At 65.0% G+C, this 57,671-nt stretch carries 51 protein-coding genes and 1 pseudogene (1 of these 52 cut by a window edge); 18 read left to right on the plus strand and 34 right to left on the minus strand.

Annotation, left to right across the window (positions count from 1 at the left end; genetic code table 11):
* Window positions 1–28: 28 nt before the first annotated feature.
* The 4 genes from JQ573_RS24625 to JQ573_RS24640 all read right to left on the minus strand — a co-directional run bounded on the left by JQ573_RS24625 (window position 29) and on the right by JQ573_RS24640 (window position 5,301).
* Complete coding sequence (locus JQ573_RS24625) at window positions 29–1,378, minus strand: carbohydrate porin (protein WP_212315867.1); 1,350 nt, start codon at window positions 1,376–1,378, stop codon at window positions 29–31.
* Window positions 1,379–1,686: 308 nt separating this feature from the next.
* Window positions 1,687–2,748, minus strand: a complete 1,062-nt coding sequence (locus tag JQ573_RS24630; protein WP_212315865.1) for an ABC transporter permease — start codon at window positions 2,746–2,748, stop codon at window positions 1,687–1,689.
* Window positions 2,745–4,271, minus strand: coding sequence for a sugar ABC transporter ATP-binding protein (locus JQ573_RS24635; RefSeq protein WP_212315863.1), 1,527 nt, complete (start codon window positions 4,269–4,271; stop codon window positions 2,745–2,747). The genes JQ573_RS24630 and JQ573_RS24635 overlap by 4 nt, the downstream gene beginning before the upstream one ends.
* Before the next feature lie 64 nt (window positions 4,272–4,335).
* Window positions 4,336–5,301, minus strand: coding sequence for a sugar-binding protein (locus JQ573_RS24640; RefSeq protein WP_212315861.1), 966 nt, complete (start codon window positions 5,299–5,301; stop codon window positions 4,336–4,338).
* Window positions 5,302–5,542: 241 nt separating this feature from the next.
* Here JQ573_RS24640 and JQ573_RS24645 point away from each other — a divergent pair, with 241 nt between their 5' ends.
* Both JQ573_RS24645 and JQ573_RS24650 read left to right on the plus strand, forming a co-directional pair.
* Window positions 5,543–6,814: an ROK family protein gene (locus tag JQ573_RS24645; RefSeq protein WP_212315858.1), complete on the plus strand. Its 1,272-nt coding sequence runs from the start codon at window positions 5,543–5,545 to the stop codon at window positions 6,812–6,814.
* Window positions 6,815–6,893: 79 nt separating this feature from the next.
* Window positions 6,894–7,652 (plus strand): SDR family NAD(P)-dependent oxidoreductase, encoded by a 759-nt coding sequence (locus JQ573_RS24650; protein WP_212315856.1) that lies wholly within the window; start codon window positions 6,894–6,896, stop codon window positions 7,650–7,652.
* Window positions 7,653–7,762: 110 nt separating this feature from the next.
* Here JQ573_RS24650 and JQ573_RS24655 read toward each other — a convergent pair whose 3' ends face one another.
* The 21 genes from JQ573_RS24655 to JQ573_RS24755 form a co-directional block, all read right to left on the minus strand.
* Window positions 7,763–10,132 carry a xanthine dehydrogenase family protein molybdopterin-binding subunit gene (locus tag JQ573_RS24655; protein WP_212315855.1) on the minus strand — a complete coding sequence of 790 codons (2,370 nt, stop codon included), beginning with the start codon at window positions 10,130–10,132 and terminating at the stop codon, window positions 7,763–7,765.
* Window positions 10,133–10,146: 14 nt separating this feature from the next.
* Window positions 10,147–10,605 (minus strand): (2Fe-2S)-binding protein, encoded by a 459-nt coding sequence (locus tag JQ573_RS24660; RefSeq protein ID WP_212315853.1) that lies wholly within the window; start codon window positions 10,603–10,605, stop codon window positions 10,147–10,149.
* 15 nt (window positions 10,606–10,620) lie between these two features.
* Complete coding sequence (locus tag JQ573_RS24665) at window positions 10,621–11,514, minus strand: xanthine dehydrogenase family protein subunit M (RefSeq protein WP_249132242.1); 894 nt, start codon at window positions 11,512–11,514, stop codon at window positions 10,621–10,623.
* The gene (locus tag JQ573_RS24670; RefSeq protein ID WP_212315851.1) at window positions 11,511–12,524 is read right to left on the minus strand and encodes an ABC transporter permease; all 1,014 of its coding nucleotides are present in this window, start codon (window positions 12,522–12,524) and stop codon (window positions 11,511–11,513) included. The genes JQ573_RS24665 and JQ573_RS24670 overlap by 4 nt, the downstream gene beginning before the upstream one ends.
* A complete protein-coding gene (locus tag JQ573_RS24675) occupies window positions 12,517–13,533 on the minus strand; it encodes an ABC transporter permease (RefSeq protein ID WP_212315849.1) in 1,017 nt (338 codons plus the stop codon). Before JQ573_RS24675 ends, JQ573_RS24670 begins: the two co-directional genes overlap by 8 nt.
* Complete coding sequence (locus tag JQ573_RS24680; RefSeq protein WP_212315848.1) at window positions 13,530–15,068, minus strand: sugar ABC transporter ATP-binding protein; 1,539 nt, start codon at window positions 15,066–15,068, stop codon at window positions 13,530–13,532. The genes JQ573_RS24675 and JQ573_RS24680 overlap by 4 nt, the downstream gene beginning before the upstream one ends.
* Window positions 15,069–15,159: 91 nt before the next feature.
* Complete coding sequence (gene torT, locus JQ573_RS24685) at window positions 15,160–16,266, minus strand: TMAO reductase system periplasmic protein TorT (RefSeq protein ID WP_212315847.1); 1,107 nt, start codon at window positions 16,264–16,266, stop codon at window positions 15,160–15,162.
* A 116-nt stretch (window positions 16,267–16,382) separates the two neighbouring features.
* A complete protein-coding gene (locus JQ573_RS24690; RefSeq protein ID WP_212315846.1) occupies window positions 16,383–18,344 on the minus strand; it encodes a hydantoinase B/oxoprolinase family protein in 1,962 nt (653 codons plus the stop codon).
* Between the two features lie 3 nt (window positions 18,345–18,347).
* Window positions 18,348–20,372 (minus strand): hydantoinase/oxoprolinase family protein, encoded by a 2,025-nt coding sequence (locus tag JQ573_RS24695; RefSeq protein WP_212316454.1) that lies wholly within the window; start codon window positions 20,370–20,372, stop codon window positions 18,348–18,350.
* A gap of 194 nt (window positions 20,373–20,566) precedes the next feature.
* On the minus strand, window positions 20,567–21,526 hold the full coding sequence (locus JQ573_RS24700) for a helix-turn-helix domain-containing protein (RefSeq protein ID WP_212315845.1): 960 nt from the start codon (window positions 21,524–21,526) through the stop codon (window positions 20,567–20,569).
* A gap of 106 nt (window positions 21,527–21,632) precedes the next feature.
* Window positions 21,633–22,598 (minus strand): LysR family transcriptional regulator, encoded by a 966-nt coding sequence (locus JQ573_RS24705; protein ID WP_212315844.1) that lies wholly within the window; start codon window positions 22,596–22,598, stop codon window positions 21,633–21,635.
* Window positions 22,599–22,808: 210 nt separating this feature from the next.
* Window positions 22,809–23,786: a biotin-dependent carboxyltransferase family protein gene (locus JQ573_RS24710; protein WP_212315843.1), complete on the minus strand. Its 978-nt coding sequence runs from the start codon at window positions 23,784–23,786 to the stop codon at window positions 22,809–22,811.
* A complete protein-coding gene (locus JQ573_RS24715) occupies window positions 23,776–24,651 on the minus strand; it encodes an allophanate hydrolase subunit 1 (protein ID WP_092124374.1) in 876 nt (291 codons plus the stop codon). Before JQ573_RS24715 ends, JQ573_RS24710 begins: the two co-directional genes overlap by 11 nt.
* Window positions 24,652–24,694: 43 nt before the next feature.
* The gene (locus JQ573_RS24720; RefSeq protein ID WP_212315842.1) at window positions 24,695–26,095 is read right to left on the minus strand and encodes an acetyl-CoA carboxylase biotin carboxylase subunit; all 1,401 of its coding nucleotides are present in this window, start codon (window positions 26,093–26,095) and stop codon (window positions 24,695–24,697) included.
* Between the two features lie 14 nt (window positions 26,096–26,109).
* Window positions 26,110–26,352, minus strand: coding sequence for an acetyl-CoA carboxylase (locus JQ573_RS24725; protein ID WP_021082329.1), 243 nt, complete (start codon window positions 26,350–26,352; stop codon window positions 26,110–26,112).
* Window positions 26,353–26,390: 38 nt separating this feature from the next.
* Window positions 26,391–27,119, minus strand: a complete 729-nt coding sequence (locus tag JQ573_RS24730; protein ID WP_212315840.1) for a LamB/YcsF family protein — start codon at window positions 27,117–27,119, stop codon at window positions 26,391–26,393.
* Window positions 27,120–27,207: 88 nt separating this feature from the next.
* On the minus strand, window positions 27,208–28,395 hold the full coding sequence (locus JQ573_RS24735) for an ABC transporter substrate-binding protein (RefSeq protein WP_212315838.1): 1,188 nt from the start codon (window positions 28,393–28,395) through the stop codon (window positions 27,208–27,210).
* A gap of 30 nt (window positions 28,396–28,425) precedes the next feature.
* Window positions 28,426–29,499, minus strand: a complete 1,074-nt coding sequence (locus JQ573_RS24740) for a branched-chain amino acid ABC transporter permease (RefSeq protein WP_176533315.1) — start codon at window positions 29,497–29,499, stop codon at window positions 28,426–28,428.
* A 3-nt stretch (window positions 29,500–29,502) separates the two neighbouring features.
* Window positions 29,503–30,417 carry a branched-chain amino acid ABC transporter permease gene (locus JQ573_RS24745; RefSeq protein ID WP_092124380.1) on the minus strand — a complete coding sequence of 305 codons (915 nt, stop codon included), beginning with the start codon at window positions 30,415–30,417 and terminating at the stop codon, window positions 29,503–29,505.
* A gap of 1 nt (window position 30,418) precedes the next feature.
* On the minus strand, window positions 30,419–31,141 hold the full coding sequence (locus tag JQ573_RS24750) for an ABC transporter ATP-binding protein (protein ID WP_212315836.1): 723 nt from the start codon (window positions 31,139–31,141) through the stop codon (window positions 30,419–30,421).
* Window positions 31,138–31,911: an ABC transporter ATP-binding protein gene (locus tag JQ573_RS24755; protein ID WP_212315834.1), complete on the minus strand. Its 774-nt coding sequence runs from the start codon at window positions 31,909–31,911 to the stop codon at window positions 31,138–31,140. Before JQ573_RS24755 ends, JQ573_RS24750 begins: the two co-directional genes overlap by 4 nt.
* Before the next feature lie 100 nt (window positions 31,912–32,011).
* Between JQ573_RS24755 and JQ573_RS24760 the strand changes: the two genes are divergently transcribed.
* Together JQ573_RS24760 and JQ573_RS24765 are read left to right on the plus strand one after the other, a co-directional pair.
* Complete coding sequence (locus tag JQ573_RS24760; RefSeq protein WP_097673243.1) at window positions 32,012–32,932, plus strand: LysR substrate-binding domain-containing protein; 921 nt, start codon at window positions 32,012–32,014, stop codon at window positions 32,930–32,932.
* A 174-nt stretch (window positions 32,933–33,106) separates the two neighbouring features.
* The gene (locus JQ573_RS24765) at window positions 33,107–33,760 is read left to right on the plus strand and encodes a TetR/AcrR family transcriptional regulator (RefSeq protein WP_212316453.1); all 654 of its coding nucleotides are present in this window, start codon (window positions 33,107–33,109) and stop codon (window positions 33,758–33,760) included.
* An 8-nt stretch (window positions 33,761–33,768) separates the two neighbouring features.
* Here the strand turns inward: JQ573_RS24765 and paaZ are convergent, their stop codons facing one another.
* Entirely contained in the window at window positions 33,769–35,796 is a 2,028-nt protein-coding gene (gene paaZ, locus JQ573_RS24770) for a phenylacetic acid degradation bifunctional protein PaaZ (RefSeq protein WP_212315832.1), read from the minus strand.
* Window positions 35,797–35,911: 115 nt separating this feature from the next.
* On the minus strand, window positions 35,912–36,703 hold the full coding sequence (gene paaG, locus JQ573_RS24775; RefSeq protein WP_212316452.1) for a 2-(1,2-epoxy-1,2-dihydrophenyl)acetyl-CoA isomerase PaaG: 792 nt from the start codon (window positions 36,701–36,703) through the stop codon (window positions 35,912–35,914).
* 371 nt (window positions 36,704–37,074) lie between these two features.
* Here paaG and JQ573_RS24780 point away from each other — a divergent pair, with 371 nt between their 5' ends.
* Complete coding sequence (locus JQ573_RS24780; protein WP_212408748.1) at window positions 37,075–38,055, plus strand: AraC family transcriptional regulator; 981 nt, start codon at window positions 37,075–37,077, stop codon at window positions 38,053–38,055.
* 39 nt (window positions 38,056–38,094) lie between these two features.
* On the opposite strand, the gene JQ573_RS24785 is transcribed toward JQ573_RS24780, so the two are convergent.
* Window positions 38,095–38,397: a hypothetical protein gene (locus tag JQ573_RS24785; protein ID WP_212315828.1), complete on the minus strand. Its 303-nt coding sequence runs from the start codon at window positions 38,395–38,397 to the stop codon at window positions 38,095–38,097.
* A gap of 100 nt (window positions 38,398–38,497) precedes the next feature.
* Between JQ573_RS24785 and JQ573_RS24790 the strand changes: the two genes are divergently transcribed.
* The 6 genes from JQ573_RS24790 (at window position 38,498) to JQ573_RS24815 (ending at window position 43,770) form a co-directional block, all read left to right on the plus strand.
* Window positions 38,498–39,010: a hypothetical protein gene (locus JQ573_RS24790; RefSeq protein WP_212315826.1), complete on the plus strand. Its 513-nt coding sequence runs from the start codon at window positions 38,498–38,500 to the stop codon at window positions 39,008–39,010.
* A 5-nt stretch (window positions 39,011–39,015) separates the two neighbouring features.
* Window positions 39,016–39,522 carry a hypothetical protein gene (locus JQ573_RS24795; RefSeq protein WP_212315825.1) on the plus strand — a complete coding sequence of 169 codons (507 nt, stop codon included), beginning with the start codon at window positions 39,016–39,018 and terminating at the stop codon, window positions 39,520–39,522.
* Between the two features lie 236 nt (window positions 39,523–39,758).
* Window positions 39,759–40,880 (plus strand): branched-chain amino acid ABC transporter substrate-binding protein, encoded by a 1,122-nt coding sequence (locus tag JQ573_RS24800; RefSeq protein WP_212315823.1) that lies wholly within the window; start codon window positions 39,759–39,761, stop codon window positions 40,878–40,880.
* A 263-nt stretch (window positions 40,881–41,143) separates the two neighbouring features.
* Window positions 41,144–42,175 (plus strand): hypothetical protein, encoded by a 1,032-nt coding sequence (locus JQ573_RS24805; protein ID WP_212315821.1) that lies wholly within the window; start codon window positions 41,144–41,146, stop codon window positions 42,173–42,175.
* 183 nt (window positions 42,176–42,358) lie between these two features.
* Complete coding sequence (locus JQ573_RS24810) at window positions 42,359–42,883, plus strand: hypothetical protein (protein WP_212315820.1); 525 nt, start codon at window positions 42,359–42,361, stop codon at window positions 42,881–42,883.
* Window positions 42,884–42,930: 47 nt separating this feature from the next.
* A complete protein-coding gene (locus JQ573_RS24815) occupies window positions 42,931–43,770 on the plus strand; it encodes a class I SAM-dependent methyltransferase (protein ID WP_212315819.1) in 840 nt (279 codons plus the stop codon).
* Window positions 43,771–43,779: 9 nt separating this feature from the next.
* On the opposite strand, the gene JQ573_RS24820 is transcribed toward JQ573_RS24815, so the two are convergent.
* On the minus strand, window positions 43,780–44,358 hold the full coding sequence (locus JQ573_RS24820) for a TetR/AcrR family transcriptional regulator (protein ID WP_212315818.1): 579 nt from the start codon (window positions 44,356–44,358) through the stop codon (window positions 43,780–43,782).
* Between the two features lie 81 nt (window positions 44,359–44,439).
* Between JQ573_RS24820 and JQ573_RS24825 the strand changes: the two genes are divergently transcribed.
* The 4 genes from JQ573_RS24825 to JQ573_RS24840 all read left to right on the plus strand — a co-directional run bounded on the left by JQ573_RS24825 (window position 44,440) and on the right by JQ573_RS24840 (window position 49,238).
* Window positions 44,440–44,757, plus strand: coding sequence for a monooxygenase (locus JQ573_RS24825; RefSeq protein ID WP_212315817.1), 318 nt, complete (start codon window positions 44,440–44,442; stop codon window positions 44,755–44,757).
* Window positions 44,758–44,890: 133 nt separating this feature from the next.
* Window positions 44,891–45,928: an aldo/keto reductase gene (locus tag JQ573_RS24830; protein WP_212315816.1), complete on the plus strand. Its 1,038-nt coding sequence runs from the start codon at window positions 44,891–44,893 to the stop codon at window positions 45,926–45,928.
* Complete coding sequence (locus tag JQ573_RS24835) at window positions 45,925–46,779, plus strand: amidohydrolase (protein ID WP_212315814.1); 855 nt, start codon at window positions 45,925–45,927, stop codon at window positions 46,777–46,779. The genes JQ573_RS24830 and JQ573_RS24835 overlap by 4 nt, the downstream gene beginning before the upstream one ends.
* A gap of 119 nt (window positions 46,780–46,898) precedes the next feature.
* Complete coding sequence (locus JQ573_RS24840; protein ID WP_212315812.1) at window positions 46,899–49,238, plus strand: Tex family protein; 2,340 nt, start codon at window positions 46,899–46,901, stop codon at window positions 49,236–49,238.
* A 219-nt stretch (window positions 49,239–49,457) separates the two neighbouring features.
* Here the strand turns inward: JQ573_RS24840 and JQ573_RS24845 are convergent, their stop codons facing one another.
* Window positions 49,458–50,921: a catalase gene (locus JQ573_RS24845; RefSeq protein WP_212315810.1), complete on the minus strand. Its 1,464-nt coding sequence runs from the start codon at window positions 50,919–50,921 to the stop codon at window positions 49,458–49,460.
* 433 nt (window positions 50,922–51,354) lie between these two features.
* Between JQ573_RS24845 and JQ573_RS24850 the strand changes: the two genes are divergently transcribed.
* From JQ573_RS24850 to JQ573_RS24860, 3 genes and pseudogenes are all read left to right on the plus strand, one after another.
* A complete protein-coding gene (locus tag JQ573_RS24850; protein WP_212315808.1) occupies window positions 51,355–51,879 on the plus strand; it encodes a hypothetical protein in 525 nt (174 codons plus the stop codon).
* Between the two features lie 146 nt (window positions 51,880–52,025).
* A complete protein-coding gene (locus JQ573_RS24855) occupies window positions 52,026–52,718 on the plus strand; it encodes a response regulator transcription factor (RefSeq protein ID WP_212315806.1) in 693 nt (230 codons plus the stop codon).
* 424 nt (window positions 52,719–53,142) lie between these two features.
* Window positions 53,143–54,078: pseudogene (locus JQ573_RS24860) on the plus strand (sensor histidine kinase); the annotation flags it as partial.
* A 211-nt stretch (window positions 54,079–54,289) separates the two neighbouring features.
* Here JQ573_RS24860 and JQ573_RS24865 read toward each other — a convergent pair.
* The 4 genes in view from JQ573_RS24865 to JQ573_RS24880 are tightly spaced (at most 51 nt apart) and all read right to left on the minus strand, a layout consistent with a single transcriptional unit that may run on beyond the window.
* A complete protein-coding gene (locus JQ573_RS24865) occupies window positions 54,290–54,916 on the minus strand; it encodes an FMN-dependent NADH-azoreductase (RefSeq protein ID WP_212315802.1) in 627 nt (208 codons plus the stop codon).
* 12 nt (window positions 54,917–54,928) lie between these two features.
* Window positions 54,929–56,503: an isochorismatase family protein gene (locus JQ573_RS24870; RefSeq protein ID WP_212315801.1), complete on the minus strand. Its 1,575-nt coding sequence runs from the start codon at window positions 56,501–56,503 to the stop codon at window positions 54,929–54,931.
* A gap of 17 nt (window positions 56,504–56,520) precedes the next feature.
* Window positions 56,521–57,369, minus strand: a complete 849-nt coding sequence (locus tag JQ573_RS24875; protein WP_212315799.1) for an MBL fold metallo-hydrolase — start codon at window positions 57,367–57,369, stop codon at window positions 56,521–56,523.
* Between the two features lie 51 nt (window positions 57,370–57,420).
* A protein-coding gene (locus JQ573_RS24880) for an amidohydrolase (protein WP_212315798.1) crosses the window boundary here: on the minus strand, window positions 57,421–57,671 show its 3' end. 640 nt of this gene lie beyond the right edge of the window; the window shows 251 of its 891 coding nt (coding positions 641–891); its start codon lies beyond the right edge, outside the window — the gene reads right to left on this strand; the stop codon is at window positions 57,421–57,423.

Genomic DNA, 57,671 nt, shown 5'->3' on the forward strand with positions numbered 1-57,671 from the left:
CTCAGACATGCTGGCAACCCCCTCCGGCTCAGAAGTGCACCAGCGTGCGCAGACCAAGGACCCAGGCATTCTCGGTCTTGATGCCGGCGGCATTATAGCCGCGCCCGCCGGGATTGATCACGTACTGGGCGTCGAACTTGAGGTTCATCCAGCCAGTCGCCTGCCAGCCGTACCAGGCTTCGATCGGAACTTCGTTTCCGCCCGCATTCAGGGTGAGCGCAGCCGAATTCACGTGGGTCGTCCCCACCGCGAAGCCGACTTCGTCTTCCGGACGCCAGGAGAACGTTCCGGTGTGCCTGAAGCCCAGAGCGACCTGGTAGTCCTGATACGACGTTCGGTGATCGGCGACCGTCGTGTTGAGGAACATGTACCAGCCCTGTGCCTTTGCACCCTCAACGGTCAGTCGCTGCAGGATCGATTCATAGACGCCATAGCGGCCGCGCTGATCGCCCAGATTCTGGTCCGAGACGCCGCCGATGCCCGGGGCGATCGCAATGATACCCGGAAGGCCGCCGTCAATCGTCGACGCGCTGTCATACCAGCCGCCGAAACGCCAGGTCCCGTTCAGGGGACCGCTCGGCGCCCAGACCACCTCGACCGGCACCAGCACGCCGGAGGCCCGGCTCGAGCCGGGGACGCCCGGCAGGAAGTACGTCGCGGAGTCCGACGTCGTCAGATAGTTCGGATTTGCGTCGTAGACGCCGACCGAAAGCTGCCATTCCTTAGTGAAGTTGTAGTGTGCGACACCGGCCCATTGGCTCACCGGCCAGTTGTAGATGTAGCCACCCTGGATGTTGCCGGGCTGGCCGCCGCAGAAGGTCAGGTTGATGAACTCGCACAGGCCGAAGAAGAAGTCGGAACCGACCGGCAGACGGCCGCCCTTGAGTTCAAGGCGGTCATCGAACAGTTTCTGCGAGTAGTAGAGTTCGGTGAGGCGCAGGATATTGCCGCGGCCGAACACTTCGTTGGTCAGCTGCAAGGCCGGAATGCCTGCGTCGTCGTTCAGATTGTGGCCGAAGCGGTCGACCAGCGTAAGGCCGACCAGGCCGCCCTGGATGCCGGCGAGCTTCGCCATGTCGAACTTGGCCTGAAAGAACAGCTGTCCGGCGTTGGCGCCGACATTCTTGTTGCCGCCCGACAGATTGCCGACCGCTTCGTCGCCCAGCGTCAGGGCCAGCGAGATACCCCGCTCCTTCAGCTGCGTCCTGCCGAGATCGCCGAACAGATACGGTCTCGTCCAGAAATCATCGGTCTCAGCGTAAGGAATAGGCGGAGCTTTCGTTAAGAGATCGGCCGCATGCGCGCCGCCGCCGAACAAGGATAACAAAGCGATCCCCACGCCGCATGCCCGCGCGGTGTTTACAGACCTATGCAACATTTTCTGCACTCCCAGCGTCCCCGGCTTTGTCCATTTTTGTCTCACGTCCCTGCCCAAAGCCCTTCGGCCTGGAACGTGCCCCGTCAGTGTATCGATCCGTCAACTTGAGATAGAAACTGCGCGCACACCGAAGCCTTTCAAGACGGTGGTGAGGGCCTGTCCGTGGCCCCACCGGGTTCGGCGTGCAGGCCCAACGTGGACGCGAGCGTCGTATGCTTGATCAGTCTTGCGCATTGAACTCTCTTCCCCTTGTTCCTCTACCGAAGTCGCCGCGGCCATATTCCCGATCGTGGTTCTTCGCAGTCGAGTCATGCTTGATCGCCCGCGCTCGTCGGCAACGCCGTCGCGCCGTGCGCAGATGCGCTTTGCAGAATTGTGGTTTCCTTTGATCGCGGTGCCGTGCGGGCGAGCCCGGCGAGCGCCGCCTTACGTCGCCGACGGGCCTGCAATTGCTGATCCGCCAGCACGCCGATCAGGATCACGGTTCCCATCACCGCGAAGTTCAGGGAGTTCGGAATGCCGAGAATGTTCACGAGGTTTTGCAGCACCTGCAGCAGCGCCGTGCCCAGCACGATACCGAGAATCGAGCCTTCGCCGCCGCGCAGGCTGCAGCCGCCGAGGACGGCAGCCGCAATCGCATAGAGTTCGTAGAAATTGCCGAAGGAACTCGGAGAGACCGAGTTGGTGTAGAAGACGAACATCACGGTCGAAACGCCGGCGAGGCCGCCGCTGATGACATAGGCGGTCGCGATCACGATATTTGTGTTGATACCGGAGAAGCGCGCCGCTTCCTCGTTCTTGCCCACGGCATAAAGCCAGCGTCCGTAGACCGAACGATGCAGCAGCACGCCGAGGATCAGCGCCAGGATGATCAGGAAGATGAAGGTGTTGGGAATGCCTGCGATATTGCCGGAGGCGATGTTGCCCAGCGTGCTGGCCTCGTCACCATAGCCGAAGCCGCGTGTCGAATCGCTGGTGTAATAGCGCGCGGCGCCGCGATAGATCAGCAACCCGCACAGCGTCACGATGAAGGGCTGCATTTTCAGCCGCGTGATCAGGAAACCCTGGATGCCGCCCAGCGCCAGCCCGCCCATCAGGACCAGCAACAGCGCGAACGGCCAGGGCACCTGATACGTCGTCAGCAAGTCGATGAAGACGACGCCGAGCAGCGCGAACATCGAGCCGAGCGAAAGATCGATGCCTCCGGTGATGATGACGAGACCTTCGCCCAGTGCGAACACACCGAACAGGCCGATCAGATTGGCCATGTTCAGCAAGTTGACGAACGACAGGAAGGCCGGATTGATCGCGCCGGTGATGGCGGAGATCACCGCCAGCAGCAAGAACAGGCCGAGTTCCTTCTTCATCATGGCGCAGCGGTCTCCAGGGTTTCGAGCGCCTGGCCGACCGCCAGCCTCAACACGTTGTATTCGCTGAACTGGTCGCGCTCGAGCACGCCGCTGACGCTGCCTTCATGCATCACTGCGACGCGGTCGGAGACGCCGATGACCTCTTCCATGTCGGAGGAGATCATCACGATCGCGACGCCGCGGTCGGCGAGGCTGCGCATCAGCGCGTAGATCTCGCTCTTGGCGCCGACATCGATGCCGCGGGTCGGCTCGTCGAAGAACATCACGCGCGGCTGCATCGAAAGCCACTTGCCCAGCACCACCTTCTGCTGGTTGCCGCCGGAGAGCGTCACGGCTTCGATGTCGAGGCTCGGCGCCTTGATCGACAGGCTCCTGGCCTGGTCTTTTGCGATTCTGCGTTCGGCCGCGCCGTTGACCAGCCACATCCGCGCATGATCCAGCAGGCTCGCGAGCGTCACGTTCTCCCGGATCGGCAGCTCCAGCACCAGCCCGGACTTCTTGCGGTCCTCCGGCACCAGATAGATTCCCTGCCGGATCGCATCGCGCGGCGAGGCGACACCGACCGGTTCGTTGTCGATCCTGATCTCGCCCGCCAGCAGCGGATCAACTCCGAACACCGCGCGGGCAAGGGAGGTGCGGCCGGCGCCGACGAGTCCGGCGAGGCCGAGGATCTCGCCGCGCCGCACGGAAAGGTCGATCTGCCGGTCGGGAAAGGCGGTCGTCACGACGCCGGCGATATCGCAGCCGCCCGGCTGCGGCGAGCGTGCCGGCGGCGTATACAGCGCCTTCAGGTCGCGGCCGATCATCAGCCGGATCATCGCGGCATGGCTCAGTTCGTCGCGCGCCAGCTCGCCCACGGTGCGCCCGTCGCGCAGCACCACGACGCGATCGGCGCAGCTCATGATCTCGCCCAGCCGGTGCGAGATGTAGATCACCGAGATGCCGTGCGCCTTCAGGTCGGCGATCACCTCGAGCAACCGCTCCGTCTCCGAAATGGTCAGGCTGGAGGTCGGCTCGTCCATGATGATCACGCGGGCATCGATCGAGAGCGCCTTGGCGATCTCCACCATCTGACGCTCCGCGATCGACAGATTGTCGACCAGCGTGTTCGGCGCGAAATCGGCGCCCAGCCGTTGCAGCAGCGGCGTCACGCGGGCGCGCATCTCCGCGTTGTCCACCAGCTTCAGCGGCCCGCCGGCGAGCTTCTCGCGCCCGATGAAGACATTGGCCGCGACGTCGAGATTCTCGAACAGGTTCAGCTCCTGGTGCACAAAGGCGATGCCGGCCAAGGTCGCCTCGTTCACCGTCATCCTTGCGTGGTCGTTGCCGCCGATGCGGATCACGCCCGCGCTCGGCGCGATCACGCCGGCCAGCACGCGCATCAGCGTCGACTTGCCGGCGCCGTTCTCGCCGATCAGGCCCAGCACCTCGCCGCGGCAGACGCGCAGATTGACGTCTTCGAGCGCCCTGACTCCGGGATAGGTCTTGCTGATTCCGCTGAGTTCGAGCAGCGTCTCCGCCATTCGACATGTCCTCCTGCAGCCCGCCCGGCGGCCTGTGGCGGCCGGGCGGTGAAGCCGACTGAAGTTACTTTTTCAGCAGTTCCTTCAATTGCCCGGCGAACTCCGCGACGTTGGTCTTGCTGATCACCTTGGTCGGCACGATCAGCTTGCTGTCCTTCGGAATCCAGGATTTGTCGCCGGTCAGCGTCTTGATGATGTTGGTGGCGGAGAGATAGCCGAACTCGTAGGGCTGCTGCACGACCGTGGATTCGATCGTGCCGTCGGAAATGCCCCGCAGCGTCCGCTGGTCCTCGTCGAAGCCGACGATCTTCACCTTGCCGGCCTTGCCCGCGGCCTTCACCGCATCATAGATCAGCGGGGTCTCGTAGCTCCACAGGCCGGAGAGCAGCGCGATGTCGGGATATTTGACGAGCACGTTCTCCATGTTCGCCTTGGCCTTGGCAAAGTCCACCTGGTCGGTGAACACGTCGACCAGTTCGACCTTGGTGCCGGCGATCGATTCCTTGATGCCCTGTACGCGCTCGCGGGCGTTGTCGGCATCCATCGTTCCGACGAACAGCGCGATCTTGCCGCCGTTCGGCAGCGCCTTCTTGATCTCCTCGCCGGCCTGTCGCCCGGCCGCGACGTTGTCGGTGCCGATATAGGCGAGACGGTTGCTCTGCGGCGCGTCGCTGTCCGTCGTGATCAGCACGGTCTTGGCCGCGACCTTGTTGAGTTCTTCGGTTGCATGCGGCGCATCGTCGACCGAGATCGAGATGCCGGCGACGCCGCGCACCAAGAGGTCGTCCAACTCGCGCCGCTGGCCAGCCGCGGTGCCTTCGTTGGTGACGATCAGCTCGATATTGTATTCCGGGTGCTCCTTCTGCGCCTTCTCGAGCCCGCGGCCCGCGATGGTCCAGAAGTCGGCCGCGACATTGGTCACCAGCGCGATGGTCTTTTTCTGCTGTGCCTGTGCTATCCCTGTGGCCATCGCGAGCGCGGCCGCGCCCGCCAACAGCGGCACGATCAATCTTCTCATTGAGTCATTCATATGCACCTCCCTGTCGACACCCCAGCTGAGGGGTTTTCACGCTCGGCGCTTTTCACGCCTTATTTTATTCACGTAACTAATAAATTAGCGCGGCAAAATGTCCAGTCAAGGATGTTGTTGCCCGTATCTTCAAGCAATAATAGTGTTGTTGTGATGTATTGTTGCAACAACCGGCGCCTTTTGACCATTATATGAGTTACTCGCGTTGAATAACTTCATTAAGCGAATTAAAAAAGCCGATATGAATGAACAGCCCGAACCGCTGAGACGCGCTTCGAGTTTGGCCCGCGGATCGAACCGCGGCCGGCTCGTCGAAGTCTTGCGGCGTCAGGGGCCATTGCCGCGCGTCGAGCTCGCACGCAGCACGGGGCTGAGCTTCCCGGCCATATCGGCCATCACGTCGAAACTGATGGCGGAAGACCTGCTGTGCGAAGCAGTGACAGAGACGGCGACGGTGTGGCCCGACGATACCGACGAAGAGGATACGGACGGCCTGAACGGCCGCCGCCGCGGCCGGCCGGCGGTCTTGCTGACCCTGAACCCCGAGTTTGGCCGCATCATTGCGGTCTCGCTGCGCATGAATCTGATCGAGACATTGATCGCCGATTTCAGCGGCTCTGCCCTGGCGCAGTCGCGACTTGAGCTGACGACACGCGCGCTCGATGCAGCCGCGTTGTGCGATCTCGTGATCGCGCAGATCGACGCCATGATTGATGCGACGGCCACGCCGCGAGATCGGCTATTGGGAATCGGGGTTGCGTTGCAGGGCATCGTTGACTCCGACACCGGCCGGCATCTGTGGAGCCCGGCGCTGTCGATCACCGATGTCGATCTGGCGACGCCGGTTCGCCGGGCATTCGGCGTCGAAGTCGTGATGGCGAACGATGCGGTTGCGGTTGCGCTGGCCCTCGCAGCCGCTGAGCCGGCGCTGGCGCAGGGCCTCACGGCCACGATCATGGTGGGCCACGGCGTCGGCATGGGCGTCGTTGTCGACGGTGAAGCGCGCGACGGTGCCGGCGCAGGCAGTGAGATCGGCCATGTCAAGCTGGCGCCGAACGGTCCGCAATGCCGTTGCGGTCAGCGTGGCTGCATCGAGGCCCATCTCGCCGACTATGCGCTCTACCGCGACGCGCGTACCTTTCTCGACCTGCCGCCGGCGGTGTCGCAGCAGCCGTCCGAGGCGCAGATGGCTCTGCTGCGCGCGCGGGCGCGCGCCGGCGATCCCCGTCTCGAGCAGTTATTCCGGCAGGCAGGCCACGCGCTTGCCGATGCGGTCGCCACGACGATATCGGTGCTGCGCCCGCATCACATCATCCTCGCGGGTCCAGGCCTGCAGGCATTCGACATGATGCGCAGTGCCTATGAGGAGCGGCTCGACCGGGCAGTGTTGCCGTGGCTGCTCAAGTCTACCGCGATCCATGTGCGTCCAAGCGAGTCGGCGACGATTGTCGACGGCATGGTCCGGCGGACGCTGCGGGTCGTGGACCGAAACCACATGGAGACGACCGAGTGAACCTCGGGAGCCGTGGCTCTTGGCTGCAGCCGCAGCAACGCAACCGACGCGCTTCAGGCGCCAAAGCGAGAGAATGCCAATGCAGGGTGCCATCTATCCAAGCCTCAAGGACCGGACCGTCCTGGTAACCGGTGGCGGTTCCGGCATCGGCGAGGCCATCGTCCGCCAGTTTATCAGCCAGGGCGCGCGGGTCGGATTCATCGATATCGATGTGACGTCCTCGGAGCAGCTGCTGTCCGATTTGGGAGCGCATGCCCGCGTGCACTTCGAGCACGCCGACCTGCGCGACATCGCCGCACTGCGACGCGCGGTTGCCGGCATCCGTGAGGCGCTCGGGCCGATCACCATCCTGGTCAACAACGCGGCCCGCGACGACCGTCACGCGATCGAGGACGTGACGCCGGAATTCTGGGATGAGCGGATCGCCGTCAACCTGAAGCATCAGTTCTTCAGCGCCCAAGCGGTCGCACCCGACATGAAACAGGCGGGGGGCGGTTCGATCGTCAACATCGGCTCGGTGAGTTGGGTGATCGGTCAGGGCAACATGCCCTGCTACACCACGGCCAAATCAGCGGTTCAGGGCCTCACCCGGGCGCTGGCCCGCGATCTCGGGCCGCACAACGTGCGGGTCAACTCCGTCCTGCCCGGTTGGATCATGACCCGGCGGCAGCAGGATCTGTGGTTGACGCCCGAAGGTGTGGCCGAGCTGATGCAGCGCCAATGCCTCAAGCGCAAGCTCGTGCCCGACGACATCGCCCGCGTTGTCCTCTTTTTCGCCGCCGACGACAGCGGCGCCTGCACCAACCAGAGCCACATCGTCGACGGTGGCTGGGTCTAGCGACACGGCCGACTGCGTTGACGAGCTGGACGGACCCGCGGTGAGCCTGAGGCGCGCGGCGAAGCTGTGCTCCCGTGTGATTGCGGGAATGGCCTGCCGCGAGCGCGTTGCTATGTATTGGCAGATGTCTGATGCGAACGTATCAGATTGTCGGCCCACATATCGGCAATGTGGGGAAGGGTCAGATCCTGCTTGCGATCGAGCAGGAGTTCGAGCACGCGTGGCGGGGTCAAAGGAAGCGCCTGGATGCGTTTGCCCGTGGCGTTGGCAACCGCGCATGCGACGGCCGCTCCGACATTCAGGATCGGCACCTCGCCGGCACCCTTGGTGCCGAGCGGCCCGATTGACGGCGCACCCTCGTAGAGGCTGATCTCCACCGGCACGACATCGAGCGCCAGCGGCACGCGATAGGTCTCGAAACCATTCTGGCATACGCGACCGTTGCTGCCGATCGTGACTTCCTCGTGCAACGCATAACCCAGCCCCTGCACGACACCGCCCTGGATCTGGCCCTGGATGGCGCGCGGGTTCAGCGCGCGGCCGACATCCTGCACCACGCGATAGCTGAGCACCTCGACATGTCCGGTTTCCGGATCGACGGCGACCTCGCAGTCGTGGACCGCGAACACGGGGATGTCGATCGCGTCGATGAAATGTCCGGCGACGCAGCCGGGCATCGCCGGCACGCCGGCGCCGGTGAACGCGCCGGTGCCGGACACCGGGCCAGCCAGCGCCTGGGCGCGGGTCGCGACCTCCGCGACCGTACGGCCGGAGCCTGGTGCGCCGGCGATCTCGATCCGCCCGTCGCGCATCACGAGATCATCGGGCGCAGCCTCAATCATCTCGGAGGCGACCTTCAAGAGCTTCGTGCGCACCTCCTGCGCTGCCGACAGGCTGGCCGCACCGAGCGAAACGGTGGTTCGGCCGCCGCCGACGCCGACATCATAACCGGCCGCATCGGTATCGGCCGCGCGAACGATCACATGCTCGGGTGCAATGCCGAGCGTGCTGGCCACGATCTGCGGCAGGCTCTGCATCATCGAGCCGGATCCAATCTCCACACCGGACGTGACCAGTGTCACCGTGCCGTCGGCATTCATGTTCACCGTCGCGGCCGACGGGCCGACGAAAACGAACCAGGTGCCGACGGTGGTCGCGCGTCCATAGAGCCGGCCGTCGCTACGCGCCGGCGGCGGCGTTGCCGCATCGCGCAGCGTATCCATCCGCTCGAGCATCGGGCCGAGCACGTCGCCTTCGAACACCTGGCCGGTGGCGCCGAGATCCTTGTCGCCGAGCACGTTGCGGCGGCGGAAGGCAAGCGGATCCATTCCGATCCTCGCCGCGATTTCGTCGGTGTGCCGCTCGAGCGCAAAGGTGTTGTAGACCCCGTTGCAGCAGCGGAACGCGCCGTTCGGCGCCGTGTTGGTATAGACCGCGCGCGAGACCATGCGGACGCTTCCAAGCCTGTAGTTGCCGCCGAGCGTGTGCGCGGTCATGGTGGTCAGGAAGATCTGTTCGCCGCCATAGGCGCCGCAGTCCATCAGGACGACCGCCTCGCGCCCCACGATATCTCCCGCGCGCGTCACCGCCGAGCGAATGCGGATATCGGCGTTCTCGCGGAACAGGCAGGTCAGCATCTCCTCCTCGCGCGAATTGACGAGGCGCACCGGCCGGCCGCTGGCGCGGGCAAGCAGCGCGGCGAAGGGTTCAACGGCCAGATCGAACTTCAGACCGAAGCCGCCGCCGACCGGCGGCACCGTGACGCGGACCTGCGACGCCGGCACGCCCAGCAGGCGCGCGGTCGCATTGCGGACGCTCCAGGGAACTTGCGTCGACGTCTCGATGTGGAAGCGCCCGTCCTCATAGCTCGCGACGACCGCGCGCGGCTCGAAGGCCACGTGGTTCTGCCGGCCGACGCGAAAGCAGCTTTCGACGATCTCGACGTCGGGCCGGGCAAAGGCGGCATCGACGTCGCCGCGAACGACGGTCGCCTCCCAGGCGACGTTGCCGCCACGGGCGCTGCCTTCGAGCAACGCCTCATAGCTGCGCCAATTCGGATGAACCAATGGCGCATCCGATACCAGCGCGTCCGCCATGGTCAAGACTGCGGGGAACGGCTCGATCTCCACGTCGATCGCGGCGAGCGCGGCCTGCGCCTGCGCCAATGTGGCGGCTGCGACCGCGGCGAGCGGTTCGCCGTCGTAGCGGATGACGTCGCGGGCGAAGAGCGGGTGATCGGCGATGCCGATCCCGATCATGCCGGGCGCATCGGCTGCCGTCACGATCGCACGGACGCCCGGCATGCGGGCCGCTCTGGATGTATCGAGCCGAATGATCCGCCCCGCCGGCACACTGGCGCGCAGCACCGCGGCATGCAGCATGCCCGGCAGATAACGGTCGATGGTGTAGCGCGTGCGGCCACGCAGCTTGTCGGCGGCGTCACGCCGGCGCAAATCCATCGTTGCGGAAACGTCTGACATGCTTGCGCCCCCAATCATGCCGTGGCCAAGGCGAGCAGTGTCGCCTCGACGATGCGCTCATAGCCCGTGCAGCGGCAGATATTTCCGGTCAGCGCCGCCCGGATATCGTCGCGGGTGGCATCCGGCCGGGTCGTCAGGAAATGTGTCAGGCTCACCACCATGCCGGGAAAGCACATGCCGCACTGGACGGCATCGTTGGCCTCGAGCGCGGCCTGAATGCGGTTCAGCATTCCCTGAGGTGCAAGGCCTTCGACGGTACGGATCTCGCGGCCATCGGCTAGCGCAGCGGGCAGCAGGCACGAAGGCGTGGGCTCGCCGTCGACCAGCACCATGCAAGCGCCGCAAAAGCCCTCGCGACAGACAGGTTTCGCGCCGGTCAGATGCATCTCTTCGCGCAGGATATCGACCAGCGGGGTGGCAGGATCGGCCGCAGAGTAGAGGCGATCGCCGTTGACGGTCAGGCTGAATCCCATGTCATCTCCGCGCGTTCATGAGCCAAGTGCAGCGATCGCGGCGCGGCGGACCAGGCCGGGTAGCACGCTGACACGATACCAGGCCGGTGCATCGACACTGTCGCGGCCGACGAACTCGTCGGCCAGTTTGGCCGCAGTCCGTGCCGCTGCTGCGGTGTCGAGTGGATGTCCGATCAGCGCCGCTTCAAGCCGAGGCCATCGGCGTGCTCTGGGTTCGACCGATCCGACCGCGATCCGCGCCGCCTGGACGCGGTTCGCCGCATCGATGCTGAGCGATAGGCTGACGATGGCGACCGGATAATCGCCCGATCGGCGCAGCGGCAGGCGGGCGTGGGCCGTCTTGCGCTCCGCCCGAGGCACGATGATCCGTGTCACCAGGCGGCCGGGTGCGAGCGTTGAGCGGACCGCGAGAAAATCCGCCAGGCCGATGCGCTCGCGACCGTCGCGGCCCGAGATCTCGACATCGGTATCGAGACAGAGCAGCGCCGGAACGCAATCCGCCGCGGCGAATTCCGACGTCGCGAGATTGCCGCCGATCGTCGCCATCGCGCAGATCGCGGGGTTGGCGGAGCCTCCGGCGGCTGCTGCGAGGCCGGCAAATTCCGGAAGGTCGGCCAAAGCCGCTGCAAGCGCCGCGTGCGTGACCGCCGCGCCGATCTCGATGGCATCGCCGCCGATCCGGACCGCGGTCAGCTCGGCGATCCTTCCTATGGCGACATAGTGGCTCTTGAGCGGCTCGTGCCGGATCGGCGATCGCATGATCCATGTGCCGCCGGCCAAGGGAGCGCCCGCCGCACCGTATTCGCTCAACGCATCGAGTGCGGCGGCGAGCGAGGGCGCGACATAGATCGATGCCGGCGCATCGCGCGCTGAGACCGGGCCGTTCTGGATGGGAGAGCCTGACATCATTGGCGCCGCTCCTGCCGCAGGCGATCCAGCAGCACGCCGATGATGACGATCGCGCCGAGCACGACCATCTGGACGTACCCGTCGATCCGGGTGAGGTTCATGCCGTTGGAGAGAATGGTGATGAACAGGGCGCCGAGCACGGCGGTGCCGACGCCGCCGCGCCCGCCTGTCAGGCTCGTTCCGCCGACCACGGCGCCGGCAATCGCCTGCAGCGAGAGCGCGCCGCCGAGGTTCGGCTCACCCGATCCGGTTCGCGCCGTCATCATGATCGCACCGAGCGCGGCAAGTCCCGAGCACAGCACATAGGTCGCGACCAGGATGCGCTTGACCGGCAGGCCGGCGACCGCCGCGGCACGCGGGTTGGTGCCGATCAGATAGAGCGACCGGCCGAACACGGTGCGCGCCAGCAGCAGATGAAGCGCGATGCCGACCGCGAGGGTGATCACAATCGCCGCCGGCACGCCGAAGATGCTGCCGCTGTAGAAGATCTGCGAGAACGGCGCCGGCACGCCTTGCACCGGCCGCCCGGCCGAAAGCGTGGTCGCAATCCCGATCGCGATATTGTAGCTGCCGAGGGTCGCGACGAAAGGATTGACCCCAAGCAGCGCGACGACCACGCCGTTGAAGAGACCGCACGCGATGCCGAGGGCGAAGCCGGCGCCGAGCCCGGCGAGCAGCACGGCGCCCGCGCCGTGACCGGACGCCGTGGCGCCGGCCATCGCGAGCGCGCTGCCGACGCTGACCATCGACACCGTCGGGCCAAGTGCAAGGTCGAAGCCGCGCGTCAGGATGACCACGGTCTGCGCCATCGCGAACAGCGCCAGATAGCTGGTCTGCTGTGCGATGTTGAGCAGATTGGCCGGCGACAGCACCCCGCGGTCGACCGCGGCGAAGCCGAGCAGCAGCACCGCCAATGCGACCGGCAAGACCGCGCTCCAGAGCCGGCGGCCGAGCGTCAGCTTCGGCCGGTCGGTGTCCTTGGCGGCAACGGTCAATTCGAGATCAGACACGCGGCTTGCTCCGTCGGCTGAGTTCGTCGAGCGCCACGGCTGCGACCATGATGACGCCGAGGAAGACCGGCTGAAGCCGCGAGTCGACGTGCAGGAGGTTGAGTGCGTTGCCAAGGATGGTCAGGAACAGCGCGCTGATGGCGACGATCTCGATGCGCCCGACGCCACCGCGCAAGCTGACGCCGCCGATGACGGCGGCGGCGATCGACTGCAGCATCATCCGGTCGCCGCCAAAGCTTGCCTGGCCGGAGCCGACCTGTGCCGTCAGCAGAATGCCGGTCAATGCCGCAAGGACGCTCGAGACGACGTAGGTGCCCACGATATGGCGCTGGATCGTCACGCCCGACACCACGGCGGCGTCGACATTGCCGCCGATCGCGTAGACGTAGCGGCCGAACAGCGTGCGCCGCTGTGCAAACACCATCACCAGGACCACGATCAGCGCGACGTGGGCGGCGGTCGGCAGACCGAATGCCTGGGCGCGTCCGAAGCCTTTCACGAATATCTCCGGCATGCCGTAAACGGGGATGCCGTTGGTGATCATGAGGCCGACGCCGGCAGTGGCGGACATCGTGCCCAGCGTCACCACGAAGCCGGAGACCTTGAGCCTTGCCACGCAGAAGCCGTTGACGAGCCCGACCGCGACGCCGCAACCGAGCCCGGCCGCGACCCCGCTTGCGATGATGAGGACGTTGGAGCCCGGAAACGCGGCCGCGGTGGCCGCCATGGTCTTGGCGGTGACAACGCTCGCCAGGGCGACCACCGCACCGACCGAAAGATCGAAGCCGCCCGCGATGATGACCAGTGCCTGGCCGCAGGCGACGATCGCCAGCAGCGAGGCGTTGCGCAGGATGTTGAGGACGTTGATGATGCCGTAGAACTGCGCATCGACCGCCGACATGCCGGCCACGAGCACCACAAGCAGCGCCGGCAGCAACCCGATACGGCCTGCGATCGACCGGAGGCTGACCAAGCCCCGTGGCGCTGCGACGACCAGGGCCGTGTTCATGCGACCTCCGTGGCGAGATGATCGCGGAAGAAGCTCGAAAGCACATTCTGCTCGGTCTTCTCGGCGCCCGTCAGCTCGGCGGCGATGCGGCCCTGATGCATGACGTAGAGCCGGTTCGACAGCGCCAGCACCTCAGGCAGTTCGGACGACACCACGATCACGGCGGCGCCGGCCTCGACGAGGCGCTTCATAAACTCGTAGACCTCGAGCTTGGCGCCGACGTCGATGCCGACGCTCGGCTCGTCGAACAGGAACACGGTCAGCTCGCGCGTCAGCGCGCGTCCCAGCATCACCTTCTGACGATTGCCGCCCGACAGGGCGCCGGCGCTGCGTTCGATGTTCGGCGGCCTCAGCTGCAGCTGTTCCATGATGCCCGCGATCGTCACGCGTTCGGCGGCCTGCCGTATGACGCCGAAGCGGGCGAAGGCGGGCAGGTCGAGCCCGGTCATCGATGCGTTCTCGCGGATCGGACGGGACAGCGCGAGCCCCTCGGCGATCCGGTTGGCGGGGAAGTAGGCGACGCCGCGCTTGAGGCTTCGTCTTGGGGTTGGAAATTCGTACGGCGCGCCGTCGATCCGGATCGCGCCCGTCGGCGCGCGCTCGATGCCGTAGATTGCGCGGATCAGCTCCGACTTGCCGCAGCCGACGAGGCCCGCGATGCCGGTGATCTCGCCGGCCCGGGCATGGAAATCGACCTCCCGGACGCTGCCGTCGGCGAGCGTCAGGTTTTCGACGTCGACCATCACCTTGCCCGGCCGGTGGTCGATGGTGGGAAACAGCAGGTCGATCGTCCGGCCGGTCATCAGTTCGACCAGCTCGCCGTCCGTCGACCTTGCGGCGTCGAGGGTCCGGATGTGACGGCCGTCGCGCAGCACCGTCACACGGTCGGCAAGGGCGCGGATTTCACGCATGCGATGCGAGACGTAGATCAGTCCGACATTCTGGCTCTTCAGGCGCGCGATCAGCTCGAACAGCCGCCCGGTTTCGCGTTCGGTCAACGACGCGGTCGGCTCGTCGAGGATCAGAAGGCGGACGCGGCCGAGCAGGGCCTTGGCGATCTCTGCCATCTGCTGATGCGCGCGGGACAGGTCGTCGATCCGTTGCGCGGGGTTGAGGTCGAAGCCGAGCTCGTCGATCAGCGCCCTGGCGCGCTTGCGCATCTCGCGTGCGCGCAACACGCCGCCGCGTGTGACTTCGCGGCCGAGGAACAGGTTCTCTTCCACGGTGAGGCTCGGGATCAGCGAGAACTCCTGGAACACCGGACTGATGCCGATCTCTCGCGCACGCTGCGGCGTCAGATGCCGGATCTCTTCGCCGCCGAAATAGAACGTGCCTTCGTCGGGGGGAAACGTACCGGATACGACATTGATCAGGGTCGACTTGCCGGCGCCGTTCTCGCCGAACAGGACGTGAAGTTCGCCGGCACGGACATCGAGGTCGACGCGGTCGAGCGCACGGACGCCGGTGAATCGCTTCGATATCCCCCGCAACTGAAGCAAGGGCTCGGCCGGCCTCGGGTCGATCTCGACGTTCATCCGCTTCTCCGTTGGCCGTGAGCAAGCAGGCGGGAGCACGGCTCCCGCCTCGACCGTTCAGGCCGGCTTACTCGGCCATGCTTGTCCACGCTTACTTGGCCTTGACCGAATAGACCGGCGTCCAGCTTGCGGGCGCCAGCACGAGATCCATCTGCAATTTCGGCACCGTGGTCTTGTCGATCACCGTGGCCACCGGCTGGACCAGGCTCATGACCGGCTTCTTCTCGATCAGACGCACCGCCTGGTCGATCGCGATCGCGCCTTCGCCGACGGGATATTGGGTTGCGAAGGCGAGGATGTCGCCGCGGTTCAGCGCGTCGAGCATGGCCTGGTTTTCGTAGGACGACACGATCTTCAGGTCGCTTCGGCCGGCCTCCGCGACGGCGCCAATGGCCGCTTCAGCGGTGGGGGCGGTGCCCCAGATCACGTTCATGGCGGGATAGGCTTGCAATGCGTCCTGGATCAACTGGAGTTGCACCGCAACACCGGAGTCGCCGAACTTCTCGGCCAAAATCTTGGCGTTCGAGTTCTTGGCGATGGCCTTCTTGAACCCTTCATTGAACGATTCCGCCCAGCCCGAGCCGGCCGGACCGGGGAACGTCACGATGTTGAGCTTGTCGCCGGGCTTGGTCTGCGCCAGCAGGCCGTCGCCGGTGACCTCGCCCATGGCGACGAAATCGACATAGTTGGCCGCGGGCAGTGCGTTCGGCGGCAGCGGATTGGTGACGCCGACCACCGGCACGCCCTTGGCCTTGGCCTCTTCGAACTTCTTGCTGAGACCCGCGCCGGAGATCGCGCCGACGATGATCGCGTCCGGTCCGCTCGCCATGCAGTCATCGAACTGCGAAAGCTGCTTGGGCAGGTTTTCGTAACCGCCGGCCTCGTAGAGGTTCATGTTGACGTTCATCGCCTCGGCCTGCTTCACGATGCCGTAGGCGACGGCGACCCAGAAGCTGTCCTTCATGTGCGGAAACAGTACGCACAGCCTGTAGGGCTTCTCGGCCTTCGGCAGCGGCGTGTAGTCCGCCGGCTTCGGCGTGCCGGATGACGCGTCGTAGACCTTCATTGGAAACCACGGTGTCTCGGTCCCGGCTGCCGCCGGCGTGGCGGTGCTGGCAAGAGCGAGGGCCGCGGCGATGCCGAGCACGGAGTGGATCGGCCACAGTCGGTTGGGAGAAAGGCACGTCGTGATCGTCATAGCGCTATCCTCATGGTTTGAATGAAAGTGCAGGCGATGCAGGGGAGGCGACGGCTCGAATCCTCTTCTGGTGCATGGACCGCGCCGTCTGCCGGCGGCGCGGCTGCCGCTGACGATCAGCCCGCTTTCCACATCGCGACCGAGCGACGCTCGAATGCTTCGCGGAATTGGCGGGTGGATTCGGGAAGCAGCGCGCCGGTGCCCCAGTCGAGGATGACCGCGTGGCTGCGGATCACATCGAACGCGTTGATCTCTCCGCTGCGGTAGCGCTGCGCCACCATCTCCGGATCGAGACGGGCATTGGCGACGCGCTCGGAGCGGATCTTGGCACGGAGCGCCGCGGTCGCGACCTTGTCGATTTCGTAGTTGCAGAGCTCGGCGTCGATGGTGTGCACCACGACGCCATAATCCTTGGCGGCACGCTCGACCGAGACATAGTCGTCCTTGATGTCCTCGATCACGAGGTTTGGATCGCGCTCCAGCGGATCGCCGAACCCGCCGCCGCCGGCGGTCGGACGCGAAAAGACGTCACCTTCGCCGATCGGCACGTCCGAGAAGATCGAGCCCAATCGCTCCTCGGCGGCGCTGCCGGCGCGCTTCAAGGTCAGGCCGTGGGGCATCGATGGCAGGCCGCCCTCGATGCCCCACACGATGGCGCGCTCGCGGTCGCAGATATAGGAGATCACGGTCTTCTCGGCCTGCAGCATCCGCGACGTCTTCACCACGCCGGCGCCGCCGCGCCATTTGCCGGGGCCGGGCGAGTCCTTGAGGATCTCGCACTCGGTGGTCAGGATCGGATTGGCGCGCTCCTGGCCTTCGACCGGCTGCGACATCAGCCCGGTGCCGAAGCAGGCGGTCGTGACATTGCTGCCGTCCTTGCCGTTGCGGCCGCCCCAGCCGCCGGGCAGCCAGTCGTAGAACATGAAGATCGGCTTGTCGGCGCTGCGGGCGTCGAGACCGCCGGTGAGCAGGTATTCGAGATTGAAGGCGCAGGCGAGGGCGCGTTCCGGCATCAGCTTCGACCACATTTCGTAGATCGAGTTCATGATCTTCTCGAACGGCATCAGGAAGCCGGTGACCGCGATCGGCCATTTGGCATCGACGATCGAGCCTTCGGGGGCGATGATCTCGAAGCAGCGGTAGAAGCCGGAATTGAGTGGCAGGTCAGGGAAGAATGTCTTCATGCCGGCCGCGACCGCGGAAAAGGTCGCGCCAAACGCCGAATTGTAGATCGAGCCGATGGTCGGATGGCTGCCGGTGAAGTCGTAGATCGCGCGGTCGCCCTTGATCGTCATCTTGATGCGGATCGGGATCATGCCTTCGCCGCCGGCCGGATCGCGGTCGATGTAGTCGACGGTTTCCCATTCGCCGTCGGGCAGCGCTGCGATGCGCTGACGTGCCGAGCGCTCGACATAATCCTGCACGGCGGCAAGCCCGGTCTCGACGGTGTCGCGGCCGTATTTGCCGACCAGACGCAGGATCTCGCGTTCACAGACTGCAGTTGCTTCGGCCTGTGCCTGGATGTCGCCGATGATCGAGGCCGGGTCGCGGGTGTTGGAGGCGATCAGATGCGCGACGTCCTTGCGCAGGCCGCTCTTGTCGAACAGGCGGACCGGCGTGATGCGCAGGCCCTCGCGGAACATCTCGCGGGCAGCGACGTCGAACGATCCCGGCACGCTGCCGCCGACGTCCGACCAATGCCCGTTGGACTGGCTGAAGGCGATGATCTTGCCGTCGGCGAAGATCGGACGGATCAGCCGCACGTCGGAAAAATGCGTGCCGCCGGCATAGGGATCGTTGATCGCGAAGACGTCGCCCTCATGCATGTCGCCTTCGAAATGGCGCATCACGTCCTTGCAGGTGAAATGCAGCGTGCCGACGTGGACCGCGATATCCTGGTTGCCTTGCGCCGCGCATTCGCCGTTGGCGTCATGCAGCGCGCTCGAGAAGTCGCGGTTGTAGATGACGAAGGAGTAGCAGGTCCGCAGCACCTGCTCGCCCATCTGGTCGACGCTGGTGATGAAGGAATTCTTCAGAACCTCGAAGGTTACGGGGTCGAGCGGGAGAGCTCCGGCCATGGTTCACTCCTTCACGCGGATGATGATGTTGAGATATTTGTCGACCTCGGCGCTGGCGCCCGGCGGCACGACGGTCGTCGCATCGAGCTGCTCGATGATTGCGGGGCCTTGAAAGGAGAAGCCGCAGGGCAGGTCGTCGCGCTGATAGACGGGCGTATTGAGCCCGCTGCCCTCGAACCAGACCCTGCGGCGGCCAATCGGCTCGGGGCTAGCGCCGGTCGGCTGGTGAACGGCAAATTCGGCCTTGGGAACCACGCCGACTGCCTTCAGATTGAGACGGAAGAAGCTGACCGGCGCGCTGTCGCGGCGGAAATTGTATTCGCGCTGGTGCTCGGCGTGGAAGCTTTGCACCAGGTCGGCGATCGCGCCGATCGGCTGCGGCGCGTTCACCGCGAGCGAACGCCACTGGCCGCGATACATCATCTCGATCGACCGCTGCAGCACGATGTCCTGCTGCGCGACGCCCTCATGGGCGAGCCGCGCGAGCGCGGCTTTCTCAATCTCGGCGAACTGCGCTTCGATCTCGTCGGCATCGGCGTCGGCCGCGTCGACCATGCAGCTCTGCGAGAAATCGTGCTGCATGTCGACGAGCAGGCATCCGAGCGCGGAGGTCACGCCGGGATTGGGCGGCACGATCACGACGGGAATCGATAGCTCGCGCGCGACGTCGACGCCATGCAGGGCGCCGGCGCCGCCGAACGCCACCAGCGCAAAGTCGCGTGGATCGTAGCCGCGACTGATCGAGATCAGCCGCACCGCATCCGACATGTTGGCATTGGCGACCTTGACGATCGCGTCTGCGGCCTCGTGCAGGCCGAGGCCGAACGGCTTGGCGACGCCGCTCTCGACGGCTTTCCGCGCCAGCTCGGGGTCGAGCTTCACCTTGCCGCCGGCGAGGTCGGTGCCGAGCCGGCCCAGCGTCACATTGGCGTCGGTGTTGGTCGGCTGGGTGTTGCCGTTGCCGTAGCAGGCCGGTCCCGGATGGGCGCCGGCCGATTGCGGGCCGTTGCGCAGGGAGCCGGCCGGGTCGGTCCAGGCCAGCGAGCCGCCGCCGGCGCCGATGGTGAGCACCTCGATCGAGGCGAAGCGGATCGGATAGCCGAATTCGATGTGCCAGTCCTTGGTGACGCGTGAGCGGCCCTCATAGGCGAGCGACACGTCGGTGGACGTGCCGCCCATGTCGAGGCCGATCGAGTTGGGAAAGCCGCACAGGCCGGCGATATAGCGGCTGGCGATGGCGCCGGCGGCGATGCCGGAGCCGGCGAGGCGCGCCGCGAAGTCCTTGACGCTCGCCGGCGTCATCACCCCGCCGCCGGTGTGCAGCAGCAGAAGATCGCGGGTGTAGCCCTCGTGCGCCAGGCGTTCGCCGAGCCGGCTCGTATAGTTGACGACGACCGGGCTCACGACGGCGTTGGCGACCGTGGTCGAGAACCGCTCGTGCTCGAAGATCTCGGGAAGCACCTGCGAGGAGATCGACACCGGGATGTCGGGCATCTCCGCCAGCAGGATGTCGCGCATCGCGCGCTCATTGGCGCCGTTAAGATAGGCGTTCATGAAGCAGACCGCGACCGCGGCGACGCCGCGACGCTTGAGGATGCGGGCGACGTCGCGCGCGGCCTCGACGTCGAGCGGTTCGATCACCTTGCCGCCGGCATCGACGCGCTCGGGCACGGTCAGGCGATCGCGCCGCGGCACATAGGGCGGGACAACGTCCTTGTAGGTGTCCCAGAGGTCTTCCTTGTTGGCGCGCCTGATCTCGATGACGTCGCGGAAACCCTTGGTCGTGACCACGGCGGTGCGGGGCAGGCGGCGGGTGATCAGCGCGTTGGTGGCAACTGTCGTGCCGTGCGAGAACAGCGCCACCCTGGCAAGATCGATGCCGGCCTTGGACACGCCGCCCATGATGCCTTCGATCGGATCGCGCGTGGAGGAGGTCTTCTCGATGCGGATGAGACCGGTCGTCTCGTCCATAATGCAGATGTCGGTGAACGTGCCCCCGACATCGACAGCCACACGAAGGTCCTGCACCATGCGTCTTCCTTTCGAACAAGCGTTTCGCCGATCTTAGGCAGAGCGGCGACCCGCCTTCTTGACGCTGAGCGCAGGAAGACTTGTGCGAGAGAGCGAACCGTTTGGCGGGCCATGCGTGCCGGGACCGGCGGCGGGCTGCCCGGGAAGCGGTCAGGTTAGCCGGTCAGGTGGGTGCGGTTGCGATGCCGTGTTCAGGCGTTGGCGGCGCGCGAGGTGGCGCGCGCCTCGCTCGGGGTGCAGCCGAACCGGCCGCGATAGTTGCGGCTGAATTGCGCCTGGTCGGCAAAGCCCCATTGGTAGGCGATTTCCGAGATGCTCTTGCGGCAGCTCGCATCGCGCAGCAAGGCGTCGCACATCGCTAGCCGCTGGTTGCGGATGTAGGCGCAGACGGTCAGACCCTCGCCCTCGAAGATCTGGTGCAGATAGCGCAGCGAAATGCCGCAGCCGTCGGCGACCATCTGCGGCGTGAGCCGCATGTCGTCGAGGCGGGCACGGATGAACTGCTCGCAGCGCAGCAGATGGCCGTTGCGCACCGAGGACGAGTGGCCGGTCAGCACGCGGTCGTCGGATTCGATGGCCATCGCAAGCAATTCGATGAGGTGCTTGCCCATCATCGCGCGCGCCGTCTCGTCCATTTCCTCGATCCGCTCACTTGAGAGGCGCAGCGTGTCGACGAACAGCGCGCCGACGCTGCGGCTTGCGTCGAATTGCAGCGTGGCGAGGCGCTCGGGCCGCGAAATGCGGGCGCGCAGCACCGCGCTCGGGATCTTCAGACACCACAGCGCCGTTGGATCCTGATGGCTGAATTCGTAGGGCAGGTGGCTGCGCTCGATCAGGAACGCGCCCGGCCGGCAGTGCACCACCTTGCCATCCTGCTCGAAGCGAATTTCGGCGAGCTCGGGCACCGTGATCAGGAAGGATTCCTCCCGCTCGCTCAGCAGATGCCGCTCATGCCGCTTGTAAAGCAGGCCATTTGCAATATTGCGGGACACCGAGAGAGGGCCCATCGACCAGGCGCCAAGGCGCGCATTAAAGTCGCGCGTGCTCGGGAAGCGCAGGTCGAGCGAGTAATAGGTCTTCGAGACGACCTGCTGCCAGTACTGGCGGCGGGTCTGCAACGGGATGTCATTGGTCGTGTAGGTGACTTGCATGTCTCACTCCCCGCCGCCGGCTGTGCGTCCGGTCGTCGTGTCCCCGGCCAAAGTTTGGCGAGGACTGCCGGACGGCGTCAAGTCGAATAAAACGGAAACAGATATTCTAGATTTCGATCGCCTCCTCGGCCTGGTGCCGGTGATCCATGCTGAGAGGAGGCCGGGCTGGCCCCACGCCTGCAACCGCAAAGCGCATGAAATCGCGGAACGCCATGGCGGCTTCCGACGGCTTGGTGTCGCGCCGCCAGGCAAGACCGATATCCATGCTGGGCACCTCGTCCTCGATGACGCGCGTCTCGATCCGCTGTCCCTCCAGCGACCAGGGCCGGTAGATCAGGTCGGAGAGAATGGCGATGCCCATGCCGCCCGCGACCATTGAGCGCACGGCTTCGACCGAGGAGGTGCGGAAGATCGTGTTCGGTTCGAGCGAAGCGTTGCTCCAGTAGCGCATCGAGGTGTGCTTGGCCTCGTCGACGGTGAGCATGACGTAAGGATAGGTGGCGATCTCAGCGAGATGGACCCGCTCGGCACGGGTCAGCGGATGCTCGGGCGCAAGCCACAGGCGGCGCGGCGATCGCAGCAGCGTCTCGCTGGTGAGCTTGGCGTTGTCGCGCAGGTTCGAAACCAGCATCACCGCGAGATCGAGCGCGCCGTCGACGAGCGCGCGTTCGAGCACGTCACGCGGGGCCTCGAACAGCTCGACCGTGATACCGGGAAAGCTCGCCTGGAAGCGCTTCTGGTGACGCGGCAGGAAATAGCCCGACACGGTATAGGTGACGCCGATGCGGATCGTCCCGAACAGCGGTCCCGCTGATATCTGCGTGTTCCGCACCGCTTCGGCGACGGCGGCGAGGATCTGACGGCCCTGCGACAGGAAGCGGCTGCCCTCCATGGTGACGGTCACGCCGTTCGGCGCACGCTCCAGCAGGCGGGCGCAGACGGTCGCTTCGAGCTGCTGAATGGCCGCGGTGACCGCGGATTGCGAGACGTTGAGGTCGATCGCCGCCTGGCTGATGCGCCCGGTTTCGGCGGCGGCGACGAAGTAGCGGATCTGTTTCAGAGAAACGGACATCGCGGTTGTTCCGATGTTGCCTAACTCATGAGCGGTGTTTCTCAGCCCGGCTGCATTCGTTGCAACTCTCGTGCCGACAGGTGCAGAGCGCGCGGTGACGTCGATATCAGGCGCGAGAGGCCGCAACCGACGGCCTGAAGCCTGGAATACGCGCGGTCACCCCGATCGGTGGCCGCGGTCCTTGGCGGGTAGGGACGCGGCTGCTGGCGGCTACGCCAGCGCGCTGTGCAGCTTGCCCAGCAATTCCGACCGGCTCTTGCGGGCCGCAAGCGCCTGGTTCATGTCGACCTTGACGAACTTCACCGGCGTGTTGGGCTGCAGCTGGCCGATCAGATCCATGTCCGCGGCGATCACGGTCCCGACCATGAAGTAGCCGCCGCCGGAGACTGCGTCACGATGCAGCACGATCGGTTCGGTGCCGCCGGGAACCTGGATCGAGCCGTAGGGATAGCAGGCATCGGTGATGTTGGACGGGTCGGAGCCGGCGCCGAACGGCGGTTCGCGCGGAACGAATTCGAGCGGCTTGCCGCCTTTGAAGCGGTAGCCGATCCGGTCGGCTTCCGGCGCCACCTTCCAGGTGTCGGAGAAGAAGCCGTTGCCGGCCGCCTCGGTGATGCGGTGCCAATAGAGCCCGGGCATGGCGCGCAGTTCCGTCGGCATCCCTGCCGGTTGTCCACGCAGATCCCTGGCAACGCTGCGTCCGTCCTTGCCCGTCGCGGCGGCATGGCCGATCGGCAGTTCGTCGCCGGCCTCGAGCTTGCGGCCCTTGAAGCCGCCGAGCGCGCCGAGCGCGTAGGTCGAGCGCGAGCCGAGCACGACGGGCACGTCGATGCCGCCGGCGACCGCGATGTAGCCGCGCGCACCCTGCTTGAGGAAATCGAAGGAGAGGATCTGGCCGCGCTTCACCCTGAAGCTGGTCCAGGTTTCGCGCGGCTCGCCGTCGAGTTTCGGCGGCAGCTCGGCGCCGGTGATCGCGACGGTCGCGTCCGCGGTGAATTCGAGCTCGGGTCCCATGAACACGGCCTCGAGCACGGCGGCGCCTGGCTCGTTGCCGACCAGCAGATTGGCCGCGACCAGCGCGTGACGGTCCATGGCGCCGGAGAGCGGGATGCCGATGTGATAATAGCCCGGACGTCCGAGATCCTGGACAGTGGTCGCAAGACCCGGCTTCAAAACCTTAACGGCCATGGAGAACTCCATCGAGCTTGGCGTTGTAGGCATCAACGTCGCGGTTGAACTCGGTCAGCGAGAACGAGACGTCGCGGATCACGGGCGCAAAGCGGCCGGCGTCGACGTCGGCGACCGCTGCGTCATAGGCCGCTCGGTCGATCGGTTTCCACTTCACGATGTCGCCCGGCTTGAACAGGCACATGAAGTCGCGCAAATAGCTGATGTTCTGGTTGGGATCATAGATCGGCATCGGCGTGATGCCGAACATCTGGTAGCCGCCGGCGCCGCGCACCGAGTAGATGCAGCTGAAGCAGCCGCCATGTCCGACGGTGAGCTTCGGCGTGTCGGTGCGCGGGCGCAGATATTTCGGCGCCTGAAGCTGCCGCTTGCGCTCGACCATCTGGTAGAGGAAGGGCAGGCCGGCAACGAAGCCGACCATCGAGACGAACCAGGGTGCGCTGGAATGCGCCTTGATGAAGGCGTCGACGCTATCGAGGCCGTTGATGCGCGCGGCGTATTCGAGATCGGTCCCGTTCGGATCCTGATGACGCTCGCGGAAGCGCATCAACGTCTCGTGCGTCCAGGGATCGTTGTAGAGCACGGGAATCTCGATGATCCGCGTCTTGATCACCGGCTCCGATTTCTCGGATGCGGAATCCAGCCGCTTCAGCTCGGCCAGCAGATCGTCGGGCTTGATCTGATCCGGATCGAACTTGACCTGATAGGACGCATTTGCCGGACAGATTTCCGTGACGCCCTTGATCTTGGCGTCGCGCACCGCATTGGTGATGAAGAGGCTCTTGAAAAAGGCCTCAAGCGACATCGCTTCGCCGACCTCGGCGAAAATGTGCTCGTCGCCGCCGAAGGAAAATCGAGTTTGCATGACTAGCGGCCTCCTGTTGCTGACGGGGCGGATTCTCTTGCCATCATGGCGCGACCTTCACGGCCGCTGGCGGCTGAGCGGTGGCAAGGCCGGCGGCATGGGATTCCAGCCACGGTTCGAGCCAAGCCGTATGGAAGCGTCCGGCCTTGACGTCGGCGTCGCGCGCCAGCGCCTGGTGCAGGGGCTTTGTCGTGAAAATGCCCTCGACGCTGAGCTCGGCAAGCGCGCGTTCGAGCCGTCTGATGGCGCTCGGCCGATCCTTATCGTGCACGATCAGCTTGCCGAGCAGACTGTCGTAGAAGGGAGGCACCGTGTAGCCCGCATAGAGCATACTGTCGAACCGCACGCCATCACCGCCGGGCACGTTGAGCGCGCTCACCGTACCCGGATTGGGCAGGAAATTCCTGGCGGGGTCCTCGGCGTTGATGCGGACCTCAATCGAATGGCCGCTGACGCGCACCGCGTCTTGGCGAATGCGCAAGGGCTCACCGCCGGCGATCCGGATCATCTCGCAGACGAGGTCGATGCCGGTGATCATTTCGGTGACGGGATGCTCGACCTGGATGCGGGTGTTCATCTCGAGGAAGTAGAATTCGCCGGTCCTGTCGTCGTAGAGATATTCCAGCGTCCCGGCGCCACGGTAGTTGACTGCCTTGGCCAGCGCCACGGCGGACGTGCAGAGCTTTTCACGCACCGCCTGGGTGAGTGAGGGCGAGGGGGCCTCTTCCCAGACCTTCTGGCGGCGCCGCTGCAACGAGCATTCACGCTCGAAGCAATGGATCACGTCGCGTCCATCGCCGAGCACCTGGACCTCGATGTGCCGCGCGCCCTCGATCAGCTTCTCGACGTAGAGCCCGCCGTCGCCGAAGGCCGCTAGCGCCTCGGCCTGCGCCTGCGGCATCAGATGATGAAACTCCTCGGCGGAGCGTGCGATGCGGATGCCGCGTCCGCCGCCGCCGGCGGCGGCCTTGATCATGACAGGGAACCCGGTCTTCTCGACCAGCGCGAAGGCGGCTTCCGCCGACTCCAGCCGCCCCTGGCTGCCGGGGACGGTCGGCACGCCGGCCGAGGCGGCGGCCTCGCGCGCCGCGACCTTATCGCCCATCAGCCGGATCGATTGCGCGGTCGGCCCGACGAAGATCAATCCGGCCGCTTCGACCGCGGCCGCAAACTCCGCATTCTCGGCCAGGAAGCCGTAGCCGGGATGGATGGCGTCGGCGCCGGAGCCCTGCGCTGCGGCGAGGATGACTGCCTGGTTGAGATAGGATTTTGACGCCTGCGGCGGACCGATATCGACCGACTCGTCGGCTAGTCTCACCGCGAGCGAATCCTTGTCGGCCTTGCTGTAGACCTGGACCGTCGCAATGCCGAGATCGCGCGCTGCGCGGATGATGCGCACCGCGATCTCGCCGCGGTTGGCTATGAGGAGCTTTTTGATCGCCATGGCTGGTCGGGGGCTCAAACGTCGATCTCGGCGATCGGCTGGCCGGCCATCACGGCATCCTCGTTCTCGGCGAGGAAGCGAACGATCTTGCCGGCGGCGCCGGCCTTCACCTCATTAAACGATTTCATCACCTCGATGAGCCCGATCGTGTCGCTCTCCGCGACGACGTCGCCGTCGTTCTTGTAGACCGGCTTGTCGGGGGCGGGCTTGCGGTAGAAGATGCCCGGGAGCGGCGAGAAGATCTGCTGCGTTGCCATGGTTTCCTCGTGGGTAATTGGTTTTTTGCCGCGACGGCTCAGCGTGCGGTGAGATAAGGACGAACCGCTTCGCGGACGGCCTCCGCGATGGCGACGGCGTTCGGCGTGTCGGAGTGAATGCAGATCGAATCGGCGCCGACCACGATGTCGTTTCCCGCCACCGTACGCGTCTTGCCCTCGTTGACGGCTCTCGCGCATCGGGTAGCGGCGTCGGCCGGATCCTTTGCCTCGTGCTCGCGCGTGATGATCAGGCTGCCGTCGGCATTGTAGTCGAGGTCGGCATAGTACTCGGCGACGAAGGCGTGGCCGCGGCGCTCATAGACCTGCTGGTGCAGCGTTCCCTTCATGCCGAGCAGCGGCACCTTGTAGACATCGGCGGCGTCAGCCACGGCTTCTGCGATGTCCTCGTTGCGCGACGCCATGCCATAGAGTGCGCCGTGCGGCTTGATATGATTGAGCGCCATGCCTTCGGCATCCAGGAACGCCGTGAGGGCGCCGATCTGGTAGAGCAGGCAGTTGGTCAACTCCTCGCGGCCGATCTTCATTTCCCGGCGGCCAAATCCCTGCAGATCCGGCAACGAGGGATGCGCGCCGACCTTGACGCCGAATTGCTTGGCGAGTTGCACTGTCTTGCGCATGTGGTTGAAGTCGGAGGCATGAAAGCCGCAGGCGACGTTAGCGACGTCGATATGGGGCATCAATGCCTTGTCGTCGCCCATCTTGTAGAGGCCATAGGCCTCGCCCATGTCGCAGTTGATCACGACCATCTCCTGATTTCCTTCCAACTGGCTTTGCATACGACCGTCGCGGCCGCCCCCGGGTGCGTCTGACGCACCGGGGCGGCGCGTTGCCGGGTTACTTGGACACCAGATAATCAAGCGGGATCTTTTCCGAGATCGTCCACTGGTCGATCACCTTCGGCTTGCCGGCCTCGGTGTCGACGATCAGGTAACGGCCCTGGTTCTGGTGGTGGATGTCCTTGGTGAAGGTGCGCGGCCCGAACAGCGTGGACTCGTCTTTCATCTTCTCGAGCTCGGCGACGACGGGCGCCGCATCGGTCGATTTGGCGCGTTCGACCGCCTTGGCCCAGACATCGATCAGGACGTAGCCGGGATAGACGTACTGGCTCGACGGGTCGCCGCCGGTGACTTCCTTGTACTTCTTGTTGAACTCGTTGACCTTCGGGTTAGGATCGTCGCCGTAGACCGAGCCCTGCACGGGAACATAGAAGTTCGACAGATCCGGAACGGCGTTGATCCAGTAGCTGCCGTCGACGCCCGAGCCGTTGAGGATCATCGACTTGATGCCGGCGGCGCGGATCTGCTTGATGGCGGACACGGCGCCCGGCATCATCGTGCAGAGCATGATGGCGTCAGGTTCCTTCGGCAAGCTCTTGATGCGCGTGATCTGCGAAGCGATCGAGGCGTCGTCGTTCTTGAAGGTGTCGCTGCCGACCAGCTTGGCCTCCTTCAGGCGGGGCAGCATCCAGTCGAAGCCGTCGCAAATGCCCTTGTTGTAGACGGTCCAGCTGTCGAGCAGCCGATAGAAGCTACGCGCGTTCTTCTTGGTGTACGCCCATTCCGACATGGTTGCGCCCTGCACCGGTGCCAGCACCGAGGCCGAGAACGAGAACGGGCCGACGCCGGGAATCCCGGCCTTGATCGATTCGGCGCAGAGGAAGAAGGAAACCTTGCCGGCGGCCTGCGCCTGCAGCGCCGCGGGTGCGCCGAAATCGTAGTCACAAGAGACGATCACGAGGTCGGCGCCCTGGTCGAGCACCGCGAGACCGGCTTTGGCGCCTTCGGCCTGATCGGTCTTGGTGTCGGCAAACACCGGCTTGATCTTCTTGCCGAGCAGGCCGCCGGCCTTGTTGATCTCATCGATCCGGATCAGTGCCGCGTCCTGCGCCGGCTTGTCATAGGCCTGCATGAATCCGGATGCCGCGGTCGCAAAACCAACGACGATCTCGTCGGCCGCCTGGGCAGGTGTGAACCAGAGCGCGGATGCTCCGGCCAGAATGCCGAGTAATGTCGTAAAGCGCATATGCCACTCCTCCAATTTTACAAACGAGCGTCAGTGCAGTTCCTTCAGTGCGGTCTGGACGGGCCGGGTCAGGCGCCGCTGCAACGGCCATCGGCGCCAGGAGAACTCCCGGTTGCGGGTCAATCCCGTCGGCAAGTACATCAGGATCACGATGGTGATGATCCCGATCGCGATCTCCTGGACGCCGTTCGGCAGGCCGACGGTGTGCCCGCCCAGGCTGACGCCCTTCTCGAGATCACGGAACAGCTCGATCAGCACCGATATCGCGACCACGCCCGAGACCGCTCCGCTGAGGCTGTACATGCCGCCGACCACCAGCATCGACAGCGTGATGAAGGTAGTCCGCAGATAGAATGCGCCGGGATTGACGATGCTCAGGAAGTGCGCGTACAGCGCGCCGGCGAGCCCGATGATGAAGGCGCTGACGACGAAGGCGATCAACCGCTCGCGGACGATGTCGATGCCGGAGGCGCTGGCGGCGACCGCTTCGTCGCGCGTGGCGCGCAGCGCGAGCCCTGAGCGCGAGATCGAATAGAGATAGGCGATCGCGATCGCCACGGCGCCGCCGATCCAGGCGGTCCAGACATTCATGGTGGGCGGAATGCCGACGATCGAACCTTGTCCGCCCGTCACCGAATCCCAGTTCGAATAGACGTTGTTGATGACGCCGAGCAGGCCGAAGGTCGCAATCGAGGCGGCAATGCCCGACAGGCGCATGATGACGCGCCCGACGATCAGCGCGAACAATGCGGCAAACAGGCCGGAAATCGGCGTCGCCACCCACATCGGCAGTTGCGCATGAAGCAGCCACGCCGGCAGGCCCTTGAGCGTGATCGACTTCATCACCGGCGGAATGGTGAGCCAGGCGGTCATGTAGGCGCCGAGGCACATGAAGCTGATGTGGCCGAACGACAGCAGGCCCGAATTGCCGACGAAGACGTAAAGGCCGACCACCACCATGATGTTGATGAACATCTCGACCACGGTGCGGTTGAAGGCCCGGCTGCCGAACTGATAGGAGAGGGCGGCCATGATGAGCAGCGCCACGATCAGCACGATCGGCGTGATGATCGTTTGCCGGATGACGGACGGCCGCTGCGACATCGATCAGACCCTCTGCTTGGCGGATTTCGGTGCGAACAGGCCCTGCGGCCGCACCAGAAGGACGACGATGACGGCGCCGTAGACGAACGCGTCCCGGAACACGCGGGCGTCGTGCGGCAGGGTCGCTTGGAACACGACGCTGGCCGCACCGATCAGGAAGCCGGCGGCAACGGCGCCGGGAATGCTACCGAGGCCGCCGATCACGGTCGCGATGAACGCGATCAGCATCACATTGGCGCCCATGCCGATGTCGGCGGTGCCGGAATTGGTCGCCAGGATCAGGCCGATCGCCGCCGCCAGCATGCCGCTGATGGCGAAGGCCAGCAGGATCACGCCGTTGGCGCGGACCCCGAGCATGCGCGCCATGGTGAAATTGTCGGCCGCTGCGCGCATCTCGAGCCCATAGCGCGTGCGCTTGAGGAACAGGACGAGGATCACAAGCACGGCCAGCGTGATGATGATGGTCACGACCTGGAGCATCGGGATGTGGGCGCCGAGGACTTCGACCGGCAGGCCGAGGCTCGGCCACAGCGTGATCGACTTGGGCCGACTGGAAAACAGCATCAGCAGGAGATGCCGGATGACGAAGCCGAGCGCGAAGGACGCGATCATCATCGTCGCCGGATTGGCGTTGCGGAAGCGGCGGAACACGACGACCTCCGACAGGATGGACAGCGCGGCGCCGATCAGCAGCAGCAGCGGGATCAAAAGATAGAACGGCAGCTGGCCGGCAAACACGATCGCCGCCGCATCGATCGACGGCCATAGCATGGCGAAGACGCAGAAGGCGATGAAATCGCCGTGGGCGAAATTGACGAGCCGCATGACGCCGAAGATCAGGGCGATGCCGAGCGCGCCCAGCGCATAGAGGCTGCCGAGGCTCAGCGCGTCGAAGATGATCTGGAGCAGCTCGCGCATCTCAGTGATCTCCGAAGCCGAAATAGGTCTGCTTCAGGCGATCGTCCCTGACCATGTCGGCCGCGGGGCCCTCGAGCACGATGCGCCCGCCACGGATCAGGACCATCCGCCCGCCCGTCATCATGGCGCGCGTCGAGCTCTGCTCGACGATCAGCAGCGTGAGCTTGCGCTGGGCCCGCAGCCGCAGCAGGATCTCGTAGACCTGGTCGATGATCTTCGGCGCGAGGCCCAGCGACGGCTCGTCGATCGCCATGATGCGGGGCGCGGCCATTAGCGCGCGGCCAATGACCAGCATCTGCTGCTGGCCGCCGGACAGCATGCCCGCCGGGCTGTGGCGGCGCTCGGCCAGCATCGGGAATTCCTGGTAGACCCGATCCAGATCGCTGGCGATTGTCTTGCGGTCGGCGCGCATGCCGGTGCCGACCTTCAGATTCTCCTCGATCGTCAGCGCGCCGAAGACGTTGCGCCCTTCCGGCACCAGCGAAAACCCGCGCCGGGCGATGTCTTCGGGCGCGGCACCGGTGATCCTTGCGCCATCGATCATGATGGAGCCGGAGCCCGGCGGCACGACGCCTGCGATGGCGTTGAGCAGCGTCGACTTGCCGGCGCCGTTCGGGCCGGTCACGAACAGGATTTCGCCTTCGTCGACCGTCAATGTCACGCCGCGGAGTGCCGTGAGGCGCCCGTAGCTGACCGTGATGTCGTCGACGACGAGTGCGGTCATGATGCCACGGCCGCTTCGGCTGCGACCGGTGGAATCAATTCGTCGCGCTGCGTGCCCATATAGGCATGCCGCACGGCATCGCTGTTGCGGATCTGGGCGGGCGGTCCGACTTCGATGATCTCGCCGGAATCGAGCACGAAGATGCGCTCGCAGAGCTCCAGCACGAGGCCGATATTGTGCTCGATCAGCAGCACGCCGACATTGAGCTCGGATGCGATCCTGCGGATGATGGCGGCGAGCTCGTGGCTCTCATGCTCCGACATGCCTGCCGCCGGTTCGTCGAGCAGCAGATATCGCGGTGTGCCCATGATGGCGCGGCCGATGGCAACGCGGCGCTCGTCGGTGTACGGCAGCGCGCCGGCAATGCTGTTGGCGAGATGCGAAATGCCGAGCCAGGCCATCACCCGCTCGGCCTCGCTGATGGCGTCGGGACGGCCTTGACCGAGGCCGACGCCGGTCACTTCCAGGTTGTCCATCACAGGCAGGTCGCGGAAAAGCCGGCCTGACTGGAAGGTCCGCGCCACGCCTTTGCGTCGCAGCATGTGCGCTGCAATGCCGTTGAGTGGTTCGCCTTCCAGCTCCACAATGCCCGCGCCGACCGGCTGGAAACCGGTCAATACATTAATAAGGGTGGTTTTGCCGGCTCCATTGGGGCCAATCAGTCCGGCGATATGTCCCCGCGGCACGGCCAGGGTAACGTCGGACAGCGCTTTCAGGCCTTCGAATTGGACGCTGACACCGCGCGCGACCAATTCCAAACCTTCGGACATCATCCCAACGCCTTCTCACCCGGAAGCGACGGATTGATCTTTCCGTTCCGTCGCGGGATTGTAAAATTCGAAATATCGTTCGCTGATATCGGAAATTTTTATGTCTCTGACGTTCCGTCAGGTTCGGCACTTCATCGCGACGGCGGAAAGCGGACGCGTTTCCGCGGCCGCGGCGGCTCTGAACGTGACGCAATCGGCGGTCACGTCGTCCATCAAGGCCCTTGAGGCCGAGCTCGGCCGCAAATTGTTCGACCGCCATTCCAACGGCGTGACGCTGACGTTTGACGGCCACGAGTTCTTGCAGCGCGCCCGCGCGATCGAGGCGAGCGTGTCAGATGCGACGCGGGGGCCGCATCGCTGGGGGACACAGGTCGACGGCACCGTCGACGTGGCCGTGAGCTATACGGTTGCCGGATATTTCCTGCCGCCGTTGCTGACGCGGTTCTGGCGGTCCTTCCCGGGCATCACGGTCCGGCTGCACGAGTTTCAACGCGATGCGATCGAGCAAAGCCTGATCAGCGGCAGCGTCGATGCGGCCATCATGCTGATCGCGAATCTGCATGACCGCCACTCCATTCGCTCGCGGCTGCTGTTGCGCTCGGCGCGTCGGTTGTGGACATGCGTCAATCATCCGCTGCTGCGCAAGGACAACATCAAGCTGACCGACCTCGCGAGCGAGCCTTATCTCATGTTGACCGTCGATGAGGCCGAGCGCTCCGCAATGCGCTACTGGCAACATACGGCGCACGTGCCCAACGTCATCTTCCGCACCCTGTCGGTGGAGGCCGTCCGCAGCATGGTCGCGACCGGGATGGGGATCACCATCCTGTCGGACATGGTCTACCGTCCCTGGTCGCTCGAGGGACATCGCATCGAGCTCAAGACGCTTGATGACGATGTCCATACCATGGATGTCGGGCTGGCCTGGAAGGGCAATGCGGCGCTTTCGCCGGCGGCCCGCGCCTTCTGCGAGTTCGTCGCCCATTCCTATCCCGGATCAGAGCCGTTCAAGCTCGACTGACATCCCGGAGAGGCGCCATTCCACCTCAGGCATGGAATTATTCGACCGGATGGTCAATAAATGCTGGTTCGGACGCGGCCCGGCGCAAGCAGGGCGGTGGTCCCGGAATTTTGCCGTCATTTGATTCACACCTCAAGACGAGAGCCGGATACCCGGCCGATGGAACGGAAAGACATGGCCCGATCGCGCGCCAAGGACTACGACGACAAGCGCCTCTCGATGCTGTATCGCTCGGCCGAGCTTTTTGCCGCATCGGGCTATGTCGGCACGTCGATGAACACGATTGCCGACGCCTGCGGTGTCTCGAAGGCGCTGCTCTATCACTATTATCCCGACAAGGAAGCGATCCTGTTCGACATCCTGTCGTCGCATCTCGAAAAGCTGGTGGCGGCGGTTCGGAAGGCGAGCGCGCAGGCCGGCGATCCGGTTGAGCGCTTCAGGACTATCGTTGCGACCTTGCTCGAGCTCTACCGGCATGCCGACGCCGAGCATCAGGTGCAGATCGCAAGTCTCAAGCTGCTGCCGAAGGACAAGCAGCAGCCGCTGCTTGCGAGCGAGCGGATCCTGGTCGGGATCATGTCGGATGCGCTCGCCGCGGCCGTGCCGGCGGCGAAGCAGAAGCGCGTCCTCAAGCCGCTGACGATGAGCGTGTTCGGCATGCTGAACTGGCATTATATGTGGTTTCGCGAGGGCGGGCCGATGACCCGCGCCGAATACGCCGACTTCGTCGCGCAACTGGTGTTGGCGGGTGCCGCGGATGCGGCCGTCAGCCGGCCGCGCAGCAAGGCAAAACCCGCCGGCCGAAGCCGGCAGGCCGCGTTGCTCTGAGCTGCGCGTTACGCCCGCATCGCATTCATCGTCAGAAGTTCATATGTCGCCGCGGTCTCGCCGGTCCCGGTCGTGATCTCGACGTCCCAACGCACCTCGCCATACTGCTTGTTGCGCGGCGTCTTCTCCTTCGCGGTCAGGCGCACCTGGATCTGTTCGCCCGGTTGCACTGGTTTGACGAAGCGCAGGCTATCGAGGCCGTAATTCGCCAGCACCGGACCGTAATCAGGATCGACGAACAGGCCGGCCGCGAACGACAGCAGCAGGTAGCCATGCGCGACGCGGCCCGGGAAGAACGGATGGCCCTTGGTCGCTTCCTCGTCCATATGGGCGTAGAAGGTGTCGCCCGTGAAATGCGCGAAGTGCTCGATGTCGTCGAGCGTGATCTGCCGCGCCTTCGAGACCAGCGTGCGGCCGATCTCGAGATCGTCATAGTGATAGCGGAACGGGTGCAGGTCACCTTCGAGCATCGGGCTGCCCTTGAACCAGCGGCCGGTGACGCCGCTCAGCATGCGAGGGGAGCCCTGCAACGCGGTGCGCTGCATGTAGTGCTGGAGACTGCGGACGCCGCCGAGTTCCTCGCCGCCGCCGGCGCGGCCCGGTCCGCCGTGAACCATCTGCGGCATCGGCGAGCCGTGTCCGGTGTGCTCGGTCGCGCAGTCGCGATCGATGATCGCGACACGGCCGTGAAAACTACCGATGCCGAACGCGAGCTCGGTCGCGGCCGGGATGTCATGGGTGTAGACCGATGCGACGAGGCTGCCGCCACCGCGATTGGTCAGCGCGATGGCCTGGTCGAGATCGTCATAGCCTATCACGGTGCAGACCGGCCCGAACGCCTCGATCTCGTGGACCGCGGTTGCGGCGAGCGGCTTCGCGCAGTGCAGCAGCAGCGGCGGGACGAAGGCGCCGCGTTTGGCGTCGGCGTCGACCAGCGCGAAGTTGTCGGGATCGCCGGCCACCAGTTCGGCTTCGGTGCGAAGCCTCGCCACGTGAGCAAGCACGTCGCTGCGCTGGGCGAGGCCGACCAGCGGTCCCATCCTGACCTTCTCGTTCTCGGGATTGCCGATCGTGACCTTGGCGAGACGCTCGCGCAGCGCCGTGATGACGGCGTCGATCTGCGCTGCCGGCGCCAATGCGCGGCGGATCGCGGTGCATTTCTGCCCGGCCTTGACCGTCATCTCCTTTGCCACCTCCTTGATGAAGAGGTCGAACTCCGGACTTCCCGGCACGGCGTCCGGCGCCAGGATCGCGGCGTTGAGCGAATCCCGCTCCGCGATGAACCTGACAGCCTCGCGCGCGATGACCGGATGCCGTTGCAGCTTTTGCGAGGTGTCGGCCGAGCCCGTGAAGGACACCACATCCTGGCAGGTGAGATGGTCGAACAGGTCGCCGGTCGATCCGACGATGAACTGCAGCACGCCTTCCGGCAGTGCTCCGGATTCGGTGATCATCCGCGCCAGCTCGTAGGCGATATAGGAGGTGACGGTCGCCGGCTTGGTGATGACGGGAACGCCGGCGAGTAATGCGGGCGCCAGCTTCTCCAGCATGCCCCAGCACGGGAAGTTGAATGCGTTGATATGCACGGCAACGCCGTGCAATGGCGTGACGATGTGCTGACCGGCGAATGCGCCGCCCTTGGAGAGCCTCTCGACGTTGCCGTCGAGCAGGTACTTGGTGTTCGGAAGCTCGCGGCGTCCCTTGCTGGCATAGGCGAACAGCGTGCCAATGCCGCCATCGACGTCGATCATGGCGTCGGTGTGGGTTGCGCCCGCATGGAGCGACAGTTTGTAAAGTCGGTCCTTGTGCTGGCTCAGATAGTCGGCCAACGCCTTCAACAGGCCCGCACGCTGGTGGAACGACAGCTTGCGGAGATTCTTGCCGCCGACCGTGCGGCCATAGGCGAGGATCTCGCGCATGTCGAGATCGCTCCTGGTCGCGAGCGCCACGACATCGCCGGTCACGGCACTGTGAATCTCGGCAGCCGGTTCGCCGGAACCGGTCCAATGTCCACGGACGAAGCTGTTGAGCTTCATGACAGGCTCTGCCGTTCGCGCGGCGCCGGATTGAGGCTGTGTCATTGAAATCGAACCCTTTGACCTGTGATCTATGTTGCGTCTTGCCGTGTCGGCGGAATGTTCAATTCTGCGTCTAGGCGCGTCCGACGAAGCGCGGCGCGCGTTTCTCGAGGAACGCGGTCACGCCCTCGGCGAAATCCGACGTCCGCCCGGCGCGGCCCTGGAAATCGCGCTCGAGGTCGAGCTGCGCATCGAGCGTATTGGTCTCGGACGCATCGAGCGCCTGCTTGATCAGCGCTAGGCCATCCGTGGGTTGCGTCGCGAGGTTGGCGGCGAGGGCGTGAGCCTCGGTCATCAGATCCGCATCCTCAACCATCTTCCAGATCATGCCCCATGACTGCGCCTGTTCTGCGGAGACAGGCTCGGCCAGCAGGGTCAAGGCACGCGCCCGGGCAGGTCCGACCAGCCGCGGCAGGAACCAGGTGCCACCGGAATCCGGGACGAGGCCGAGCTTCGCGAAGGCCTGAATGAACTTGGCCGATCGTGCGGCGATCACGATATCGCAGGCAAGAGCCACATTCGCGCCAGCGCCCGCGGCCACACCGTTGACGGCGCACACGACCGGCATCGGGATGCTGCGCAGCTTGCGCACCAGCGGGTTGTAGAATTTTTCAATTCGCACGGAGAGATCCGGCGTCTCGCCCGGCGTGAATACGCCATCCGAAAGATCCTGGCCGGCGCAGAATCCGCGTCCGGCTCCGGTCAGGATCAGCGCGCGGCAGGATCTGTCCTGCTCGGCTCCGATCAGCGCGGTGAGCAAGGCTGTCTGCAGTTCGGCGCTGAATGAATTCAGGCGATCGGGCCTGTTGAGCGTCAGGACGCGATATCCGTCGCGGATATCGGTCAACACCAAATCGCTGACCATTATTACCTCCCGTTGCGGCTTCTGATGACCGAGGGTCGCGTGACCTTCGACCGGATTACTATTGACCGTCCGGTCAGTCAATTATAATTATCCGCGCTCCGATGCCGACGGCGTCTTCGGGTTTATCGAGCGAGGACAATTCTATTCCCGGTCGGGACTTCGCGCACGACGTCAGATGAGCTTCTCGCGCGCTGCGCTGCGTATTTGCGACGCTTATGCGCGATGCTTGACACTTGTCAGATCGAGCCATCGACGGAACCCGCGAAAGGTTCACGTTTGCAGCCGCGCTGCATGGCCCCCATGCTTCGCGGTGCGTCGCCACAAATCAGCCGTATATGAACCGCGACCTCCGCCGCCATGAGGGCGAGCCGATGACAATGCAGTCGGGCGATATCACAGGGTTTCGGTTTTCGACCGCGCATTTCGGCGAGCGAGACCGCTTGCCGATCTTTCGCGAGCAGATCGGGCGGATGATCGTCAAGCTCGATCCGGAGCCGCTCGACGACGGCGCGTTTACTGCCGAAGTCAATGTGCGCGAATTGTCCGGGCTCGGCATCGGATCGTGGGCGTGCAGCAATCTCAAGATCGCAAGACCGCGCGAACTGCTCGACGGCACCGACGACCTCGTGCTGACGATCATCACGAGCGGCAACACCCATGCTTCGCAGCGCGGCCGCGATATCGAGCTCGGCCCGGGCCAGGCCGTGCTGCAGTCGAGCGCGGAAGCCGGCAACATGGTGGTGCCAGTGTCACCGAGCCGCTTCGTCGGCCTCCGGCTGCCGCGCAAGGCGCTGGCCTCGCTGGTCAACGATCCCGAAGACATGCTGATCCGCCCCCTGCCGGCGAACACCGAGGCGATGCGGCTGCTGGCGCTTTACATCAGGGAGCTCGACGACAGCTACCAGCTTTCGACTCCCGAGCTGCGCGGCGCCGTCGTCAAGCATCTGATCGATCTCGGCGCGCTGATTATCGGCGCCAACCGGGATGCGGCGGTTGCCGCGGAAGACGGCGGACTGGCGGCTGCCCGGCTTGCCGCGGTCAAGGCCGACATCAGTGACAATCTCAGCTACGGCGACCTCACGCTGCCCGCGGTGGCTGCCCGGCTGAAGCTCACGCCGCGTCATATCCAGAGGCTGTTCGAGAGCGCGGGGTCGACATTCTCGGAATTCGTGCTCGGCCAGCGCCTGGCGCGCGCACATCATCTGCTGACCGATCCGCGCCACAGCCGCACCACCATCGGCACGATTGCATTCGAAGTCGGGTTCGGCGATCTGTCCTACTTCAACCGCACCTTCCGCCGGCACTACGGCGTGACGCCGTCGGATATTCGCGCGGTGCCGCGGCGTTCCTGATCGATCGTCCGGATTCCCGTTGTGCGGCCCGACCGCTCTCTACGGCTCTCCGCAACCAGGCACCCGCCGGATCTGTTCGATCAGCCGTTGGTGACGCTCTGCGGATAGCGCGCGCTCGTTCGCGCACATCAGCATGGCGACGCATGTCGCCTGCGGCGCGGAGGGCCAGGCGATGGTGCCGTCGATCGCGCCGTCGCATTTGAGGTAGGCGTTCTTCGCATCCCAACGGATCGCGCTGTCGGGTGCTGATGTCGCGGCTGCCGCGATGACCGCCATCGCAATGAGCGCGGCGGATCGCAGCGTCCAACGAAATTGTTGAAGACGGCGCTTGTCAATCTTCATGGCGATCGGAGTCGTGCGAGGCAGCCGATTATTAGGGGCACGTCGGCGCGCTCGCAAGCCTGTCGTCCGGCATGACGTGTGATGTCGAAGAGAAAAGAGCGTGGCCGTCGCGAACCTGTTGAGTGTTGGGCACACTCATTCAGGAAGGATTGCGCTCATGTCGGCTTCACTCATTCGATCAGCATCGGTAATTCTCTGTCTTCTAGCGGGAATAGCGCCGATCGCCACCGAGGCCGCGGGTGCGAAACCTGTGCTCAGTATCGAGAACGGATTCCAACAGACCGTTGCGGTCTCGGCCGGGAGCGAACTCTCGTTCGGATCACCGCGGCAATCGCCGATCCGGCCTGGTGGCACCGCCGCCGGCGAAATCACGATCTCGCTTGCGGCCGGCGCTGCCGCCGGCATTGCCAAGCTGCATGTTTTCGAGCGCTGTACTGTCCCGATCGGTTTCACGGTGACGGCCTGGCAGGGCCGGAAACCGATCGCTGTCGTCAAGCTTTGCGGTCATCTCGCGCGGACATGCGGTCGACGCTCTTGCTGTTCTCCGATGACCGCGAGCAAGCGCGCCCCCTATCTGCCAACCCGAATTAGTGCCGGCGCGTTCCGCACATGATGAGCATGCCAAGGATGGTCCTGAAGCCTGCCCTGCGCCTGCTTTTCTGTATCGGCGGGTTGGCCGCCCCGGCATCGGCACAGTCCACCGATCCGCATCAACCGACGGTGCTCGGCGCCGGAGTCAATCGCGCCAACATCACTAATGATATCCGCGGTCATTACTACAGCTTCATGGCGGGGCCGGGCCATGTCGACGTCGAGCTCGCTTTCAAGGAGATGGGGGTGTTCGGCCGTCCGCTGTCGCAACATCTCAACTTCGACTTCTGGAATGCGGACGGCGTTCGGCTGTCCCACATCGAAGTCCTGTCGCAGGGCGGCATCGCCCGCCGGCACACCGATGCCGATTTGCCGGCGCGACAACGAATCAATCTGGCGGTCTCGACGCAATGGGGTGCGATCAAGGTCGGCGGTTACTACGAGATCGAGCTGAAAGGCGCTGTTGAGGCGGCAGCACCACCGGTCGGAGCCGACGTCAAGCCGGCGGAGTCCGAGCCGCTGGTGCGGCCGTGATCGAACAAGCCATCAGCTGTGTGCTGACGCGCACACAGGGCGATTCCAGGCGCCAATGCACGGCAACGTGTTTCACATTGTTGCCTAATGTCGCATATGTCCAATCCCCCGTCGCCTCAGTCCGAGCCTGCTGCTCATCGCGCGCATACAAGGCAGCCCCCGGGTGATCGTTGCGGCCGGCCATACCAGTCGATTGCGATGCATTGAGGCGACTTGAGACCATCGAGGAGAATATGATGAAGTTTGCACTTCGAGGATACTTTCTTGCGCTTGGCACGAGCCTGGCATTGTCCAGCGCGGCCATGGCCCAGGATATCAGTGTTGCCGTGGTTGGGCCGATGACCGGCTCGGAGGCGAGCTTCGGTCAGCAGTTCAAGAACGGTGCTGACCTCGCCATCGCCGACATCAATGCGGCGGGCGGCGTGCTCGGCAAGAAGCTGAAGCTGGAAGTCGGCGACGACGCCTGCGATCCGAAGCAGGCGGTGTCGGTTGCCGAGAAGATGGCAGGCGCGAAGATTCCGTTCGTGGTCGGGCACTTCTGCTCGTCGACCTCGATTCCTGCCTCGGACGCCTATGCCGAGGGTAACGTGCTGCAGATCACGCCGGGCTCGACCAACCCGCTCTTCACCGAGCGCGGATTGTGGAACACGTTCCGCGTCTGCGGCCGGGATGACCAGCAAGGCATGGTCGCGGCCGCCTACATCATCAAGAACTACAAGACCAAGAACGTCGCGATCATCCACGACAAGACGACCTACGGCAAAGGCCTTGCCGACGAAACCAAGAACGCCATCAACGCGGCGGGCGTTAAGGAAAAGCTCTATGAGGCCTACACCAAGGGCGACAAGGATTTTGCCGCGCTGGTGTCGCGCTTCAAGAAGGAATCGATCGATTTCGTCTATGTCGGTGGCTACTACGCCGAGGCGGCCTTGATCCTGCGTCAGATGCGCGAGCAGGGCGTCAATGCCGTGCTGATGGGCGGCGACGCCTTGGTCGACAAGCAGTTCGCCGCGATCGCGGGTCCGCTTGCCGAGGGCTCGCTGTTCACCTTCTCGCCCGATCCGCGCAAGAAGGTGACCGCGGCCGCGACCTTGAAGAAGTTCAAGGACAAGGGCATCGATCCGGACGGCTACACGCTCTACAGCTATGCCGCGTTCCAGATCTGGATCCAGGCCGTCACCCGCGCCCAGACCACGGATGCCAAGAAGATCGCAGCGACCATCAAGAGTGGAAACTGGGATACCGTGCTCGGCAACATCAGCTACACGCCGAAGGGTGACATCACCCTGATCGATTATGTCGTGTACCGCCGCGACAAGGACGGCAACTACGCCGAGCTGCCGGCCGCCGGTCAATGATCGCTGGCCGCGACATCGGCGCTCCTCCCTGATCGATGTCGCGGCTGTGCCGGCTCACAGCGCCAACGGACCAACCCTCTGCCAGCCCCGAGGTGTTGGCGCTGTGATGCCTGGTCTGCGGCGGACAAGCTGCTCTTGGGCAGGTTTGCGCATTGGGCAGGTTTCCGCATCAGTCACCGCGTCGAGCTGATCCCGCAACAGCAATCCCGTCGAATCCAATTTCGATCGATCACGGCAACCCAAGAGCCAACGAGAGGCAACACGTGTCTGACATAAGCCTGAGCAATGGCAGCGGCCGCGGCGGTTCAGCCGATTGGCACGCCGCGGGACAATCCCAGGGGGTGTCCCATTCCTATCCGTTGCTGGTTCGCGATCATGGTTTGGCGACGGCGCTCAAGCTATTGGTCGAGACTTTGCCCTATGCGCTGGCGCGCTGGGGTGTGCTGCTGGCCTTTGCCGTAGCGTGCGCCATCTGGGCCGTGGTCGCGGTCGGCGGCGCGCTCTGGCTCGGTACCCATGTCGCCAGCGTGTTCGGCTATTGCTGGCTGCTTGGCATCCTGCTGCCCGGCGGATGGATCTGGGGCGCCGTCCTGCGCTACACGCTTCACATGATCGCCTGCGGCCATGTCGCCGTGCTGACCGAGCTGATCACGCGCGGCAGCATCGGCAACGGCACCGAAGGGCAGTTCGCCTACGGCCGCCGGATCGTGATGGACCGGTTCGGCGAGGTCGCGGTCCTGTTCGGGCTCAATGCGCTGATCCGCGCCGTGCTTCGCGCGTTTCACAATGCGCTCGATACGCTCGGCGATTGGCTGCCGGCGCCCGGTATGAAGGCGATCGTCGGTCTGCTCAACACCATCCTATCGGCTGCGACGCGCTACCTGGACAAGGTGGTGCTGTCCTACGATCTGGCGCGCGGCGGCGACGATCCGAGGCGCAGCATCCAGGACGGTCTGGTTTATTATTGCCAGAACGCCAAGCCGATCCTGGCGACGTCGGTCGGGATGGTCATCGTCGAGCGGATCCTGAGCATCCTGCTGTGCCTGCTGCTGCTGGTCCCCGCCGGCGTGGTGACGGTCTGGTTGCCGGAGGCTGTCAGGGAATATGGCGCCATGGTCACCGTCTTCATCGCGGCCCTGTTGGCGGTGACGGTGCGCGCGGCATTCATCCAGCCGCTATTTTTGATCTGCATGATGATCCGCTTTCACGCGCTGATCGAGAACCAGCCGATCAATTCGACCTGGGTCGGCTATCTCGACGGCCTCACAGACAAGTTCCGGCAGATCGGACGCTGAGACTGGCGACGGCAGGTCATGCCGAACTGCAAGCAAGCCGGCCGGTGCCTGATGCTGATGTTATTTCGCAACGGAGATGTTTGGTGACCGATATTGCGCTCGACAATGACGGCGTCAGGCTTGCGGCTTCGGTCGATGGCCCGCCGGACGGTGAACCGATCCTGTGGCGGCTGTGATGCCAATGTGCGCGCCGCCTTCCTGGAGGATCCGCCGTGGTATCTTGGCCAGCCGGGCGAGTGGGAGAAATCGGCATTCCCGAAGCTGTTTTCGATCGTCAGCGCGCGTCAGGCCGCGTGGCAGCAGGCGCGCGCGCCGCTTGGCACTTACCTGGCTTTCCTTGCAGACTCTCCGACGCCGATGGGCGGGATCGGTCGCGATCATTTCGGGCCCCGTCACCTGTTGAGCCATGCGTCTGCGCTGCAGCGGCAAGACGGGCGATGCTGGGCGGACGGAAACGTTGCGACCTCCGTCCTTGCTGCGATTCCGACCGGGCGGGAATTCCTTTGTCCCGTCAGGATCATTCAGGCCGATCCCGGATGTGGGGCAGCCTTGCTGGAGGACCACGATGCGCGCTTCGCGCACGACAATCCGCGTGCCGACATCGTTCGCTATGAGGGATGCGGCCATTCACCCCACCGCGCCATCGCGTTCGAGCAGCGCTTCGCGGCGGATCTGCAAGCATTCCTGTCGGGCCTGCGGCCGGCTTGAGCACGGGCGCGGCCGCCTCCATTCACGAACCGAAGACGGGTAGATCCATGCAAGAGACCTCCGGCTACGATCCGAACTATGTGATGGGGCGTTCGACCGCGGAGACCGACAGGCTCAAGCGCCAGTCGCAGCTCTACGATGCGTCCACATGGCAACTGCTGAAGGAGGCCGGGCTCTCGCGGGGCATGAAGGTGCTCGACGTCGGAGCCGGAGCCGGCAGCGTGTCGTTCATCGCCGCTGGCCTGGTCGGCGAGAGCGGGGCGGTCGTCGGGGTCGACAGCAACCCCGCCATCGTCGAGGAAGCCGCGGGCACGGCGCGTTCGCTCGGCCTCCGCCAGGTCTCGTTCCGGGTCGGCGATATCAGCACGATCGAGCTGGACCGCGATTTCGATGCGGTCGTCGGCCGGCTCGTGCTGATCTATGTGAAGGATCCCGCGGCGCTGATTCGGCACTTGCTCGGGCACGTCAAGCCCGATGGCGTCGTGGCGTTCCAGGATCTCTACTGGGGCGAGGGGCCGATCGCCAATCCGCCGTCGCCGCTGCTGTCGCAGGCGTGGGGCACTGTGAAGGAGATGTTCAAGCGGGCGGGTCTGAACAACCGCATGGGATTGTCGTTGCACGGCGCCTTCGTGGCAGCCGGGCTTCCCGCGCCGCGCATGAGCCTGTTTGCGCCGGCCGGAGGCGGGGCGGATTTCGACGGTTACGATTACATGGCGAGCGGCCTGCGCAGCAATCTGCCGCATATCGTCAAACTCGGCGTCGCCACCGAAGCGGATCTGGCGCTGGACAGTTTTGCCGAGCGCCTGCGCAGCGAGGTGGTCGCCATGCAGGGCGTTTTTGTGCTGCCGACCTTCGTCGGCGCATGGTCGCGCAGGCAGCCGGGCTGAACCGCGACCTCAGGCATTGCCGACGACCGCGTCGATGAACGTCGCGGCCAATTCCCTCAACTGCTTGCGGCTGTATCCGGCGCGCTCCATCACGGCCAGCCCGCGGGTGTATGTCACGATGACGCGCGCCAGCCGGTTCGCGTCGGCCGCGCTGCGCTTGCCCGGCGCCGTGCCGATGGCCTTGCCGATCAGCTGCTCAAGCCGCGTGAGTACATCCTGCACCCGCTGACGCACATCCGTGCTTGAAATGGCCGCGTCGAGCGCTGTGCGTGTGGTCAGGCAGCCGCGTGGCGGCGAACCGTCGGTCATGTTGACGATGATCATGTCGAAGAAGCGCCTCAGCCCCGCCGCGGCGTCGGCGTTGGACAACGCGTTGCCGGCCGCCTCCAGGAACTGCCCGGTATACTGATCGAAGGCGCGCAGGAAGATCGCTTCCTTGTCGCCATAGGCGTTGTAGAGGCTGCCGCGCTGCACGCCGGTCGCCGCAGCGAGGTCCTGCATGGTCGCGTCGTGCAGCCCCTTGCGCCAGAACACGTCGAGCGCGGTTGCGATCATCTCGTCCTCGTCAAACTGACGCACGCCTACCACGCGATTCGCTCCACCGGATCATTCTTGACATAATTGTCAAGTTTGACGATCATGTCAAGAATGGTCCCTCGGGAGCTTTTCATGATTACCGCCGTCACGACGTTCAAATTGCCGAAGCCGGTCACCCGCGAGGAAGCGCGCAGCATCTTCCTGAGCACCGCACCGCTCTATCGCGACGTACCGGGGCTGTTTCGCAAGACCTACGTGCTGTCCGAGGACGGCATGACGGCCGGAGGCATCTATTTCTGGAACTCGAGGGGTGAGGCGGAAGCGCTGTACACCGCTGCGTGGCGCGCCCGCGCCCGGGACAAATACGGCGCCGATCCGACGGTGACTTATTTCGAGAGCCCCGTCGTGGTCGACAATGTGGCCAAGGAGATCAACTCCGACGACGAATAGGCTCACGTCGTCAGGTCGGACCCACGATTGCGCGGAACTTTCGACTGTCGCTTGACGGCGCGTCCGCTTGTGCTCGGCTCGCCCGCGAGGCTACTCTCCCTGCAAGCAAGAAAACTGCACGGGAGCCGTCACGGTGAACCAAACTCCATCCCCACATCCGGCGCTGCCACGCCGCAGGCTCGGCCGCACCGGGCTCGATGTCTCCATCCTCGGCTTCGGCACCGCGCCGCTCGGCGACCTCTTTGCGCGGCTCGACGACGCCACAGCGATCGCGGCAGCGGAGCGGGCGTTTGCGCTGGGCGTGAACCTGCTCGATTCCTCACCGCTCTATGGGCATGGTCTCGCCGAACATCGCTGCGGCACCGCGCTACGCCGCGTGGCGCGTGACGATATCGTCGTCTGTACCAAGGTCGGGCGCTGGATGGACGCGTTCCATGGCCGCGGCGACGGCTCGAACTTTGTTGGTGGCCAGCCGCATCGCGCGGTGGTCGACTATTCCTATGACGGCACTATGCGCTCGGTCGAGCAGTCGCTGCTGCGGCTCGGCACCGATCATATCGACTTGCTGCTGATCCACGACGTCGACGTCTGGACCCATGGTGCCGACGCGATCGAAGCCAGGTTCCGCGAGGCGATGGAGGGCGCCTATGTTGCGCTCGACAAATTGCGCGCCGAGCGCGTGGTCGAGGGCATCGGGATCGGCGTTAACGAGGCCGAGATGTGTGTGCGCTTCGCCAGGGCCGGCACGTTCGACACCATGCTGCTCGCCGGCCGCTACTCGCTGCTCGAGCAGCCGGCGCTCGCCGAATTCCTGCCGCTGGCGCAGGCGCAGGGCATCGGCGTGATGCTCGGCGGCGTGTTCAACTCCGGCATCCTGGCAACCGGCGCGGTTGCCGGCGCCAAGTACAATTACAAGGACGCGCCGCCCGACGTGATGAAGAAGGTGGCGGCAATCGAGCGCGTCTGCCGCGCCCACGGTGTGGCGCTCGCGACCGCCGCGCTGCATTTCGCGCTGGGCCATCCGGCGGTGGCGAGCGTCGTGCTCGGCGCACAGACGCCGCAGGAGGTCGAGCGCAACGCCGCCGCTTTGTCGTCGTCCGTCCCCGCCGCGCTGTGGCGCGATCTGAAAGCCGAGGGGCTGCTCGACCAGCACGCGCCGGTGCCGGCATGATGCGGATCGATGCCCATCACCATGTGTGGACCTTGGCGCGGGCCGATTACGGCTGGCTGACGCCCGAGCGCGGACCGATCTACCGCGACTTCGGCCTAGCTGACTTGATGCCGCATCTGGCGGCGGCCGAGATCGACGGCACGATCCTGGTGCAAGCGGCGCCGACCGAGGCCGAGACGGCGTTCATGCTCGACGTCGCCAAAGGCTCGGAGGTGGTACGCGGCGTGGTCGGCTGGATCGACTTCGATGCCGACGACGCCGCGACTCGAGTCGATGGGATCGCCGGGCGCCAGCTGCTGGTTGGCCTGCGGCCAATGGTGCAGGACATCGCCAACGACGACTGGCTGCTGCGGCCGGAACTGGCCGCGCCGCTCGAGGCCATGGCGCAGTACGGCCTCGTGTTCGATGCACTGGTATTGCCGCGCCATTTACGGCGGCTCGTTCAGGTCGTCGATCGCCATCCGGACCTGCAATTTGTGCTCGACCATTTCGGCAAGCCGCAACTCGCAACCGGCGACATCGCGGCCTGGAAGCAAGACATCGCAAGCCTTGCGTCACGGTCCAACGTCGTCTGCAAGCTGTCGGGCTTGGCGACCGAGGCCGCGCCGAACTGGCAGGCCGCCGATTTGCGCGAGGCCGTGGATCATGCACTGGCATGCTTCGGTCCGCAGCGCATGCTGTGGGGTAGCGATTGGCCCGTCGTCAACCTCGCCGGCGGCTATGCACATTGGTTCGCAGCTGCGGAGAGCCTGCTTGCTGATTTGTCAAGTGAGGCAAGAGCTGCGATTTTCGGCGGCAATGCGGCGCGGGTCTATTTGTCAAGCCGCGGGCGGCCAACATCCCGGAAATAGCGTGCGCAAGGCGCCAAATTTGATCCACAGCGCGCCTTGATGAATCATTCCGGGATGGTCCATAAGCGGCGTCCGCGCCATCGGTGATTTGGCGGCGCAACGGGGTGAGAGAGACAGGCGTGGCAAAGATCCATCATCAGATTGCGCAGGAGCTGGGAGTTCGCGACGAGCAGGTCGAGGCGGCGGTGACGCTGCTCGACGGCGGCGCCACGGTGCCGTTCATTGCGCGATACCGCAAGGAGCTCACCGGCGCGCTCGATGACGCACAGCTGCGCACGCTGGAAGAGCGGCTGACATATTTGCGCGAGCTTGAGGAGCGCCGCACTGCGGTGCTTAATTCGATTCGCGAGCAGGGCAAGCTCGATGCTGCGCTCGAAGTCCAGATCATGGCTGCCGACAGCAAGGGCCGCCTGGAAGACATCTATCTTCCGTACAAGCCGAAGCGCCGCACCAAGGCCGAGATCGCCAAGGAGGCCGGACTCGAGCCGCTTGCCGATCAGTTGTTGACGCAGCCGCAGAACGATCCGAACGAGGCCGCTGCGCCCTTCATCAATGCCGAGAAGCAGGTCGCCGACGTCGCCGCGGCGCTGGACGGCGCGCGCGCTATCCTGGTCGAGCGCTTCGCCGAGGATGCCGACCTGATCGGCGCGCTGCGCGAGGAGATGTGGTCGAACGGCATCATGGCCTCGACCGTTCGCACCGGCAAGAAGACCGAGGGCGAGAAGTTCAAGGACTATTTCGATTTCTCCGAGCCGCTGCCGAAACTGCCGTCGCACCGCATCCTGGCGCTGTTCCGCGGCGAGAAGGAAGAGATCCTCGATCTCGCGATCAAGCCGGAAGCCGAGGCGCCGGCGGTCGGCGTGCCCGGCCTCTACGAGCTCCGGATCATGAACCGCTTTGCGATCTCGAGCCAGGGCCGCAAGGGCGACAAGTGGCTGACGGAGACGGTGCGCTGGGCCTGGCGCACCAAGATCCAGATCCATCTCAACATCGACCTGCGGATGCGGCTATGGACCGCGGCGGAGACCGAAGCGGTGCGCGTGTTCGCCTCGAATCTGCGCGACCTGCTGTTGGCAGCGCCGGCCGGTCCGCGCGCCACCATGGGGCTCGACCCCGGCTATCGCACCGGCGTCAAGGTCGCGGTGATCGATGCCACCGGCAAGGTGGTGGCGCATACGGCAATCTTTCCGCATGAGCCGCAACGGCGCTGGGACGAGGCGCTGGCCATCCTCGGCAAGCTCGCGATCGAGCATGGCGTCGAGCTGATCGCGATCGGCAACGGCACGGCCTCGCGCGAGACCGACAAGCTCGCCGCCGAGCTCGTGAAGCGGCTGCCCGAGCGCAAGATGACCAAGATCGTGGTCTCCGAAGCCGGCGCATCGGTCTACTCGGCCTCCGCCTTCGCCTCGAGCGAACTGCCCGATCTCGACGTCACCATTCGCGGCGCGGTCTCGATCGCGCGGCGCCTGCAGGATCCGCTGGCGGAGCTGGTCAAGATCGAACCGAAGGCAATCGGCGTCGGCCAGTACCAGCACGATCTCGGCGAAGCCAAGCTGGCGCGCTCGCTCGATGCCGTGGTGGAAGACTGCGTGAACGCGGTCGGCGTCGATGCCAACACCGCCTCCGTGCCGCTGCTCTCGCGGGTGTCCGGCATCGGGCAGGGGCTGGCGCAGAGCATCGTGCAGCACCGCGACGCCAACGGCCCGTTCAAGTCGCGCAAGGCGCTCAAGGAGGTTCCGCGGCTCGGGCCGAAGGCGTTCGAGCAATGCGCCGGCTTCCTGCGCATCAGCAATGGCGAGGATCCGCTCGATTCATCCGGCGTGCATCCGGAAGCCTATCCGGTGGTACGCCGCATCCTTGAGGCGACCAAGAGCGACATCAAGGCGCTGATCGGCAACGCCGACGTGGTGCGCGGGCTCAGGCCGCAATCCTTCGTCGACGACACGTTCGGTCTGCCGACCGTCACCGACATTCTGCGCGAGCTGGAGAAGCCCGGCCGCGACCCGCGTCCGGCGTTCAAGGCGGCGGTGTTCAAGGACGGCGTCGAGGAGGTCAAGGATCTCAAGAAGGGCATGATCCTCGAAGGCACCGTGACCAATGTCGCCGCCTTCGGCGCTTTCGTCGATATCGGCGTGCACCAGGATGGCCTGGTGCATATCTCGGCGATGTCGAGGAATTTCATCAAGGACCCGCGCGAGGTGGTGAAGCCGGGCGACATCGTCAAGGTCAAGGTCCTGGATGTCGAGGTCGCACGCAAGCGCATCGCGCTGACGCTGCGGCTTGACGACGAGATCGGGCCGAAGAAGGACAATGCGGGACCGTCACGCGATTTCTCACGCGGCTCGGCCAAGATGACGTCGTCAGCTCCGCGCAAGCCGCAGGAGCAGTCGGGCAGCGGTGCGCTCGCCGAGGCGCTACGCCGCGCCGCCGAGAAGAGCGGACGCGGCAAGCCGACCTGAGCGAGGTGAGGGCGGCAAGCTGCGCTCGCCGCCCTGTTTCAAATCGACTGCGTGACGCGTCCGGCCGAGTCGCCCGAGCTGCCCGTCATCCTGAGGTGCCCGCGGAGCGGGCCTCGAAGGATGAATCGGCCAGAGACGGGGCCGTGCATCCTTCGAGGCTCGCAAGAGCTCGCACCTCAGGATGACGGGACGTAGTGCTTCATTCGTCAAGGCATTGCGTTACAATTTACCGGCTGCGAACTTTGCGAGCGCGTCCGCCACGCCCTTGCCGTAGGCCGGATCGGCCTTGCCGCAATTCGCAACATGCCGTTCCTGGATGTGCTTCGACGCCTGGCCGACCTGGCGGGCGGTGTTGTCGAACAGCGCCTTCTTTTGTGCGGCATTCATCTTGCGGAACAGATCGCCCGGCTGCTGCCAATGGTCGTCATCCACGCGATGATCCCAGTGTCCGGCCGCGCCGGAGATTTCGAGCGGCGGCTCGTTCAGCTGCGGCTGGTCAGTCCATTCGCCGTGGCTGTTCGGCCAATAGGTCAGCGTGCCGCCCAGATTGCCGTCGGTGCGCATCGCGCCGTCGCGATGATAGCTGTGGAACGGGCATTTCGGCGCGTTGACCGGGATCTGGTGGTGGTTGACGCCGAGCCGGTAGCGCTGTGCGTCGCCATAGGAGAACAGGCGGGCCTGCAGCATCTTGTCCGGCGAATAGCCGATGCCGGGCACGACATTGGCCGGCGTGAACGCCGCCTGCTCGACCTCGGCGAAGACGTTCTCTGGGTTGCGGTTGAGCTCGAAATGGCCGACCTCGATCAGGGGATAATCCGCCTTCGGCCACACCTTGGTCAGATCGAACGGGTTGAACGCGAAGGCCTTGGCCTGCGCGTCCGTCATCACCTGGATGAACAGCGTCCAGCGCGGGAAATCGCCGCGCTCGATGCTGTTGAACAGATCGCGCTGGTGGCTCTCGCGGTCCTTGCCGATCAGTGCCTCGGCCTCGGCGTCGGTCAGGTTCTGCACACCCTGCCGGGTGCGGAAATGGAATTTCACCCAGACGCGCTCGTTGTTCGCGTTGATCATGCTGTAGGTGTGGCTGCCGAAGCCGTGCTGGTGACGGAAGCTCTTCGGAATGCCGCGCTCGCTCATGACGATGGTGACCTGGTGCAGCGCTTCCGGCAGCAGCGTCCAGAAGTCCCAGTTCATGTCGGGGTCGCGCACGCCCGTGCGCGGATGGCGCTTGATCGCGTGGTTGAGGTCGATGAAGCGCAGGGGATCGCGAAAGAAGAACACCGGCGTGTTGTTGCCCACCACGTCCCAATTGCCTTCGTCGGTATAGAATTTCAGCGCGAAGCCGCGGATGTCGCGCTCCGCGTCCGCCGCGCCGCGCTCGCCGGCAACGGTCGAGAACCGCGCGAACATCGGCGTCTGCTTGCCGATCTCCGAGAAGATGCTGGCTTTGGTGTAGCGGGTGATGTCGTGGGTGACGGTGAAGGTGCCGTGCGCGCCGGCGCCCTTGGCGTGCATTCGACGCTCCGGGATCACTTCGCGGTGAAAGTGCGCCAGCTTCTCGATCAGCCAGACATCCTGCAATAGCGCCGGCCCGCGCGGCCCCGCCGTCATGATGTTCACATTATCGGCAACGGGTGCGCCGGAGGCGTGGGTCAGAAACGGTCTCTTGATCTTGTCGCTCATCGAAAGCTCCTTGCTGGAAGTCAGCACTCGTCGTCCCGGCGCCCAGAGAAGCCCGGCGAAAGACGATTGCATCGCGGATGGGTTACGGCCGGCGCGACGGGGAGACCCGGTAATCGACAAATTGTGAACCGGGTCTACGATCCCGCCACGACGACGTCGTTTCTTGGATGGCTGCAGGATTAAGAAACCCGGCGGATCGATTCAACGCGCGCTAACCGCTGATTCCAGCCAAATGTCCGTCGATCTCGGCCAACGCAGGCGCGGCCCGCGATCCAGGCATTTGCTGCGCGTGCCGGCCTCCTCGCCAATCCTAAATCCGGCGTCAGAATCTGGCGCATTTGTCAGTTGAAGTCGGCCTCACGCTTGCGTCTTCTGATCATGCTCTGCGTGCGGCGACACGAGGTTCGCCGCGGTCCCAATCAGGGAGGATTTCATGACGAACAGGCTCTTCACGCTTCTCACGGCGGCGACGCTCGCCGTCAGCGTCGCGCTTGCACCCGTAGCCTTGGCCAGAGGTGGCGGCGGTGGCGGTGGTGGGCACGGCGGTGGCGGTGGCTTCGGTGGCGGCCATGGCGGCGGTTTTGGTGGCGCCATGGGCGGCGGCATGCACGGTGGCGGTTTTGGTGGCGGAATGCATGGCGGTGGCTTCGGCGGCGGCATGCGTGGTGGAGGTATGGCGTTCGCCGCCATGGGCGGCGGCGGACATTTTGCCGGTGGGCATTTTGGCGGCGCGCGCTTCGCCGGCGCACCGGCGTTCGGCCCGCGCTTCGCCGGTGCCGGATTCCACGGCTCGCACTTTTTCCATCATGGCGGCTTCTTCCACCACCATCACCGCTTCCATCGCTTCGCCTTCTTCGGCGGGCCCGCCATCTATGCCGATTACTATGACGGCTGCTACCGCAGGGTATGGACGTCGTACGGGCTGCAATGGGTCAATGTGTGCGGGGACTATTGGTGATCGCCCAACGAACCGCACCGTTGTCGCGGCCGTCGCCAGGCGTTCCATCCAGCCCCGGAATGGGATAGTCTGGCGGCGACCGTTGCGGGGCGCTCGGAGAGTTTGAGAACTCGGGGAGTTCAGGACAACTCGGAGAGTTCAAGAACATGACCGGAGCTCACCGCCGCATTCTCGTCGTCGAGGACGATCCGGAGACCGCGGGTCAGCTCGTCGAGGAGCTCACCACCAGCGGCTACGACGTGGATCTGGCTGCGAACGGCCGCGAGGCGCTGAGCCAGGGGGCGGCCCGCGACTACGCCGTGATCACGATCGATCGCATGCTGCCCGACATCGACGGCATCACGGTGATGCGCCAGATGCGCGACGACGGCATCGCGGTGCCATTCCTGATCATCAGCGCGCTCGGCGAGGTCGATGACCGCGTGCGCGGCCTGCGCGCCGGCGGCGACGACTATCTGGTCAAGCCGTTTTCCTTTGTCGAGCTGCTGGCGCGGCTGGAGGCGCTTGGCCGCCGCAGCGAGACCGTTGCCAAGGAGACCATCCTGCGGGTCGGCGATCTCGCGGTCGATCTGATCGCGCGGACGGCAAGCCGCCACGGCCGCAAGATTCCGCTGCTGCCGAAGGAATTTCAGCTGCTCGAATATCTCGCGCGCAACGAAGGCCGCGTGGTGTCGCGGGCCATGCTGCTGCAGCATGTGTGGGACCTGCACTTCGATCCCTCGACCAACATCATCGACGTCTATGTCGGTCGGGTGCGCCGCAAGGTCGACGACCAGCAAGCCTATCCGCTGATCCACACGATCCGCGGTATCGGGTACTGCCTCCGTGCTCCTGGCTAAGACCCTCAGATCGTCGACGTTTCGCCTGGCGTTGATCGCCATCGGTACGTTCGGCCTGATCGTGTCCGCGATCTTCGCCTATGTCTACTGGTCGACGCTGTCCTATGTGCGCGACAGGTCCGACCGCGCCATCATGACCGAGCAGGCAAGCCTGGATGATGCATATGCGCGGTCGGGCCGCGATGGCCTGACCGCGTTGATCGCCCAACGCATCGCGAACAAGGGTCTTGCCGATCAGGTTTATCTGCTGGTCGGCCCCGGATCCGTCGTACTCGCGGGAAATCTCAAGCAATGGCCACCAGACACTGTTGGAGATGGATGGACGGAATTTCGAACCTCGCTACCACAGCTGCCTTCGGGAACCGCGCTCGTGCGCGCCGTGACGAAGACCTTGCCAGGCGGTGATCGGTTGCTGGTCGGCCGCGACATCAGCGATCTCGACGGCTTCATGGCGCAGATCAGGGCCGCGGGTATCGCGGTCGTCGTGCTGATCATCGGCCTTGCAGCTGCTGCCAGCATCGGGGTCACACGGCGAACCGTCGGCCGGATCGAGTCGATCAATGCAACCAGTCGCGCCATCATGCTCTCCGGCCTCGACCAGCGTATCCCGCTCCATGGCAGTCATGACGAATGGGATCGCGTCGCGGAGAACCTCAATCTGATGCTGGATCGCATCCAGACCCTGATGGGCGACGTCAAGCAGGTCAGCGAGAATATCGCCCACGACCTGCGCACGCCGCTGACCCGCATGCGCGGCCGGCTCGAGAAGGCCTATCACGCCCCGCGCAACGGGGAGGGCGATGCGGCGCTGATCGGCGACACCATCGCCGATCTCGACGCGGTGCTCGGGATGTTCGCGTCGATCACGCGGATTTCCGAGATCGAGACGCGGGCTCGCAAGGGTGCGTTCCGCACCGTCAATCTGGTCGAGATCGCAGGCGAGGTGGTTGAGCTCTACGATGCCGCCGCCGAAGAGGTCACGACCCATCTCGACCTTGCCGGTGATCCGGCGGTGCTGGTCACCGGTGATCGCGACCTCCTGTTCGACGCCATCGCCAATCTCGTCGACAACGCCATCAAGCATGGCCGCCCGGGCGGTCGGGTGGCCGTGACCTGCGACAACGACGAGGGTGAAGCGGTGATTTCGGTCGCCGACGACGGCCCCGGCATCCCAGCCGAGCAGCACGATCGCGTCTTCAAGCGGTTCTATCGGCTCGAGCAAAGCCGCTATACGCCAGGCAACGGCCTCGGCCTTAGCCTGGTCGCGGCGGTCGCAAGCCTGCACGGCGCGCGCATCGAATTGCGCGACAACGCACCGGGATTGTTGTGCAGGCTCGTGTTTCCGCCGACGGAAACGTAGGGTGGTTAGCGCTGTCGCGAGAATGCGGATGTATGTCCGCCGGCCGTGCAACAAATCTGGTGTCGTCCCGGGCAAGCGAAGCGCGACCCGGGACCCATAACCACCAATGCGAATTGCTCTTGCTGAGCTGGGGCCACGGCTCGCTTCAACAACACGACCCTGTGGTTATGGGTCCCTGCTTTCGCAGGGACGACGATGTGGTGAGAGCAGGTCAAAATCGCTCCGCCATCTCCGCGAGTCGGCGGTGGGCGGCGTCGCGGGCGGCGCGGATCGGATCAGCGGGGCCGGTCGTCGGACCGATCGGCACGAAGCGGACGTCGCTGATGCCGATGAACCGCAGCGCTTCGCGCAGATAGGGCGTCGCCATGTCGATGCGGCCGCGGTTCATGCCGGTGACGAAGTCGCTGCCGCTGGCGATGATCACGACCGTCGGGCGGTCCTTGAGCAGCGGCAGATAGCCCAGCGCCGGATCGAAGCGGAAGGTCAGTCCGGGCTGGATGATGACGTCGAGCCACTGCTTGAGCTTGTAGGGGATGGAAAAATTCCACATCGGCGTCGAGATCAGCACGCGGTCGGCCAGCGACAGCCGCAGCGCCAGGCGCTCGGCCATTGCAAAGGCATCGTGCTGCGAATTGGTGAAGCTCTTGCCGCCGATCCGGGCGTATTTCGCCTCGAGCAGATACCCCTCGAACTCGGGCAACGGCTCGCGCCACAGGTTCATCGCGTCGATCTCCCAGTCCGGCCGCATTTCGCGGAAGCGATCGAGAAAGACGCGCGCGCCGGCTGCCGATTCCGAATCGGCGCGGGGAGAGCAGGCGATGTGAAGCAGCTTCGGCAATGCATCCGCCTCTCAGCCGAGCGCCTTGATGACGGTGTCTGCGTTGGTCACGACGGAGACGTTCTGCAGGGCAAAATTGATCGCGGCGTTGTGCCAGTCGGCATTCATGGTCGAGCAGCAATCCTCCGGCACGATCATGAAATAGCCCTTGTCGGCGCCGGTGCGCGCGGTGTGCTCGACCGACATGTTGGTCCAGGCCCCGGTGTTGATGATCATGTCGCGGCCGGTGGCTTTCAGGATGGTCTCGAGCCGCGTGCCCTCCCAGGCGCTCATCCGCATCTTCTCGACCACGAAATCGCCCGGGCGAGGCTCGAGCCCGGAGACCGGCGCCGCGCCCCAGCTGCCGCGCACCATCGCCTTGCTGTCGACCAGCCCCTCGAACAGCGGTGCATTCAGCGTCACGCCGGGTGCGCCCGGCTCGACCACGAACCAGACATGGATAATGGTGACGCCACGCGCGCGCGCGGCCTCCGCGACGCGGCGGACATTCTCGACGACGTGCTGCTGGCGGGCATGGGCCGGCGCGCCGGAAGAGGCGAATGCGCCGCCGTCCATGATGACGTCGTTCTGCATGTCCTGGATGATCATCGCGCAGCGCTGCGGATCGATCTGCATCTCGCCGGCGACGAGATTGGGCGCCGGCGTGGAGGACGATGCGGCACTCGCCGCGCCGCGCTTGCCGCTCATATAGGGCTCATGGCGCGGCCCGACCTTGGTCGGGATCGCGTACACCGAATGGGTCGCGGTCAGATAGAGCGTGCGGAAATCGGCGCCGCCCCAGGCGAGGTTGGCGACGAGCTCGGGCAGGCGGACCTTGCCGAGTAGATTGCCGTCTGGCGAATAGACCCAGACGCCGCCGGGCGCGGTGACCCAGACATTGCCGCGCTGGTCGCACTTCATGCCGTCTGGCAGGCCGGGTTCGAGCTCGGAGCGAATGCCGGAGGCGAACACGCGCGGATTGCCGAGCGAGCCGTCGGCGCCGACGTCGAAGGCGCGGATCAGCGCCTGCACGGTGTCGTTGACATAGAGGATGCGCTCGTCAGGCGAGAAGCACAGTCCGTTCGGCTGCTCGAACAGATAGCGGTCGACCAGCAATTTCGGCGCGCCGCCGCCCGGCGGCACGCGATAGACGCCCTGGAAGCCGAGCTGGCGCGGCCGCTCGACGCCATAGACCGGCATGCGGCCGTACCATGGGTCGGAGAAATAGATCGCGCCGGAGGAGTGCACGCAGACGTCGTTCGGACTGTTGAGTTCCTGGTTCTCGTAGTGCGAGGCCAGCACCTCGCGCCGCCCGTCGGGCCGCTCACGGATCAGCGAGGACGTGACATGTTCGCAGACGATCAAATTGAGGTCGGCGTCATAGGTCATGCCGTTGCATTTGTTCGACGGACGCTTGACCTCGACCACGCCGCGCCGTGCATCCCAGCGCCGGCGCACATCGCCCGGCATGTCGGAGAACAGCAGGAAGTGATCGACCGGGTGCCAGATCGGTCCTTCCGTGAAATCGAAGCCCGTGCCGACCTGGCCGACCGGTGCATACGGATCGATCAGGTCTTCGAACCCCGCGCGCAGCGTGACATGCGTCATCGCGTTCGTCCTCGCTGTTACGCCGGAAACCAGCTGCGTTGCGGCAGGCTCTGTACGACAGGCCCGGGCACCTGGTCGTGCAACCGGCCGACCACTATGCCGCCCTCGATCTTCGCCGGACGATCATGCACCGGCAGTAGATAGCGCGAGCTGGAGAGCAGCTTCTTGATCGCGGCCTTCTCGGCGCGCTTGCTGGTGCCGTGGTTGCCGGTGGTGCGCGGCTCGGCATCCTGGATTTCGTTGAAGGGTGTCACGATCTGGTCGTTGAAATCATAGATCACGTCGCCGCAGATCGTGGCGATGCCGTCGGTGGTGTGGACGTGGATGTTCATCGAGCCTTCGGTATGGGCGTTGGCGGCATCGCAATAGACGCCCGGCATCAGCTCGACCGGACCGGTGAACTCGAGGTCGAGGAAGCGCAGCGCGCTCTTGGTGTGCAGGCGGTCGATCAGGTGCTTGATGTCGGGTGCGGGATATTGCGGGTGCATCAGGCCGGAGACGGAGTATTCCAGTTCCTTGCGGTTGACGACGACGGTCGTGTTCATCGGGAACAGATCGTCCTTGCCGGCATGATCGATGTGCAGATGGGTGTGGCAGACGAAACGGACGTCGCCCATCCGCACGCCGTGGCGGGCGAGCTGGTTCTCGATCATGTTCTCGTGGAACTGGAGGCCGCGCATGCCGAGCGTCTCCATGATCTGGTTGGAGCGATAGCCGGTATCGACCAGCACGGGGTAGGGGCCGCCGAGGATCAGGAAGCCGAGCGTCAGCACGCGGCGGGTGCGGCCGCAATTGTGCCCGAGCACGAGGAAGCTCGATTCCAGCTCGATATCGCCATAGTCCAGGATCTTGATCTCCAACGGCATCGCTCTCCCTCCCAATTCGTGTTCGTTGTTGTGTTCGCGCTCGCGGCGCGCCTACGGTCCCAGCCGATAGACCCGCGCCGCCGTTGTGCTGAAGATCGCCTCGCGCTGCTCGCGGCTGAGCCTTTCGGCCGCCGCCTTGAAGGCGTCGATGAGATCGCGGTAGCTGGTCCACAGCTTCTCGATCGGAAAGTTCGAACCGAACAGGCAGCGGTCCGCGCCGAAGATCGCGACCGTGTCGATCATGACGCCGGCGATATGCGCGGCATCGTTGCGGTGGATGAAGGTGCCGAGTCCGGACAGCT

Origin of the sequence: Bradyrhizobium sp. AUGA SZCCT0105 (assembly GCF_018129565.1) — a bacterium.
Taxonomy (GTDB): domain Bacteria; phylum Pseudomonadota; class Alphaproteobacteria; order Rhizobiales; family Xanthobacteraceae; genus Bradyrhizobium.

Coding starts and splice junctions, on each gene's coding strand:
- JQ573_RS24625 (WP_212315867.1), bottom strand. CDS start 1,378: ATGTTGCATAGGTCTGTAAACACCGCGCGGGCATGCGGCGTGGGGATC.
- JQ573_RS24630 (WP_212315865.1), bottom strand. CDS start 2,748: ATGATGAAGAAGGAACTCGGCCTGTTCTTGCTGCTGGCGGTGATCTCC.
- JQ573_RS24635 (WP_212315863.1), bottom strand. CDS start 4,271: ATGGCGGAGACGCTGCTCGAACTCAGCGGAATCAGCAAGACCTATCCC.
- JQ573_RS24640 (WP_212315861.1), bottom strand. CDS start 5,301: ATGAATGACTCAATGAGAAGATTGATCGTGCCGCTGTTGGCGGGCGCG.
- JQ573_RS24645 (WP_212315858.1), top strand. CDS start 5,543: ATGAATGAACAGCCCGAACCGCTGAGACGCGCTTCGAGTTTGGCCCGC.
- JQ573_RS24650 (WP_212315856.1), top strand. CDS start 6,894: ATGCAGGGTGCCATCTATCCAAGCCTCAAGGACCGGACCGTCCTGGTA.
- JQ573_RS24655 (WP_212315855.1), bottom strand. CDS start 10,132: ATGTCAGACGTTTCCGCAACGATGGATTTGCGCCGGCGTGACGCCGCC.
- JQ573_RS24660 (WP_212315853.1), bottom strand. CDS start 10,605: ATGGGATTCAGCCTGACCGTCAACGGCGATCGCCTCTACTCTGCGGCC.
- JQ573_RS24665 (WP_249132242.1), bottom strand. CDS start 11,514: ATGATGTCAGGCTCTCCCATCCAGAACGGCCCGGTCTCAGCGCGCGAT.
- JQ573_RS24675 (WP_212315849.1), bottom strand. CDS start 13,533: ATGAACACGGCCCTGGTCGTCGCAGCGCCACGGGGCTTGGTCAGCCTC.
- JQ573_RS24680 (WP_212315848.1), bottom strand. CDS start 15,068: ATGAACGTCGAGATCGACCCGAGGCCGGCCGAGCCCTTGCTTCAGTTG.
- torT (WP_212315847.1), bottom strand. CDS start 16,266: ATGACGATCACGACGTGCCTTTCTCCCAACCGACTGTGGCCGATCCAC.
- JQ573_RS24690 (WP_212315846.1), bottom strand. CDS start 18,344: ATGGCCGGAGCTCTCCCGCTCGACCCCGTAACCTTCGAGGTTCTGAAG.
- JQ573_RS24700 (WP_212315845.1), bottom strand. CDS start 21,526: ATGCAAGTCACCTACACGACCAATGACATCCCGTTGCAGACCCGCCGC.
- JQ573_RS24705 (WP_212315844.1), bottom strand. CDS start 22,598: ATGTCCGTTTCTCTGAAACAGATCCGCTACTTCGTCGCCGCCGCCGAA.
- JQ573_RS24710 (WP_212315843.1), bottom strand. CDS start 23,786: ATGGCCGTTAAGGTTTTGAAGCCGGGTCTTGCGACCACTGTCCAGGAT.
- JQ573_RS24715 (WP_092124374.1), bottom strand. CDS start 24,651: ATGCAAACTCGATTTTCCTTCGGCGGCGACGAGCACATTTTCGCCGAG.
- JQ573_RS24720 (WP_212315842.1), bottom strand. CDS start 26,095: ATGGCGATCAAAAAGCTCCTCATAGCCAACCGCGGCGAGATCGCGGTG.
- JQ573_RS24725 (WP_021082329.1), bottom strand. CDS start 26,352: ATGGCAACGCAGCAGATCTTCTCGCCGCTCCCGGGCATCTTCTACCGC.
- JQ573_RS24730 (WP_212315840.1), bottom strand. CDS start 27,119: ATGGTCGTGATCAACTGCGACATGGGCGAGGCCTATGGCCTCTACAAG.
- JQ573_RS24735 (WP_212315838.1), bottom strand. CDS start 28,395: ATGCGCTTTACGACATTACTCGGCATTCTGGCCGGAGCATCCGCGCTC.
- JQ573_RS24740 (WP_176533315.1), bottom strand. CDS start 29,499: ATGTCGCAGCGGCCGTCCGTCATCCGGCAAACGATCATCACGCCGATC.
- JQ573_RS24745 (WP_092124380.1), bottom strand. CDS start 30,417: ATGCGCGAGCTGCTCCAGATCATCTTCGACGCGCTGAGCCTCGGCAGC.
- JQ573_RS24750 (WP_212315836.1), bottom strand. CDS start 31,141: ATGACCGCACTCGTCGTCGACGACATCACGGTCAGCTACGGGCGCCTC.
- JQ573_RS24755 (WP_212315834.1), bottom strand. CDS start 31,911: ATGTCCGAAGGTTTGGAATTGGTCGCGCGCGGTGTCAGCGTCCAATTC.
- JQ573_RS24760 (WP_097673243.1), top strand. CDS start 32,012: ATGTCTCTGACGTTCCGTCAGGTTCGGCACTTCATCGCGACGGCGGAA.
- JQ573_RS24765 (WP_212316453.1), top strand. CDS start 33,107: ATGGCCCGATCGCGCGCCAAGGACTACGACGACAAGCGCCTCTCGATG.
- paaZ (WP_212315832.1), bottom strand. CDS start 35,796: ATGAAGCTCAACAGCTTCGTCCGTGGACATTGGACCGGTTCCGGCGAA.
- paaG (WP_212316452.1), bottom strand. CDS start 36,703: ATGGTCAGCGATTTGGTGTTGACCGATATCCGCGACGGATATCGCGTC.
- JQ573_RS24780 (WP_212408748.1), top strand. CDS start 37,075: ATGACAATGCAGTCGGGCGATATCACAGGGTTTCGGTTTTCGACCGCG.
- JQ573_RS24785 (WP_212315828.1), bottom strand. CDS start 38,397: ATGAAGATTGACAAGCGCCGTCTTCAACAATTTCGTTGGACGCTGCGA.
- JQ573_RS24795 (WP_212315825.1), top strand. CDS start 39,016: ATGCCAAGGATGGTCCTGAAGCCTGCCCTGCGCCTGCTTTTCTGTATC.
- JQ573_RS24800 (WP_212315823.1), top strand. CDS start 39,759: ATGAAGTTTGCACTTCGAGGATACTTTCTTGCGCTTGGCACGAGCCTG.
- JQ573_RS24815 (WP_212315819.1), top strand. CDS start 42,931: ATGCAAGAGACCTCCGGCTACGATCCGAACTATGTGATGGGGCGTTCG.
- JQ573_RS24825 (WP_212315817.1), top strand. CDS start 44,440: ATGATTACCGCCGTCACGACGTTCAAATTGCCGAAGCCGGTCACCCGC.
- JQ573_RS24835 (WP_212315814.1), top strand. CDS start 45,925: ATGATGCGGATCGATGCCCATCACCATGTGTGGACCTTGGCGCGGGCC.
- JQ573_RS24845 (WP_212315810.1), bottom strand. CDS start 50,921: ATGAGCGACAAGATCAAGAGACCGTTTCTGACCCACGCCTCCGGCGCA.
- JQ573_RS24850 (WP_212315808.1), top strand. CDS start 51,355: ATGACGAACAGGCTCTTCACGCTTCTCACGGCGGCGACGCTCGCCGTC.
- JQ573_RS24855 (WP_212315806.1), top strand. CDS start 52,026: ATGACCGGAGCTCACCGCCGCATTCTCGTCGTCGAGGACGATCCGGAG.
- JQ573_RS24870 (WP_212315801.1), bottom strand. CDS start 56,503: ATGACGCATGTCACGCTGCGCGCGGGGTTCGAAGACCTGATCGATCCG.
- JQ573_RS24875 (WP_212315799.1), bottom strand. CDS start 57,369: ATGCCGTTGGAGATCAAGATCCTGGACTATGGCGATATCGAGCTGGAA.